We start from the raw sequence: 56,547 nt of genomic DNA on the forward strand, positions 1-56,547 counted from the left end.
ATGCGCGCCAGCAGGCTGTACATATAGGAGGTTTCGAGCGAAGCGCGACCGGAGCTGTAGAACACGACCTGTTTCGGGTCCATCGCGCGCAGGCGTGCGCCGATGTCGGCGAAGGCCGCGTCCCACGACGCCTCGACGTACTTGTCGGTGGCGGCGTCGTAGCGCAGCGGCACGGTCAGGCGGCCCAGGTCTTCGAGTTCGTGGTCGTGCATCGCTTCCAGCTCGCGCACCGTGTGCTTCCGGAAGAAATCGGCGCCGATCTTCTTGCTGGTGATCTCCCAAGCCGTGGCCTTGGCGCCGCTTTCGCAGAATTCGGCTGGGTGCGGGTGCGCCGGCTTGGCCCAGGCGCAGCTGACGCACATGAAGCCGTCCGGCTTGTTTTGCTTGAGCATCACCGCCGCGCCCTTCAGCGGAATGTGCTCCTGCAAGAGGATGTTGGTGACTTCCTTGACCGAGCCCCAACCGCCGGATGGGAGGGTCGGTTCGTTGCCGCTGCTTTCCTTGCTCATGTTCAGGCCCCAGTTGTGAGTGACGTGCGGCGCCCACCCTGCGCCTCGCGCGCGCTTCCGTCTGTTCGGAAACGCACATCACCAGTTCCGGTAAATTCAGCTAGGTAGATTTGATGCGAATTTGATTATTTTGTGCGGCGTTGCACAGACCAACGGGCTGGAGCCCGCGATGATATGAGTTCTATCATTTTATTGGCCAAACAACATGACCGCTCCCGCCGACATCCGCCCGGTTCCGTACGAGCCTGCCTTCGAGGTGCCCGAAGACGCCGAGACCCAGACCAGCTTCGACCTGCAGACCACGATGCGCGACATCTCGACCCGCACCTACGAAGACTCCGGCCGGGCCACGCGCAGCGTGCATGCCAAGTCGCACGGCTTGCTGCTCGGCGAGCTGACGGTACTGGACGGCCTGCCGGAAATCTACGCGCAGGGCCTGTTCGCCAAGGCCGGCACCTACCAGGCGGTGTTTCGCCTGTCGACCGTGCCTGGGGACGTGCTGGACGATAACGTCTCGACCCCGCGCGGCCTGGCGCTGAAACTGGTCGGTGTGCCGGGTGTCCGCGTCGAGGGCAGCGAGAACGACACGACCCAGGACTTCGTGATGGTCAACGGTCCAGCCTTCAACGCCCCGAACGCCAAGAAATTCCTCGGCAACGTCAAGCTGCTGGCGGCCACCACCGACAAGGCGCCGAACCTGAAGAAAGCCTTCTCGGCGGTGCTGCGCGGCGCCGAGAAAGTGGTCGAGGCGGTGGGCGGCGAGAGCGTCACGCTCAAGACCCTGGGCGGACATCCGGAAACCAATCCGCTGGGCGAGACCTATTATTCGCAGACGCCGATGCTGTACGGCCGCTACATGGCCAAGTTCTCGCTGGCGCCCAGCTCGGACAACCTGCGTGTGCTGACCGACGCGCCGGTCGACCTGAAGAACAAGCCCGACGGCCTGCGCGAAGCGACCGTCGAGCACTTCGCGCGCGAAGGCGGCGAGTGGGAATTGCGCGTGCAGCTCAACACCGACGTCGAGAAGATGCCGATCGAGGACGCCTCGGTCGAGTGGTCCCAGTCCGAGAGCCCGTACGTGACCGTCGCGCGCCTGCGTGCGGGTCCGCAGGCGGGCTGGAACGACGCGCTGGCCCACGCCGTCGACGAAGGCATGCAGTTCAACCCGTGGCATGCGGTGGCGGCGCACCGTCCGCTTGGCTCGGTCAACCGCGTGCGCAAGGCGGTGTATGCCATGTCCAAGCGCTTCCGCGCCGAGCGCAATGGCGTCGATATTGCCGAGCCGCGCGACCTTGAGGCGCTGAAAAGCGCCCTCAAGTAATATTCATGACAACGACAGCAGGAGAAACACGATGACACATTCACGCAAAATGACGGCCGCCGCACTGCTGGCGAGCGGCCTGTTCGCCGCCGGCCTGGCGCAGGCCCAGAGCCACTCGGTGGTCAACTACTCGAACCCGCCGAACGTGCAGGCCGACAGCAAGGCCGCGACCGACGCGACCCCGGGCTTGAGCGCCACCGCGGACCAGCAGGATTCGAACCACCCGAACAAGGGTGTCAAGGATGCGGCCGCCAACAAGGCCGCCAACAAGTCCGGCGCCAGGACGCAGCGCCACGCCAGCAAGGGCCCGCAGGTTCGTCCCGGCAACGCCTCCGCGTCGAAGGATGGTTCGCAAAGCGCGACCGCTTCGGTGGCGCTGGACGGCGCCAGCAAGGGCGGCGCCGAAGCGACGATGCAGGCCGATCCTTCTGCAAGCGAACCCAACAAGTCGGCCGCGCACGCCTTCGACACGACGCCGAGCAAGAAGTAACGCAGGAATGGGTTGGGGAGGGCGGAAGGCAGAAAGAGTCGAACTTACAGGAGAGCGGCTAACGCCCCCCACCGGGTTTGAAGCCCGGCCCCATCACCGGATGAGAATGCCTTCCTCGGGTTCGGCAGCGGCATCAGGCGATGCCCAGCTGGCCTGCGGACGCAACATATGGCTGTTGCGGACGCGGCGAGTATAGCCGACGCGGTCGAAAAACTCCAGAAGCTGGATCGCCCGCTTGCGGCCCAGGCCGGTCGCGTCGCGAAAGCTCGCGGCCTGGGCGTCCGGCAGTCCGGCGACGATGCGCGCCATTTCCGCCAGCGGCGCCGGGTGGTAGAACAGGTCCGGCACCACCTGGCTCAACTGGCCGGCGCGCGCCAGTTTGCGCAACAGCGCGCGCACCCCGTCCTCGGGCAGGTTGAAGCGTTTCGCCAGGTCGCGCACCCAGGGCGGATCGTAGCGGCCGGCCAGCAGCGCCGGCAGCAGCCGTGCGGCCAGCGCCTGTTCGTTTTCGCTCAAGGAGACGCTGTGTTCCGGCAAATGCAGGCTGCGCCCGGTGCGCGCGATGCGCTTGCTCTCCAGCAGGCGCGCCACCACGCCGCTCCACAGCGCATCGGCCAGCTCGGGCGCGGCGATGCGTTTCAGGCGCCAGGTCTCGGGACCGGCGTCGTCGGCGTGGCGCGTGTGGAAGGCGCCCAGGGCGTCGAGCAAGCGCTGTTCCAGCGGCGCCAGCATCGCGGGGGCCAGCAGCAGTTCGTCGCCACCGCTCAGGGAAAGGCGCAGCGTGTCGGCCGGCAGCGCCAGCGCATCGGCCGGGCGCTGGGTCAGGCGCGTCAGTTCCGAGGCGGCGATGCCGCCGGGGCTGGCCGCCAGCAGGGCGCCGGCATCGCCATCCTCGTTGAAGCGCGCCAGCGCATCGAGCCAGGCCAGGCGCGCCGGACTGCGGCGCCTGCGCGCGGCGCCGAACGGATCGAGCACGACGCCGCCGCCGATGGTGTGCGTGGCCTGGGCGTTGCGCAGCACGAAGCGGTCGCCCGGCACCGCGTGCAGCGGCTGCTCGAACACCAGCTGCACGCGCGCGTTCGTGTTCGGCTGCACGAGATCGTCGAGCAGCGGCACCAGGTGCGCGACCCGGTGCGCTGCGCCGAGCAGTACATGCACTAGCGTCCAGGCTTTCAAGGGCGCTGCGTCCGGCAGCAGCGTCAGGTCGGCATCGATCCGTTCCGAGCTGGCCGCCATGCCCGGGGCCACCACCCAGTCGCCGCGCTCGATCTCGTCTTTCGAGACGCCGGCCAGGTTCAGCGCCAGGCGCTGGCCGGCATGGCCGCTCTCGGCCGCGCGGTTCTGGGCGTGGATCGCGCGCACGCGCGCGGTGCGATTGCCCGGGGCGACGACGACGCTGTCGCCGACCGCGACGCGTCCGGCCAGCGCCGTCCCGGTCACCACCGTGCCCTGGCCGGACAGCGTGAACACGCGGTCCACCCCGAGCCGGAACAGGCGCTGGTCGGCGCGCGCGGGCAGCTCCGACTCGAGTTCACTCATATAAGAGAGCAGTGCCGCCACGCCGGGATCGCCCGGTTCGGTGGCGCGGGTGTGGAACACCGGCGCGTCCTGCAGCGGCGTCCCGGCCAGCAGGGCCTGCACCTGCGCTTGCACCTCGCCGATGCGGGCCGCGTCGACGCGGTCGCACTTGGTCAGCGCCACCGCGCCGCGCCGTACACCCAGCAGCTCGAGGATGGCCAGGTGCTCGCGCGTCTGCGGCATCACGCCGTCGTCGGCGGCGACCACCAGCAAGGCCAGGTCGATGCCGCTCACGCCCGAGGCCATGGTGCGGATGAATTTTTCGTGGCCCGGCACGTCGATGATGCCGAGCGTGCCGCCGCCGGCGAGCGGCAGGTAGGCATAACCCAGCTCGATCGAGATGCCGCGCGCTTTTTCTTCCTTCAGGCGGTCGGTGTCGACCCCGGTCAGGGCGCGCGTCAGCGTGGTCTTGCCGTGGTCGATGTGGCCTGCGGTGCCGACGATCATGCGTTCATGGACTTGAGTTGCTGGATGAAGCTGTCGCGCTGCGGCTCTTCCAGGCAGCGCAGGTCGAGCCACAGCGTGTCGTCGCCAATGCGGCCGATCACCGGGCGCGGCAGGGCGCGCAGGCGGCGCTCCAGCACGCCGAGCGGATTGCCGCGCATCGGCTTGCCGTCCGGGCCGGCCACGGCGCGGATCGCCAGGCCATAGCTGGGCAGGCGGTCCACCGGCAGGGCGCCGCTGCCGATCTGGCTCTGCATCGGCTCGGCCTTGACCTTGTAATCGGGGCCGAGCGCCGCCTGCATCGGGACCAGCAGGGTCTCCGCCAGCGCCTGCATCGCTTGGGCCGGGCGCGTCAACAGGCGCAACGTGGTCAGGCGCTGCGGCAGCAGGTCCGGTGCGCGGTACAAATTCAGCACCGGCTCGAGCGCGGCCAGTGTCAGCTTCGACACGCGCAGCGCGCGCTTGAGCGGGTTCTTCTTGATCGCGGCGATCAGGTCCTTGCGCCCGGCGATCACGCCGCACTGCGGCCCGCCCAGCAGCTTGTCGCCGCTGAAAGTGACCAGATCCGCGCCGGCGGCAATGGTTTCCTTGACCGTGGTCTCGTGCGGCAGGCCGTAGCGTTCGAGGTCGACCAGCGTGCCGCTGCCCAGGTCGACGGCGATCGGGATGCCGCGTTCGCGCGCCAGCGGCACGAGTTCGGCCACGCTGACTTCCTTGGTGAAGCCGGTGATCGCGTAATTGCTGGCGTGGACCTTGAGCATCAGCGCCGTGTTCGGGCCAGCATGCTCGGCGAAGTCCTTCAGGTGGGTGCGGTTGGTGGTGCCGACCTCGCGCAGGATCGCGCCCGCGCGGGTCATGATGTCCGGGATACGGAAGGCGCCGCCGATCTCGACCAGCTCGCCGCGCGAGACGATCACTTCGCGGCCCTGGGCCAGCGAATTGAGCATCAAGAGCACCGCGGCGGCGTTGTTGTTGACGATGGTGACGGCTTCGGCGCCGGTCAGGGCGCGCAGCTGTTCTTCGACCAGGTTGTCGCGGTCGCCGCGGGTGCCGGTGTCGATGTCCCATTCCAGGTTCATCGGCCAGCGCAGCGCTTCGACCACCGCCTGCACCGCCTCGTCGGGCAGCAGCGCGCGTCCGAGGTTGGTGTGCAGGACGGTGCCGGTCAGGTTGAACACGGCGCGCAGTTTCGAGGTGTTGGCAGCGCGCAGGCGCTCGCCCAGCGCTGCCAGGATGGCCGCGGGCGCGCACTCGGCTTCGGGGTCGAATCCGCCCTCGGCGCCCGCCCGTGCGCGCGTGCGCAGGCCGGCCAGCAGGGCGCGCAGGGCGTCGACGGTCTGCTCGCGGCCGTACTGGGCGATGAGCGGCGCGCAGGCCGGATCGTCGACCAGCAGGTGCACCGCCGGCAGGCGCGGCATCATCGACTGGGACTGCGCCGAAGCCGACTGTGTCGAAGCGGACTGCGCGCCGCCGCTCATGCCGGGTCCTTCAGCCACAGCAGCGGGTTGCCGCTGGCGCGCGCATAACCCGCTTCCGAGACCAGCACGTCGAGCAGCATGCTGGCCAGGTCGTCGGCCATCGGCTCGACGTGGAAGTCGTGCTCCTGGTTGAAGATCTTGCGGTAGGTGTGGCAATCGTCGCAGGTCTCGGCGCGCGCCACCTTGGTCGGGTCGTTCGCCTTGGACAGCGTCTTGCCATCCTTGGCCGCGGCCTTGTTCTCTTCGACCGGATCGGCGTCCCGGCCGACCAGGCCCTGGTAGGCGATCTTGCCGTTGCCTTCGCAGCAGCTGCATTTCACGCGCACCATATGCCATTCGGACTCGCAGGTGGCGCAGTGCAGGTAGCGATAGCCCTGCGACTGGCCGCCGATGCGCACGACGCTGGCCACCGGGTGCGAGCCGCACACCGGGCACAGGGTGCCGGTTACCAGCGGCTGGGCCCAGGCTTTGTCCAGTTGCGACGCCATCAGGCTCCAGGTCACTTGCAGCGCGGCGGCCACGAAGGGGGCGCGCAGCGGGTCGGCGCCGTCCGCGAAGTCGCCCAGGATGGCGTCGGCGATGCCTTCCAGTTCGGCCGCCGGGGTCGTGCGCAGGCTGTGCAGCGCCATCGACAGTTGCGGCGGCGCGTCCTTGGCATTGCCCAGAGCATCCAGCAGGCTGGCGAACACGCCCAGCCATACGGCGGGACGCGCGCCGGTCGCCGGCAGCGGCGGCATGTTGTGGTCGTGCGCGGTCTTCAGGGCCTCGTGCGGCGGCAGCGGCACGCCGGTTCCGCCCAGCTTGGCGACGATGGCGTGCTGGGCATCGGCCACGCAGGCCATCAGGGTCAGGTAACCGCGCAGCGCGTCTTCCACCGGGATGCCGGGCACGTCGCCCGCGGCGAGCTGGCGCAGGCGTGCGGCCCTGGCCTGGAACAGGGTGGTCGGGGCGGGCAGCAGCAGGCGCGGGATGGCGGTGTGATCGAGTGCTTCGATCTCGCCGGGTTGGAGCAGTCGTTGTACCAAAATATCACCAGAATAACAAAGGCCGGGTCGCGCATCGGCGAGCCCGGCCTATTTTAGATCAAAGCGTCAAACCGTGTCAGTGGCGGCTGCCGCGTTCACTTTTGCGCATGACTTCTTCGAACCAGCGCGGATGGTGCTTGCGCGCCCAGCCGTAGCTGACGAAACCGCGCGTCATCGCGCCGATCGAGCCCTTGATCCAGTAGCCGGCATAGATGTGCACGATGACGGATACGATGATCACGAACGCGAAGAACGCGTGCAGCAGCGCCGAGAAGCGGATCAGGCCGATCGGGAAGTAGGCCGAGAAGAACTGGCGCCAGATCACGATGCCCGACAGCAGCAGGACAACCATGCACACGACCAGCGTGAAGAACAGCAGCTTCTGGCCGGCGTTGTACTTGCCGACTTTCGGGAGCTTGTCTTCGCGGTTGGCCAGCACGTCGTCGATCTGCTTGAGCCACTGGGTGTCGCCCGGCTCGAAGCGGTTGTGCGCACGCATGCGCAGCGCCAGGATCAGGAACGACACGAACATCACCACACCGATGAACGGGTGCAGGATGCGCGTCCACTGGCCGCCGCCGAGCAGCGCGTACAGCCACGACATGGCCGGGTGGAACAGGGCCAGGCCGGACAGCGCCAGCAGGACGAAGGCGATCGCCGTGATCCAGTGGTTGGTGCGCTCGTTCGACGTGTAGCGCTGGATGGTCGGGTTGCCATCCTTGTCGCGACGCAGGCGAATCGGGTTACCGTCTTGATCACGCTTCATGCTTTTCCCCTTTCAGCTCGCGGGCCTGTTCCAGCGCCTCGTGCTCTTCTTCCTTGCTGACCTCGTTCGGACCGACACGGGTGTAGTGGAAGAAGCCGGCCACCGCCGCCGCCGCGATGCCCAGCAGGGCCAGCGGCTTGGTGACGCCTTTCCACAGGCCGACCATCGGGCTGATGCTCGGGTTCTTGGGCAGGCCGTGGTACAGCGCGGGCTGGTCGGCGTGGTGCAGCACGTACATCACGTGCGTGCCGCCGACACCGGCCGGGTCGTACAGGCCGGCGTTCTCGAAGCCGCGTTCCTTCAGGTCTTCGATCCGCTCGGAAGCGTGCGCCTTCATGTCTTCCTTGGTGCCGAACATGATGGCGCCGGTCGGGCAGGTCTTGACGCAAGCCGGTTCCTGGCCCACGGCGACGCGGTCCGAACACAGCGTGCACTTGTAGGCACGGTTGTCCTTCTTGCTGATGCGCGGCACGTTGAACGGGCAGCCGGTCACGCAATAGCCGCAACCGATGCAGTTCTCTTCATGGAAGTCGACGATGCCGTTGTTGTACTGCACGATCGCGCCGGGCGACGGGCACGCCTTGAGGCAGCCCGGCTCTTCGCAGTGCATGCAGCCATCCTTGCGGATCAGCCACTCGAGGTTGCCGTCGCCGGTTTCCACTTCCGAGAAGCGCATCACGGTCCACGACTGCGACGTCAGGTCGGTCGGGTTGTCGTAGATGCCCGAGTTGACGCCGACTTCGTCGCGCAGATCGTTCCACTCCATGCAGGCGGTCTGGCAAGCCTTGCAGCCGATGCACTTCGAGACGTCGATCAGCTTGGCGACCGAACCGGTCACCGGATTGCGTGCGGTCGGCGGCGGCGTGGTCGTCGCCGAGACGCGCTTGATGTCCAAAGATTGTAATGACATAAACTTTTCTCCGGATCCTTAGGCTTTCTCGACTTTCACCAGGAAAGACTTGAATTCCGGCGTCTGCGAGTTGCCGTCGCCCACGGAAGGCGTCAGCGTGTTGGTGAGGTAACCCGGTTTGGTCAGACCCTTGAAGCCGAAGTGCAGCGGGATGCCGATGGTATGGGTGTCCTTGCCGTCGATCTTGAGCGTACGGATACGCTTGGTCACGATCACTTTCGACACGATGTGGCCGCGCTTGGAGCTCACGCGCACGGTTTCGCCGCTCGAGACGCCGATCTGCTTGGCCAGGCCTTCGCCGATTTCCACGAACTGTTCCGGCTGGATGATCGCGTTCAGGCGGGCATGCTTGGTCCAGAAGTGGAAGTGCTCGGTCAGGCGGTAGGTCGTCGCCACCACCGGGAACTCGTCATGCGTGCCGAACTGCGCACGGTCGCCCGGGAACACGCGCGCGCCAGGGTTGCTGGTCGCTTTCGGGTTGTTCGGGTGCATCAGGTTCTTGCCGACCGGGTTTTCGAACGGCTCGTAGTGCTCGGGGAACGGACCTTCGTTCATCTGGCCGCGGGCGAAGAAACGCGCCACGCCTTCGGCGTTCATGATGAAGGGGTTCATGCCGTTGGCCGGATCTTCGTCGATCTTGAAGTCCGGGACGTCGGCGCCGCTCCAGGTCGTGCCGTTCCAGCTGACCAGCTTGCGGGTCGGGTCGAACGGTTTGCCCTTAGTGTCGGCCGAAGCACGGTTGTACAGCACGCGGCGGTTCGCCGGCCAGGCCCAGGCCCAGTTCAGCGTGTTGCCGATGCCGGTCGGGTCGCTGTTGTCGCGGCGGCCCATCTGGTTACCGGCCTGGGTCCAGGAACCCGCGAAGATCCAGCAGCCCGAGGTGGTGCTGCCGTCGTCGCGCAGCATGGCGAAGCTCGGCAATTGCTCGCCTTTTTTCACCAGCACCTTGGTCGGATCCTTCGGGTCCGTCACGTCGGCCAGTGCCTTGCCGTTGTACTCCATCGCCAGTTCTTCCGGCTGCGGGCTGAACGGCTTGGCGTACGGCCAGGTCAGGTTCAGGATCGGATCCGGGAACTTGCCGCCGTCCTTCTGGTACATCGCCTTGATGCGCAGGAACAGGCCCGACATGATTTCCAGGTCGGAGCGCGCCTGGCCCGGCGGCTCGGCGCCTTGCCAGTGCCACTGCAGCACGCGCGAGGACGACACGAGCGAGCCGCGCTCTTCGGCGAACACGGTGGTCGGCAGGCGGAACACTTCGGTCTGGATCTTGCTCGAGTCGACGTCGTTGAACTCGCCGAACGATTTCCAGAATTCGCCGGTCTCGATCTGCAGCGGGTCCATGATGACCAGGAACTTCAGCTTCGACAGGCCGGCCAGCACCTTGGCCTTGTTCGGGGCCGATGCCAGCACGTTGAAGCCCTGGCAGATGTAACCGTTCATTTTGCCCTGGTTCATCAGCTCGATCGCCTGCAGCAGGTCGTACGGCTTGTCCAGCTTCGGCAGGTAGTCGAAGGCGAAGTTGTTTTCCTTGGTGGCGGCGTCGCCCCACCAGGTCTTCATGAAGGAGACGTGGAACTTCTTGTAGTTCTGCCAGTAGCTGAGCTGGTTCGGACGCAGCGGTTTGCTGGCGCGCGCCTCGATGAACTTGTCGAAGTCCTGTTCGGCTTCGAACGGCAGCGTCATGTAGCCCGGCAGCAGGTTCGACATCAGGCCGAGGTCGGTCAGGCCCTGGATGTTCGAGTGGCCGCGCAGCGCGTTCATGCCGCCGCCGGCGATACCGATGTTACCCAGCAGCAGCTGCACCATCGCACCGAGGCGGATGGTCTGGGCGCCGGTCGAGTGGTGGGTCCAGCCGAGCGCGTACAGGATGGTGGCGGCGCGGCCCGGCACGGCGGTCGAGGCCAGGGTCTCGGCAACCTTGTGGAACTTGTCGGCCGGCACGCCGCAGATACGCTCCACCATTTCCGGGGTGTAGCGGCTGTAGTGCGCCTTCATCAGCTGGTAGACGCAACGCGGGTGCTGCAGCGTCGGGTCGACCTTGGCGAAACCGTCGTCGCCGATCTCGTAGTTCCAGCTGGTCTTGTCGGTGTACTTGCCGGCTTTCTCGTCGTAGCCGGAGAAGATACCGTCGTTGAAGGCGAAATCCTCGCGCACGATGAAGGACATGTCCGTGTAGTTCTGGACATACTCGTGCTGAATCTTGTCGTTCGTCATCAGGTAGTTGACGATCGCGCCCAGGAATACGATGTCCGTGCCGGTACGCGTCGGGACGTAATAGTCGGCGACGGACGCGGTACGGGTAAAGCGCGGATCGACGACCACCAGCTTGGCCTTGCGATGGGCCTTGGCTTCGGTCACCCATTTGAATCCGCACGGGTGTGCTTCGGCGGCATTACCGCCCATTACTAAAACTACATCGGCATTACGGATGTCGACCCAATGGTTCGTCATCGCGCCACGGCCAAACGTCGGGGCAAGACCTGCCACCGTCGGGCCGTGTCAGACACGAGCTTGGTTGTCGAATGCGAGCATGCCCAGCGGGCGGATCACCTTGTGGGTCAGGTAGCCGACTTCGTTGCTGCCGGCCGACGCGGCCAGCATGCCGGTGGTCAGCCAGCGGTTGACGGTCTTGCCGTCAGCGCTTTTCTCGATGAAGTTGGCGTCGCGGTCCTGCTTCATCAGGGTGGCGATGCGATCCAGCGCCTTGTCCCAGCTGATCGGGGTCCACTCCGACGCGCCCGGGGCGCGGTATTGCGGTTCCAGCAGGCGGTTCGGGCTGTGGATGAAGTCGACCAGCGAAGCGCCTTTCGGGCACAGCGTGCCGCGGTTGACCGGATGGTCCGGGTCGCCTTCGATGTGGATGATCGAGGCGGCCGCGTTCTTGGCGCCGTCACCCAGGCCATACATCAGGATGCCGCAGCCGACCGAGCAGTACGGGCAGGTGTTGCGCGTCTCGGTCGTACGGGCCAGCTTGTACTGCCGGACTTCGGCCATTGCCGTCGCCGGAGCAAAGCCGAGCACCGCAAGGCTCGAGCCCGCGATGGTTGCGCCAGTTACCCTCAGGAACTGACGCCTTGACATTTGGTTCATGTAAATAATCCTTCTCAGGGGAAATTATTGCCCTCGGAGTGTACCATTCGGCGGCGAAATAATTGAGTGCTAAAATGGGCTCTGACCCGGGATCTTTGTCGAAATTACGTAGAATCCACAGACAATTTCCTTATAACATGCTCTTTGCAGCATATTCCCACCCCTGAGCATTCGAAATTGATGAACTCATCGACGTTTCCACGCAACAATCTTGATTCCCAAGAAGAATCTTCGCTGCCTGCGCCAGCGCGATTGCGTCATGTCTTGCGCATGCGCCAGGGAAATTTGTCCGAAATCGACGATATGGTCGTCGACGAAGCGGCGGTTGCGCTGGTCTATAACGGGATCTCGCACGCGGTGATGATGGCGACCCCGGCCGACCTGGAAGACTTCGCGCTCGGCTTTTCGCTCAGCGAAGGCCTGATCGCAAGTCCGGCCGAGTGCTACGGCATCGAGGTCGAGAACGGGCCCGGGGGAATTTCGGTGCAGCTGGAGATCGCCAGCGGCGCTTTCATGGCGCTCAAGGAACGGCGGCGCACGCTGGCCGGACGGACCGGCTGCGGCCTCTGCGGCGTCGACAGCCTGCAGCAGGTGTGCCAGCCGCTGTCCAGGCTGGCGCCGGCGCAGGGCTTTCATGCCGCCGGGGTGCGCGCTGCCCTGGGCGCCATCGGCGCGGAGCAGAAACTGACCCGCCTGACCGGGGCCGCCCATGCCGCGGCCTGGTGCGACATGGATGGCAGGCTGCTGATCGTGCGCGAGGACGTCGGCCGTCACAATGCGCTCGACAAGGTGATCGGGGCGATGCGCCGGCTTGATGCCGATCCGAAGACCGGCTTTTTCCTGATCACCAGCCGGGTCAGCTTCGAGATGGCGCAAAAGGCGGCGGTGGCCGGCGCCTCGGCGCTGGTCGGCATGTCGGCGCCGACGCTGGCGGCGGTCGAGCTGGCCGATGCCGCCGGGATGACGCTGCTGGCGTTTGCGCGCGGGGCCGATTTCGTCTGCTACACGCACCCGGCGCAGCTGTCACTGGATTAATCGCTGCTCAGCGTCTGGCGGTGTCGCGAGCGGCTCGGCTGAGCGTCACGCGGTCACCAGCGCCAGCAGCGCGCTGCGGTCGTCCGGGCGCTGGCACTGGGCCGTCACGCGGTCCCAGAGTAAGAACATTCCATAGGCCCATTGCGCCACCAACTCAGCTTCCGCTTGAGGCCGGGCTGCGACGTTGCCGGTCAGGCGCTCGATCTCGGCGCGGGTCACGCCAGTGACCTGTTCGTAATTCCACTCGTCCTTCGGCATCATCTTCTGGCGCGCCCGGTAGCGGCGCGCCCGTTCCGCGTCGCTCATCGCATCATCCTTCGGTGGACGGCCGCGACGGCGTTTCTCGGCGTCTGGCTGGAGCGGGAGTTCGATCGTGCGCTGGTCTTCCGGGTGTTTCATCGGCGGGTTCGTGAAGGTCATGGATGGGTCATTATTCGTGACGCATCACGATATGGCAAGCGTTCATACTTCGGCCAGTCTTTCTGCCAGCAATCTCCGCCCAGGCGCGGACCGGACACTTGGCAGAAAAATACCCCTTGTTCTATTTTCGAGTTAACATATATCAAAACATGTAAATACAAAACGGTAGTCAGATGCCTTTTCTGAGTTTCGAGACCTACTTCGCGGTACGTGCGCTTGACCGGATCAAGTCGATGATCGCGTACTGGGACCGCGACCTTCGTTGCCGCTACGCGAACCGTGCAAGTCTGGCGTGGTTCGGCAAGGAAGCGGAGCAAGTGATCGGCAGTACACTCGAGGCGCTCCTGGGTCCTGAACTCTTCGCATTGGATGAGTCACACGCCCGGGCTGCACTGGCTGGAAACCCCCAGGTGTTCGAACGGCGTCTGTCCGGGTTCGACGACCCACGCGAACGCGTTTGCCTCTTGCGCTTCGACCCCGACATCGTGGATGGCGAGGTACACGGATTCGTTGTCGAAGTCACGGGTGTCGATGACACCCGATCTCTCGAAGCAGCGTTGCAGGCGGAAATTGCGCTGAAGCAGCGCAGGCTTCTCGAGCTGGACAGGAAAGAGGCGGCACTCGAGGTCGCGCAAGCACTCGGCCGGATGGGCAGCTGGGAGTGGGAAATCGCTGCCGACATCACGACTTGGTCGGCGGGCCTGTATCGGCTGTTCGGATTGAACCCGGCCTTGCTTCCGCCAAGTTTTTCCGAGCACGCCAGGTTGTACACCTCTGAGAGCTGGGCTCGGCTGCAAGCCGTTGTCGATGCCGCCGTCACGCGCGGCGAACCGTACGCAATAGAGCTCCAGTACCTGCGTGGCGATGGAACGTCGGGATGGATGGAGGCGCGTGGTGACGTCGAGCGCGATAGCAAAGGAACAGTTGTCGGTCTGCACGGTACGGCCCAGGACTGTACGGAAAGGCATCACCTGCTCGCTGCGCTCCAGGCGCAGGCACAGCAGTATGAATCCGCACTCGACCTGGCCCGAATTGGCCTCTGGGAATGGAACACGGACTCGGATGGATTCGAGCTTCAGAACCAGCGCGCCCGCGCGATCTTTGGAATCGATCCTGATGCATCCGGCACGCTGCAGGCCCACGATTTTCTGAGGCAGCGCATGCATGTGGAGGACGTCGAAGGCTTCATGAAGGCGTGCTCGAACGTCATCGAGAACCCGACGGAGATCTTCGCGTTTACGGGGCGACTGGTGCGCGACCCGCCTGAACGATATGCATGGATCCACTGTACCGGTCGCGTAACCGGTCCGAAACAGGATGGGCGAACACTACGCGGTACCGTCATCGACATGTCGGAGCAGATCGGCGACGACAAGGCGCTGCTGCTGAGCGTTCCCGAATGGCGTGCCGCAGACGAACGAAAATCGGCCTTTCTATATGCACTCGCGCATGAATTGCGTAATTGCATCAGCCCAGTCGCAGGGGGATTGCAACTCTTGCAAAAACCACTGGCCAGCACGTCATATCAAAAGATCGGTGACATCATGGGGCGGCAAATTGCCCATATGACTCGTCTGGTCGACGACGTCTATGACATGCGTCGAATCGAATCCGGGGAATTCGAACTCAGGTTGGGAAAGTTGTCCCTCAACGATGTCGTATTCGGCGCCATCGATATGTGCACTTCAAAGATTGCGCATGGAAAACATCGCCTCGACACCGTATTGCCGCCTCATGATGTCATCATGAGCGGCGACGGCACAAGGCTCACGCAGTGTCTCGTCAACCTCATATCGAACGCATGCAAGTTTACCCCGCCGGGCGGCGACATCCGTGTGGCGCTCGAGGTCACGGCTAACGGAAGTGCATGCATGAGCGTGAGCGACAGCGGCGTCGGACTTGCTCCTGATGACCTCGATTCAATCTTCGACCTGTATGTTCAAGCCGGCGTCGGGGAAACGCGTTCCGGCGCAGGACTGGGGATCGGCCTGCACCTGGTCAAGCAAATGGTCAGCTTACACGGCGGTACGGTGCATGCCGCGAGCGAAGGCATCGGCAAGGGAGCGACCGTCACCATTCGCTTGCCACTGCAATAATCGTTTGATGTAAGCCTGCAGTATACGGCGCGAGGCCGGCGCAGTCCCAACGCACCCGTATCGGCGCGCCGCTTGCAAAGCCGGGCCGCCGGGCGCAGGATGAGCTCCCCGAAGTCAACCGCAACGAGAGGCAAACGATGATCAAAGTGAGCGTGATGTACCCGAACGGCCCCGAATCCCGTTTCGACGACGCGTATTACTGCGAGCGGCACATGCCGCTGGTGAAAGAACGCATGGGCGATGCGCTGCTCTACTATACGGTGGACCGTGCGCTCGCCGCCGGCAAGTCCGACCCGAACGCCCCGTACATCGCCATGGGCCACCTGTTTTGCGAGTCGCAAGAGACGTTCCAGGCCGGTTTCGGTCCGCATACCAAGGAAATCATGGACGACATCCAGCATTTCACCAACCAGAAGCCGGTCATGCAGTTCAGCGAGGTATTGGTCGGGCACGAGGGCTGATCGACCGCGGTGCGCCCGGGAGGAACGGGCAGCTCGTAAATGGCGTATGCGGCCGCGCCGGTAGAGGAGCGGCCGCATGACGATGGCTTACAGCGAGTTCAGGAACGCCAGCAGCGCCGCCCGGTCCGTCGCCGCCAGCTTGGCGAAGCGGTCGCGCGCCGCCGTGCCTTCGCCGCCGTGCCACAGGATCGCTTCCACCAGGTTGCGTGCGCGGCCGTCGTGCAGATAGCCGACGCTGGCGCCGTTGCCCATCACCTTGGCCGTGTAGCCGAGGCCCCACAGCGGCGACGTGCGCCACATATTGCCCTTGGCCTGGCCTTCGGCGAACTTGTCGGCCAGGCCGTCACCCATGTCGTGCAACAGCAGGTCGCTGTACGGATGGATGGTCTGGTTGCGCAGTTCGGCGAACAGGTGGCCGGAGCCTGTCTTCATCTCGGCTGTGTGGCATGCCGTGCAGCGCATGCCCGCAAACAGCTTGGCGCCGGCCGCGACCTGGTTCGGATCGACCCGGTGCTCATCCAGCGGCGACACGCCTTTCGGAAAGCCCGAGGCCAGGCTGCGCTGGGCCGGGACCGCGACCAGGGCCAGGTAGTTCGAGATCTTCTGCAGGTCGGCTTCGCTGATGCCGGCCTGGGAGCCGTTGGAGGCGCAGGCGCCGGGACCGTAGATGCAGGCGCGGTTCGGGTACACCGGCGAGGTCACGCCCATGTCGATCATCAGCGCTTCGGCCGCCTGGTGGCGCAGCGTGGCCTTCGACGCCTTCCAGCCGAAGCGGCCCAGGCGCACCGCACCGCTTTCCGGATCGTAGACGTAGTTGGCGACGCCGCGCACGCCGTCGGCGTCCGGCGCGGCGCGCACGCCTGCCAGGATGTCGGTCTCGGCAATCGCCTCGAGCAGGCCGGCGCCGATCATCGGCTGGGCCGAACGCAGCGAGGCCACCGCCGGGACCGGGCCTTCGAACGCGAGCACCGGCTTGCGCAGCTCCACCGTGCTGCCGTCGGCCAGCTGCACGTTCGTACTCTGGAAGCTGCCCACGCGCACCGCGGTGCCCCAGTTGGCGCTCGACTTGGCGCCGGCCATGCCGTTCATCTGCACTGCGGTGCCGTATTGCGGATGCGGCACCTGCGTGCCGGACGCGTCGATTGCGGCCACACGCACCGCCATCGCATCGAGCTTCTGGTTGAGCGCGTTCGGCGCCGGGCTGCGTCCGTTGTTGACGTGGCAACCGATACAGGCCGATTGGTTGAAGCGGGCGCCCTGCAGCCCGGCCACCGCCAGATAGGGATCGTTGCCCGGCTCGTTGTGCGCGCCGGTGGTGAAGTTGGCGTGGATCAGGCGGCGGCCCTCGACGAAGCGCTGGACGTTCTGCATGCCGGCGTTGTTCTGCGGCTGCTGGAACATGAACAGCGCATTGTCGGAGTAGTTGTACGAGACCGAACCGAGGCCGCCGGACAGCGTTTCCGGCGGCAATGGCACGGAATTGAGGCGCGGCTGCACGCCGTACCAGGGCCGCAGGCCGGTGCCGACCACGTAGATCCATTCGGGGCCGTAGTAGCGGATGTTGCCGTTGTCGCCCTTGGCCTGCATGGCCTCAAGCGTGGAAAACATCGAGGGCGCGACTTCGATCGCGTCGCCGACGACCAGTGCCCGGCTCGCCACGTCCTTGCCGTTCGGGAAGCCGTCGGCGTCGAGGTCGGCGCGGCCCGGGTACGCCCGGACCGTGAGCGTACAGCCGCTGTTGATGCCGCTGGCCACGGCGAGGCGGCCGGCGGCCGGGTAGGCGCTCGGTTTGCAGATCGTGGTACTACGGTCGGCCAGTTCGCCCGGGTTCATCCAGCCGTAGCCGGTGACGCCGGGGCGGTCGAAGCCGCGGAAGAACGCCACCTGGCCGGGCAGGAAGTCGACCTGGGTGTACTGGTTGTAGACCAGGGTCGGCTCGGTCACGCCCTTGACGTGGCTGTTGTCGATGATCTCGATGCCCCAGGTGCGGTTCTGGAAGTACTGTGGCACGAAGGTCAGGTAGTTGCCCGGACCCTTGTCGAGCGGCAGGCCGGTGGCCGGATCGACCGTGTCGTTGGGGCCGTAGCCGATTTCGTTCCAGTCTTCGCCGCGCTCGCGCCCGTGACGCGCCATCGCGCGCGCGCCGAAGCGCGTCACCAGGGTGCCGTCGGCGAGCGTGAACTGCAGCGTCTCGATCGGCTCGGCGGCGGCCGGCAGCGGGGCCCAGCCGTTGGCGCCGGCCGGGTACTTGAGCGCACTGGTGGCGCTGACGGGCAGGGTATTGTCGCTGCCCGGCGTCTTGAATTGCACCTCGTACAGCGAGTAGCCGTACTGGGTCGCACGGGCGATGCCCTGCAGGCGGATATAGCGCGCATTGGCGCCAAGGTTGAAGAATTCCTCCACGCCCCCCTTGCCGTCGCTGACGTAACGCAGCCGGGTCCAGGTCTTGCCGTCGTCCGAGCTCTGCAGTTCGTATTCCTTGCCGTAGGCATTTTCCCAGTTCAGCTTGAGGTAGCCGACCTGGGTCTTGGCGCCGAAGTCGAACTGGATCCAGGCGCCATCTTCGGGCTTGCTCGACCAGCGGCTGCCGAGGTCGCCATCGACCGCCTTGGCCGCGCCCGTGCCGTCGCTTTCGATGCTCGAGGCCGCCGCAGTCGCAGTGAGCTGCACGCCAGGCTTGCTGGGGTCGACCGGGATCGGCGTCGGCTGCTGCGGTTCGCTGCCGGCCGGCGTGCCGGAAAAGGCCTGGATCTCGTAGATCGAATAGCCGTATTGCGTCGCGCGCTTGACGCCCTGCAGGCGCAGGTAGCGGCCCTGGCCGTTCAAACCGGTGAGGTCCTCGGTACCCCCTGGGCTGCCGTCGACGCTCTTGATCGTGTTCCAGTGAGTGCCGTCGTCGGACACTTGCAGCAGGTACTGGTCGGCGTGTGCGTTTTCCCAGACGATGTGGACGTGGTTGATGGTCACGGACTGGCCGTAGTCCAGCGTCAGCCACTGGTCATCCGTGAAGCCGCTGCCCCAGCGCGTGTTGGCATCGTGGTCGATCGCCGCTTGCGCCGACAGGTCGCCGCGTTCCTGGCCGCTGGCGTTCGCGCCGACCGGTGTCAGCGCGACTTCGGGCGCGCTTTCGGCCAGGCTGTGAGCCACGCGCGCCTGGCGCGTGGCCGGGTCGTCGCTGCCGGAGCCGCAGGCTGCGAGCATGGCGACGAGCAACACGGGGAGGGCGCGCGCGTATCGTGCGCACGCCGCTGAGGTTGGTAGTCGATGCCGTTGTGGCATGGTTTCTCCCTTCTGGTTGAGGTGGTCTGAAAACACTGGTTTTTTCCGGTCCGCTTTCCGGTCGACTACGCTCTTCGGCGCTTTTTTGCTTATTTAGAATGCAACAGTTGTAGTGTCTATGATAACCATCATATAATTAATGCAAAGAATGTCCGCATTGACTGGCCTTTCCTGCGTGGATGCGGCAGCGTCTTGACGACGTCACCGCGCGGATTTTCTAACATACCGCTGAGTTCGTGGCGCACGCCACCGTGCGCACGACACAATTTCCATGAGGAAACTATGACGCTACGATAGCGATAACATAACGGTGTGTCAAGACACGTCTGTACGATGGGTTGGCGTGACGCATCACGGAAAACCGCCACGCCACGCGGCTGGCGGCGAGCGCATGCAGATACGACAGACGCGACTGTGGCAGCGGGCTGCCGGCCCAGGCGTTTTCCGTGCCTGGACGTCTACACTGTAAAGCCCGAACCGGCTGGCGCCGGCCGGGGCGATGGTTGAGGGTGGTAGCAAGCGTCGGTGCCGGCCCGATTCGAGCGGCCTCATGACACCTCCCCGATGGCATTCTTGCGATGACCCGCCCGCAGGAACGGCGTCGCCGCCAGCATGAGCGTACTCACCGCCACCAGCAGCCATAGGGCGGACCGGAAGCCCCCACTGGCGTCGCGCAACTGACCGACCGCCAGCGGTCCGACAGCGGCCACGCTGTAGCTGACCAGCAGCACGAAGCCATTCCAGGCGCTGGTCTCTTCGGGATGCCGCGTATTGTCGAGGGGTAGCGTCATCGACAGCGCGAATGAGCCACCGGTGCCAAACGCCAGTAGCGCCACCGCCAGGTAGGGCGATACCCTGTGCGCCAGCACGATCGCCAGGATGCCTGCCAGGGACGTCGTCGCGCCGAGGGCGAGCGGCAGGCGGCGGTCTTCGTCGCGGCTGAGGAAGCCGAATACGGGATTGGCCGCCATGAAGGCCAGCGTGAACGTGGCCAGCAGCAGGCCGGCATGGGACGCGGTCCAGCCGGCTTCGACATACATCGGCGCCAGCCACGATATGCAGGCGTAGAACACGAAGTTATTGCAGGCGAAGAAGAGGGCGATCAGCCATGCAGTCCGGTCGCGAAACGGCATGCCGTAACGTTGCGCATCCGAAGCGGCGGCGACTGGCGCCGGGCTGCGCCGCCCGCCGGTACGGCCGGCCGTTGCGCGGCGTCGCGGTTGGCCACCTTGCCGACCACCGGGAACATTCCCGGGGCCATCAACAGGCGCGCACGGACGGGAGGATGGGATTGGACGGACATGGCGCTTCTCCTGCTCTTATTTGTGAATGAGGATGGTTTTCGGATTGGTGAACAGCTGGCGGCCTTCGTCACCATGCCCGGTGCCCAGGCGCGCCTGTTCGGCGGGGTGCGCCTCGAGTGCGTTCCCCATGGCCGGGTTGATCACCGCAAGGCTGACTTCGGTGGCGACGAGCTTTTCGCCAATGCTCAGGTAGGACGGTCCGTCGGATACGCAGTTCGCCTGCTGTGCGTTTGAGGTAGACATCATGTTCCTTAGTTTTAGTACTTGCGTAGACCGGTCGTCTCAGAAGCAGCCGAAAAAAAAGACACTTCGTCGGAAGTGTCCGAACCGGACCGGTCAATGAGCCAGGTGCAGCATTTGACGCGTCACCGCCATCGCCGAATCGAACGGTTCGGTGCCGCGTACGATCTTGACCATGACGCTGGCGCCGAGCCAGAGCTGGTACAGGCTTTCGGCGACCTGGCGCGGCGTGTCGTCGACGGTCAGCGAGCCTTCTTCGACGCCGCTTTCGATGGCGCTGGTCAGCCTGGCAATGATAGCCCCCGTGCCCGCGTTCAGGACCGCGCGCATCGCTTCGGACAGATCGGCCACTTCGGCCGCCAGCTTCACCGCGAGGCACTTGCCCTGGCAATCCAGGAAGGACTGGTTGGCGCGCCACATGTCGAAGTAATTCAGCAGTCGCTGCGCCATGGTCAAGCCTGGCTGTCCCATGACGGCATCGAGGTCGGCCAGGTAGTCTTCGAAGTAGCTCGACAGGAGTGCCTCGCCGAACGCGTCCTTGGAATCGAAGTAGTGGTAGAAGGAGCCTTTCGGCACCTTCGCTTCCGTCAGGATTTCGTTCAACCCGACCGCCGAGAACCCCTTGCCGGACATGATGCGCTGCCCTACCGCGAGGATGTTGTCGCGGACGTCGGATGAATCTTGGGTGTGTGATTTAGCCATGGATGTACTCTACACATGATTAGACCAGTCGGCTATATCGATGCCAAATTTTTCGTCGATCCTGCTCACAGGCTGCCGGCTGCGCTTGCGGCCTGTTCGATTACCTTCGCAACCTGGTCGGGATGCGCGATGAAGGCCACGTGGCTGCCGGCGACCTCGACCGTCTTGCTGCCGGCGCGTTTGGCCATGAAGCGCTCCAGGTCGGGATTGACGGTGCGGTCGTCCTTGGACACGATCGCCCAGCTCGGTTTGCGCTTCCAGGCCGGCTGCGACACGGGCGCGGTCGCTGCCTGGACCGCCGGCGTCACCTGGGAGACGGCCATGAAACGGGCGTCCGCCACGGAAAGGTCGGCGGCGAAATCGGCATGGAACAGCGCCGGGTCGAAGAACAGGTGTCCGTCGGCGGCCTTGATGCCTTTGGTGGCCGGCGCCATCCTGTCCGCGAGGTCCTTCAGGCTTTCACCGGCGTCCGGCTCGAACGCCGCGACGTACACCAGCCCCGCGACGCCGGGATGGTTGCCCGCTTCGGTGATCACCATGCCGCCATAGCTGTGGCCGACGAGGATGCTGCGTCCCGGCAGAGCGTCCACTGCGCGGGTCGTCGCCTTGACATCGTCCTCGAGCGAGGTTTCCGGCTGCTGCACGACGCTGACGTTGTAGCCATCGCGGGTCAGGATGTCGGCCACGCCCTTCCAGCCGGAACCATCTGCGAAGAAGCCGTGGACCAGGACCACGTTCTTCACGGGCGCCGGTGCGGCGGCGTGCGCGCCGATGGCGGCGAAGGAGAGGGCCAGTGCCGAAGCGATGCGGCTGAATTTGTTCATGATGATGCTCCATTAATAGGTAAAAGAGGTAAAGGGCAGAGTCTGCCTTCAGAACACCTGTGCCGTGGGACGCAGCACGATTTCGTTGATGTCGACGTCGGCCGGCTGCTCGATCGCGAACGCGATGGCGCGCGCCACCGATGCCGCTGGAATCGCCTGCTTGTAGAATTCCAGTACGGTCTCCCTCGCGGTGCCGGAGGTGCTGTGCTTGAGGTCGCTCTCCACCGCACCCGGTTCGATCGACGTCACGCGGATCTTGTCGCCGACTTCCTGCCTGAGCCCTTCCGAAATCGCCGAGACGGCGAACTTGGTGCCCGAATACACGGTGCCTCCGGGTGCGAAGACCTTGACGCCGGCGACCGAGCTCAGGTTGATGATGTGACCGCTTTCCTGCGCGATGAAGCGTGGCAGTGCGGCGGCGATGCCGTACAGCGTGCCTTTCAGGTTGACGTCGATCATGGCGTCCCATTCGTCGGTGTTGACCTCGGCCATGGGGCGGATCGGCATCAGACCGGCGTTGTTGATCAACACGTCGAGCTTGCCGAAGTCGGCCACGGTCGCGGCCACGACCGCTTCCACCTGTTTCTTGTCGGTGACATCAAGGGCGTAAGCCTTGGCCGTGCCGCCAGCCGCCTCGATGCCGGCGACCACCTCGTCCAGCTTGTCCTTGCGGCGCGCGGCGATCGCCACGTGCGCGCCCTCGCTGGCCAGCAAGCGGGCCACCTCCGCGCCGATGCCGGTGCTGCCGCCGCTGATCAGGATGACCTTGTTTTTGATGCCTTCTTTCATGACGATTCCTTTGTCGCTAGGTTGTGGGTGGCGCGGCGCCTCCGCTCGGGAGGGCGTCTCGCCGCATTCGGGCATCAGGCAAATTGCTGCATCAGCAGCGCGGCGGCTTCCGACGACGATGCCGGGTTCTGACCGGTGATCAACAGGCCATCGCGCACCACGTACGAGCCCCAGTCCGGACCGCTGGAATACACGCCGCCCTTGGTTTTCAATTCGTCTTCGACCAGGAAGGGCACCACGTTGGTCAGGCCGACGCCTTCCTCCTCGGTATTGGTGAAGCCGGTGACTTTCTTGCCCTCGACCAGCGGACGGCCGGCCGGCGTTTTCACATGGCGCAGCACGCCCGGCGCATGGCAGACCAGGGCAACCGGCTTGTTCGCGGCCAGGAAGGCTTCGATCAGGGCGATCGAAGTCCGGTCTTCGGCCAGGTCCCACAGCGGGCCGTGGCCGCCGGGGTAGAACATGGTGTCGAAGTCGGCCTGGTCGACGCTGTCCAGGCGCACGGTATTGGCCAGCTGGGCGTTGGCGGCGGCGTCACGCTCGAAGCGGCGCGTCAGGTCGGTCTGGAACGACGGCTCGTTGCTCTTCGGGTCCAACGGCGGCTGGCCGCCCAGCGGCGAGGCCAGCACGACGTCGACGCCGGCATCCTTGAAGGCGTAGTAGGGGGCGGCCAGCTCTTCGAGCCAGAAGCCGGTCTTGCGGCCGGTGTTGCCCAGCTGATCGTGGGAGGTCAGGACGATGAGGACGTTTTTCATGATGTGCTCCAATAAAAGCAAAAGTTTAAGTAGACCGGTCGTCTCGTCCAAGGGTGCAGAGATCGACCATCGTTGCGGTGCGCTGGTTGTATGCTGCACCGATGGGAACCAAGATAACATCGATTAGACCGGTCGTCTACGAAATTTTAGAAAAAGTTTTGCACACACCCGCAAGCGCCGATCCTCACCATGCCAGGAGCGGCTCCAATCCTGTCACCTTCACCGTGAGTGCGGTCGACGATCCGTCCGATGCCGTCCCCGAAAACGCGGTCTACATCATGCCCAGATGTCAGTTCCATCTAAAAGCGCGACTGAACAACCAAGAGCGCGACTAGCAACGCCAGCACATCCAAACTTGCTTGCTGGACAAGACGGGCCGTACACTGTGCCTTTGGCAGCGTCCGCAATCGGCCTATTCCGTTGGAAAAACTCCCCTTGATACGAGCTTCGCCACCGTCTACCGTTATGTAAGCAAGTGGAGAGGCGGAGGCCGAGATGATGGGACGTCAGGCAACCAAGCGGGAGCTGTTCGTTATGATCCGTCTAGACGAATACGTTCCTGAAAACCATCTGCTTAGGGCGGTGGATCGATATCTCGACCTGAGCGAATTTGCGAAAACCTGGCGGAGTCGTACAGTCATACCGGTCGGCCGTCAGTCGATCCCGAGCTCATGGCGCGAATGCTGATTATCGGCTATTGCTACGGCATCCTCAAGCGGCAATTGCGCTTGCGTGGGCCCAGTGGCGCACATGATGAGTTTCTGCTGGCGGCAACGGTAGAAAACCTCCGTCGAATGGCAAAAACCTGCTGCCGGCACGGCAAAACAAGGGTTTAGTGATGAGTTAGCCGAACCAGAATGTACTCAGGCTTCCCATCTCCTGTACAGTTAATTCGTCAGAACTCCTTTTGCCTTGGAGTTTTTCAACACATAGGTCGAAAGCGGACGGTCGTGTATCAGCGTGCCGCTGCTCGCCAATCTGGCATGCCTTGGCTCTCAGTCGCCCAGTTTGCTGTATGAACAGGGCTAGCCGCTAAATTTCGTGTAGCCAGTCGCTCAATTTGATGTAATCGATGTCGCGGACGCGCCCAACCAGGCGCGTTATTGCATGGAATTGACCCAGATAAGGAGAACCCACGCATACGACTTCGCCGTTGTATACCCACCGCTGGCCCTGGCTGCTGATGCTGGGGCCGGCCACTGTCCTGGTCGGCGAGCACTTTGCACCTGGCGATGCACGCACGCTACCTGCCGGCACGAGGTCGGCTGGAGGGCCGGATCGACAGCTTCGGCTATCCATCGGTCGCGCCGTTCACGATCAGGCTGGCGCACCCGACCCTGCCCGAAAGGGACATCCTGCTGCACGTGCAAGCGGATGCCGACGGCAATTTTTCGGTGGCGTTGCCCGCTCTCGAGAAAACGCACTGGCAGGTGGCCGTGGAAGGCAGTCAACACGACTGGCGACTGCGCAGGCGCTGGGACTGGGGGCGCCAACCCGAACTCGTGATCAAGGCCGACGCCAATTTAACCGGGAGCGGGCGGTTCGATTCTGTCCTTACTGGATCGGCTTGCACGCCTGCTCGCCGGAGGCAAGCGCCTTCAGGCGCGCCGGGTCGAGCAGCGTCACTTCGCGCTTGTCGACCTGGATCCAGCCCTGCTTCTTGAAGCGGGACAGCAGGCGGCTGATGCTTTCGATCGTCAGTCCGAGGTAGTTGCCGATGTCTTCGCGCGACATGCGCAAGTGAAAACTGTTCGGCGAATAGCCGCGCACCGCATAGCGTGCGGACAGGTTCGCCAGGAAGATCGCAAATCGCTGCTCGGCGCGCATGTTGCCAAGCAGGAGCATGACATTCTGCTCGCGCGTGATTTCCTGGCTCATGATGCGATGGAAATGCCGCAGCAGCGCAGGGACATGCGCGAACAGATCTTCCAGGCGTGCAAAAGGGATTTCGCACACCTCGCTGTCCTCGAGGGCGATGGCGTCGCAATGATGGATGCCGCCGCTGATCGCATCCATGCCCAGGAGTTCGCCTGCCATCTGGAAGCCGGTGATCTGGATACTGCCCACTGCATTGATCTGGCTGGTCTTGAAATGCCCGTAGCGTACCGCGTACAGGTTACGAAACGGTTCGCCCGCGCGGTACAACTTGTCGTTGCCGCTGACGCGCCGGCGGCCGCCGATGATCTGGTCCAGGCGGTTGATGTCGCCCTCGTCCAGGCCCATCGGCAGGCACAACTGGTGCATGGAGCATGCTGAACAGCTCTTCTTCAGCGCGCTGATGTTGAGCGTAGGGTTCGAGGCCATGGGGGACGAAGCATTCATCTGGAGGGGGCTGGCGTCATGTATTGAGCTGAAGTAATTATAGTGGCAAGCCGGTCTGGCCGAGCACCTTGCTGTCTCAATCGGTCGATATGGGGCTGCAGTGATGTTTTTGCAACACGCTATCGCCTCGGATCCCGTGATCCATGGCGCGGCTCCCGCACAGCCGCGTGAAAGTCGACCGCTTGCTGCCGGGTGGGCGATTTTGATGCAAGTCATGGATTTGGCGGACTGAAGCCAATAGACTCGTTTTTCAGGTTCTCGCACGCCAAGCCGACAGCCAGCGAGCGTTTCACCGAAGCAGCCGGCCATGGCGCCGGGCGTCGGCCACCAAGGAGACAGCATGAACGGCGCACCCGTCAATCTGAATGGCAAGCGAGGACTGATTCTCGGCATCGCAAACGAGGAAAGCATCGCGTATGGCTGCGCGCGCGTCATGCGTGCCTGCGGCGCCGAGCTGGCGATCACCTATCAGAACGACAAGGCCGAACCCCATGTGCGCCCGCTGGCCGAGTCGCTCGGAAGTTCGCTCGTGCTGCCATGCGACGTGCGCGAGGCGGGCCAGCTCGAAGCCGCTTTCGACGCCGTGCGCACCGCCTGGGACAAGCTCGACTTCGTCATTCATTCGATCGCCTACGCGCCCCATGCCGACCTGCAGGGCAGGGTGGTCGACTGCTCGGCCGATGGATTCGCCATCGCGATGGACGTATCCTGCCATTCCTTCATCCGCTGTGCGCGACTGGCCGAGCCACTGATGGCGAACGGCGGGTCCCTGCTGACGGTCTCGTTCCACGGCAGCCAGAAAGTGGTGCCGAACTACAACCTGATGGGACCGGTCAAGGCCGCGCTGGAAGCGTCGGTGCGCTACATGGCGGCGGAACTCGGCGACCGGCGCATTCGTGTGCATGCGCTTTCGCCAGGGCGGATCGGCACCCGCGCCGCCTCGGGGCTCGCGCACTTCGACCAACTGCTCGGCGACGTTTGGGCGCGCGCGCCGCAGCACATGCTGGCGCGCCTCGACGACATCGGCAACGTCGCCGCGTTCCTGGCCAGCGATGGTGCACGCATGTTGACCGGAAACGTCGAGTACGTCGACGGCGGTTTTCACGTGATGGGCTGACCGGTGCCGGCCCGGACCCGGCATGCAAGGCGACGCGTGTGTCTTGCGATCACGATTTCCTCGTTGGTCGGAATGACCCATGCGGACACCTCGCTGTCCGGCCGGGTGATGCATGCATTGCCGGCTTCGTTGGCGACATCGTCGAGCCGCACACTGAGCCATGCGGCACCCTCGCATATCCGCTTGCGCATCTGGGTCGCATGCTCGCCGATGCCGGCGGTGAACACGATGGCATCCAGGCCCTGCAGCGCGAAGGCCAGCGAGCCCAGTTCGCGCCCGACGCGATAGACCATGAGGTCGAGTGCTTGCGCCGCGCGCGGCTCGGCACTGTGCAGCAGCGTGCGGACGTCGTGGCTGATGCCGGATACGCCAAGCAGGCCCGACTCATGGTACAGCAGGTGCGACACCGCCTCGGGACTCAAACCTTTTTCCTGCACCAAGTAGAGCACCACGGCAGGATCGATGCTGCCGCTGCGGGTACCCATCGGCAGGCCATCGAGCGCCGAAAAGCCCATGCTGCTGGCGATGCTCCTGCCCTTGGACAGCGCGCACATGCTGGCGCCGTTGCCCAGGTGGGCGACGACGACCCTGTCCGCGCCGTCCGGCAGGTAGCGCGGCAGTTCTCCCGCGATGTACTCATAGGACAGGCCGTGAAAGCCGTAACGCATCACGCCCTCGCCCTGCAGGGCGCGTGGCAAGGCGTACATCCTCGACACCGGCGGATTCCCGAGGTGGAAGGCCGTGTCGAAACAGGCGACCTGCGGCAGCGCCGGGTGCAATGCGGCGATCGCGCGGATCGCGGCCAGGTTGTGCGGTTGGTGCAAGGGCGCCAGCGGCGCCAGACGCGCCAGTCGTTCGACGACGCCGTCATCGACGCAGACGGGCCCGGCGAACAGGTTGCCGCCATGGACCACGCGGTGTCCGACCGCCGCCAGCCGGTCCGGGCCGAGGTGGGCGTCGATCCAGCCGAGCAGCATGCCCAGCACCGCCGCGTGATCGGCTCCGGCCGCGAACGCCTGCTGGTGCAGTACGCCGCCGCCGGCATCGCACGCGAGAAAGCGCGGCGCCTCGCCCAGGTCCTCGATCGCGCCATGGCTGCGCAGCAGCAGCGCGTCGCCGTCTGCGACGTAAATCGAGAACTTGATGCTCGACGAGCCGGCGTTCAGGGCGACGTAGGCCGGCTTCAACCCTGTTCTCCTTTCAGCGACGGCGATCCGGCATCGCCCAATTGACCGCCCGCTAGCATCACCGCCAGCGCACACGACGCCATGCGCGCCAGGCTGCCGTCGGCGCGGCTGGTCAGGATGACCGGCACGCGCGCCCCGAGCACGATGCCCGCCACCTCCGCATCGGCCAGGTATTCGAGCTGCTTGGCCAGCATGTTCCCTGCCTCGAGGTCCGGCACCACCAGGATGTCGGCCTTGCCGGCCACCGGCGACACCAGGCCCTTGGTCCTGGCTGCATCCGCCGAGACCGCCAAGTCGAACGCCATCGGCCCGTCCAGGATCGCCCCGGTGATCTGCCCGCGGTCCGCCATCTTGCACAGCGCGGCCGCTTCGATCGTCGAGCGGATCTTCGGGTAGATGGTCTCGAGCGCCGACAGGATCGCCACATGGGGCGTCCCGATCCCGAGCGCGTGCGCCAGGTCGATCGCGTTCTGGATGATGTCGCGCTTGTCCTCGAGCGTCGGGTAGATGTTGACCGCCGCATCGGTGACGAACAGCGGCCGCGGATAGGACGGCACGTCGATCGCGTACACATGGCTGATGCGCCGGCCGGCCTGCAGGCCGCATGCCTTGTCGACCACGGCATGCATCAGCTCGTCGGTATGCAGGGCGCCCTTCATCAGCGCGCGCACCTTGCCCGCGCGCGCCAGCGCGACCGCCTCGGCGGCCGCGGCCTGGCTGTGCGCCGCAGGCACGACCTGGTAGGGCGCCAGGTCGATCCCGGCGCTGTCGGCGGCCTTGCGGATCCGCGCTTCCGGACCGACGAAAACCGGCGCGATCAGCCCGGCGCGCGCGGCTTCGACGGCGCCGGCGAGCGACACCGCGTCGACGGCATGCACCACGGCCGTGGACAGCGGCGGCTGGCTGGACGCGGCGCCGATCAGCGCGCGATAGCGCCGTCCACGCTCGCGCAACACCACCTTCGGCAGCTCGGTGCGCGGCCGCGACACTTTTTCGGTCGGCGCGACGATCTCGGCGACGCCCTTCACCACGGGCATACGGTCCTGGTTGACCACCTCGCAGTCGAGCTTGACATGATGGTTGGCCGGATCGAGTTCCGTGATGGTGACCTTGACCGTCACCGTGTCGCCGAGCGCCACCGGGCGCAGGAAGCGCAGCGACTGGCCGAGGTAGATCGTTCCCGGCCCGGGCAGCATGGTGCCGAGCACGGTGGACACCAGCGCGCCGCTCCACATCCCGTGCGCGATCACCTTGTGGAACATGTCGCCTTTCGCGTATTCCTCGTCGAGGTGGGCCGGATTCACGTCGCCCGACATGACGGCGAACAGTTCGATGTCCTTCTGGGCCAGGGTCCTTGTCAGGCTGGCGCTGTCGCCGATGCGCAGTTCGTCGAAGGTACGGTTTTCGATGGTGTCCACGGCGGGGCTTTCCGGTTCGATGTTGTTCGGCAGGGTTTGCTGGCGCGGCTGGCTTCATCACCGGCGCGACGATCAACGCGAATGGCGGCCAGTATCCTCGCCGATCAACCCTTCCGGTATTTTGCAGGCCGCCCGGGCCAGTACGACGTGGTCGCGGCCGCCGGTCTTGGCGCATGCCTGCCCGGCTCAGTGCAAGCAGCGCAGCCGGCGCGGCCACGTCATCTGCGCGGGACGCGCCGCGTTCGCGCGCCCGCGCGCGCGCGCCTGGACGGGTAGCGGGAGCAGTGCGGGTCCGGTCATCAGCCGATGCGACGACATCACGTCGTCAAGCGCGGCCGTCAACTGCCTGCCCAGCCTCGCGTCGCCCAGTTCGACCAGCGGTGCGGCGCGATGCAGCGCGCACAGGACCGTCGCGTTGTCCTGGCGGCGCTCGCGCAGGCAGGGATCGGCGCAGCGCTCCAGGATCGTTTCTTCGTGGCGTAGGCCGGCCTCGATCTGCGCGACCAGGTGCGGGAAGCGCTGGACGAAACCGGTATCGTCCTCGGCCAGTATCTGCTTGATGTGTCCGCACAAGGTCTTGCGTAGATGCCGCAAGGCGGCGTGCGTGGCGGGAGGGTTGGCTTTGCCTGTCAGGAACCTCATGATCGTCCTCATGTCCAGTGTGATGCGCCAGTGTCGATGGCGAAATGTCGTGCTTGTTTGACCGTGCTGTTCGGGAGCGGCGGCGTCGCGGTCGAGGTGGCGCGCGACCAGGCCGACACGCTGCGCTACGCTTGCAAGACGTACTGCCCGGGCGCGTCGGGACAGCCGGCCAGCGGTGGCGGCGCCACGACCTGGGGGCCGGCCCGGCGCGCCAGCCAGGTTTCCCAGGCCGGCCACCAGCTGCCCCCATGCTGTACGGCGTCGGCCTGCCAGCTGTCCGGGTCGACGTAGGGCGCGTCATGCGCGTGTGTCGCGGCCTGGTAGGCGCGATGCGGCGTGCCCGGCGGCGACACCACGCCGGCGTTGTGGCCGCCGGAAGTGAGCAGGAACGTCACCTCGGTATCGGTCAAGGGCATGATCTTGTAGACCGAGCGCCAGGGCGCCACGTGGTCGGTCAGGGTGCCGACTGCGAAGATCGGAATCCGGATGTCGGTCAGGGACACCGGGTGGCCGTCGACGATGTAGCGCGCGTTGGCGAGACGGTTCTTCAGGAACAGCCTGCGCAGGTATTCCGAATGCATGCGGCAGGGCATGCGCGTGGCGTCGGCATTCCACGACGCCAGGTCGTTGTCCTTGTCGGGCAGGTCGAGCAGGTAGTGGCGCAGGCGGCGCGACCAGATCAGGTCGTTGGAGCGCAGCAGCTGGAACGCCCCGGCCATCTGGCGCGTGTCGAGGTAGCCCTGCTGCCACATCGCCGCTTCCAGGTACGCGACTTCGCTGTCGTCGATGAACAGCGACAGCTCGCCCGGCTCTGTGAAATCGACCTGGGCCGCCAGCAGCGTCATGCTGGCCAGCCTTTCGTCGCCGTCGCGCGCCATCGCGGCCGCCGCGATCGACAGCAGGGTGCCGCCCAGGCAGTAGCCGCAGGCGTTGATCTTCGCTGCGCCGGTCTGGTTGCCTATCGCGTCCAGGGCCGCCATCACGCCCAGTTCGCGGTAGTCTTCCATCGACAGGTCGCGGTCGCCGGCATCCGGGTTCTTCCATGAGATGATGTACACGGTATGGCCATGTTCGACCAGGTAGCGCACCAGCGAATTCCCGGGCGACAGGTCGAGGATGTAGTACTTCATGATCCAGGCCGGGACGATCAGAAGCGGCACCGCATGCACCTTCGGCGTCTGCGCATCGTAGCGGATCAGCTCGATGAGCCGGTTCCTCATCACCACCTTGCCGGGCGTGACGGCGACGTCTCGACCCGGCCGGAATGGCAACGGCGCCGGCTTGCGCTCGAGCGCGCGCGCGACGTCGGCGGCCATGCGTTGCGCGCCCCGGACCAGGTTGCGCCCGCCGCTGGCGATCGTCGCCTGCTGCACCACCGGGTTGGTGGCCACGAAATTCGAAGGCGCGACACCGTCGAGCAGCTGGCGTGCGACGAAGCTGACCACGTCGGTATGATGCGGCGAGACGCCGCGCACCTCGGTGGTGGCGCGTTGCCACCATTGCTCGGTCAGCAGGAAGGCCTGGCTGACGGCGTTCCAGGGCCAGGCCTGCCACGCCGGGTCGGCAAAGCGCTTGTCCTGGGCCAGCGGCTGGAGCGACGTAGCCGGGCACTGGCGCGTGGCGTCGGCGCAGAACTGGAGCCAGCGCAGCGCGGCGGACTGGCCCTGCAGCACCAGCTCGAGCTGCTTGCTGGGTGAGAGCAGCAGGTGGCTGGCCCAGTCCTGCCAGGCGCCTGCGAGGGCGGCCGGCGACAGATAGCCGGTCAGGCGGCCAAGCCAGCCGTTCAGGAGCAGGTCGGCGGCCACGTGCCCGGCGCCGGCGCCCGCGTCGCCGGACCCCGCGCTTCCCTGCCAGGTACTGGCCTCGCGCCGCCGTTCGCTGGGTGGAACGAAAAAGGGCTGGGTCGTCATGTCAGTGCGCCAGCAGCAGGGGCAAGGGCGACCATTCGAGCAGGTCGCGCGTCACGCCGCCGAGCGCCCACTCGCGGTAGCGGCTGTGGCCATACGCGCCCGCCACGATCAGGCCGGCTTCGGCGTCGCGCGCCAGGCTGATCAGCGCCTCTCCCTCGCTGCCGGCCGTGCGCTCGACCACCACCTCGACGTTCACGCCGTGGCGCGACAGGTACAGGGCCATGTCGGCGCCGGGCTCCTCGCCGTGCACCGTGGATATCTCGTCCGGGTTGACCAGCGCCAGCCTGACGGATGCGGCGCGGCGCAGCAGCGGCAGGGCGGCCCCGATGGCGCGGATCGCCTGCACGCTGCCGTCCCAGCCGACCACCATGCTGCGCGTGAGCGGCCTGCCTCGGTAGTTCTCTGGCACGACCAGCACGGGCCGTGCGCCATGCAGCGCCAGGTGTTCAGGCAAGCCGCGCAGGCGCGCCGGCAGGTCCGGGTCGCCGTCCTGGCTGACGACGACCAGGTCGGCATAGCGCGACTGCAGCATGAGCGCGAAGTAGGCATCGTCCTCGATCAGCCGGCTTTCGAACGACACCACGCCCAGGGCGCGCGCTGTTTCCTCGAACGCCTCCAGGCGCGCAGCCGCGCTGTCCCGCATGGCCTGGAAATCGGCATCGATCATGCCGGCGCCCATCGGACCGGCGAGCAGCGCATAGCTCGGCCAGGTGGTTCCGGTGACGGCGCTGCCGATCAGGTGCGCCTCGTGCTCGTTGGCCAGCAAGGCGGCGGCCTGCAGACGGCTTTCCTGCTGGGCGCCGCCGTCGATATGCACTACGATGGTCTTGACCATGTCATCTCCTTCAGGGACGGTTACTGTATGGATTCGAGGGCTTGCTTGTTCAAGACTTTCATCATTGACTCCCTCGTTAAAAATGTGATGAATCAATGGTAGGCCTGCAAGCCGTGTCTTATATATGACCTAAGTCAAAAACTCGAGCCTAAGCCGCCTGTACGCTCAGTGCGCCAGCAGCAATGGGATGTCGGCCTCCGCCAGCACGGTGCGGCTGGGGCTGCCCAGGCAGAATTCGCGGAACCGGCTGTGTCCATAACAGCCCATCACGAGCAGGCCGCAGCCAAAGTCTTTCGCCAGGCCCAGCAGGGCGTGCCCGGTATCGTTTTGCGCGCGGTGCACCAGTACGCGCGGTGTCACCTGGTGCGTCGCCAGGAAAGCCTGCAGTTCGGACTGTTCGGCGCGGCAGTCCTCGACGGTTCGCTGCCGCCCGGTCAGCATCACGACCGTGACGTCGCTGGCGTGGCGCAGCAACGGCATCGCCGCGCTCATGGCGGCGCAGGCTTCCTTGCTGCCGTCCCAGGCGACCAGTATGTGCGGATCGCGGTAGGGGGCAGGATCGGTGCGCGGGACGACCAGGACCGGACGCGCACATTCGAGGATGAGCGAGTCGGGCAGACGGATCGCCATGTCCGGCATCGATTCGGCAGGGTCGTCCTGGCTGACGACGACCAGGTCGGCAAAGCGTGCTTGCAGCATGAGTGCATGGTCGGTCTGGTCGCACAGGAACCGGGCTTCATGCGGCACTTGTATCTTGTCGCCGATCGCTTCGAAATGCGCTAGCGCCCGGCGCCCGTTCTCGGCGAGCGGCTCGAAATAGCCGGCTTCCAGCGTGCCGGGCGCGGCACGATACCCATGCGGGAAGATGTCGCACGAGACGCCCAGCATGGCTGCGCCGATCAGCCGCGCGCCGTGCGCGCGCGCAAGGCAGGCGGCGTAACGCATGCGCGGCGGCGCATGACAGGACAGATCGACATGCACGAGGATGGTCTTGTAGCCCATGAGCTTCTCCCAGGGTCAATGCGCCATCAGGACCGGCACCGGCATGTCGCGCAGGACCGTGCGGCTGACGCCGCCGAGCAGGATTTCGCGAAAGCGCTTGTGCCCGTAGCAACCCATGACCAGCAGGTCGGCCCGACCGTGGGCCACGCGCGTCAGGAGATCGCCGGCCGGGTCGGCGCCGGCACGCTCCTGGCACAGCGTGGCGGCGATCCCGTGCCGCGCCAGCATCAGCGTGACCTCGGGCCCGCCCATGGCGGCCGCGTCGGACCTGGCATCGTAAAATACCGCCACCTCGACCTCCTTTGCCCCCTTCAGTAGCGGCAGCGCTTGCCGCACCGCGCGCGCCGACTCCGGGCTGGCGTTCCAACCGACCACGACACGCTCGAACGCCGGCCCGAAGCTTCGCGCGTAGGGAAGCACGAGTACGGGGCAGGGCGCGTGCAGCGCGACGTACTCCGGAATCCCGGCGTGCGCGGCGGCGGGGTCCTCCGGGTCGGACTGCCCGACGATGACCAGGTCCGCATACATCGCCTGGGTTGCCAGCGCATAACCGGCGTCCTCGTCGCCAATCCGGTGCTCGAACGAGACGGCGCCGGCCTGGCGGGCAACGCTGTCGAAGTGCGCGGCACGCTGTTCGGCGCTGGCGCGCATGTCGTCGAGCAGCGGCGCCATGTCGCCAAGGTAACCGTCGGGCGGGATGCCACAGACGAAGCGAAGGATTCCGGTTTGCACGACGCCGACCAGATGGGCGTCATGCTCGAGAGCGAGTGCGGCGGCGAACGTGAGCCGGGCCTCGAGGCCGCGCGAACCGTCGGCGTGCACGAGAATTGTTTTGTAGTTCATGATGACTCCTCGATGGGGTGAATCTCGGTGTCATCGTGCGCGCGCAAGGTGGCCTTTGTATTTGATTTAAGTCAAGACGGCCAAAATGGATCGGGTTTGATGGGTAGCATCGCTCAAGGATGAGCACGGGGCGCCGGTTCGTCGCGCTGCCCCTCGAGGGCCTCGGCGCAGCCATTGGGCTATGTCAACGTCGGCAATGAGAACCTCGAAGCCATCTATATACCGTCGTGAGCTACGCTCGTCTCATGCACCGGTACGTGTTAATGAACTCCTGCCGAATCTCAACCAACCTAAACCAGCCAGGGCAGCCGACAGCGATGCTGCCAAAATCGCCATCTTCGATGCATTCACGATATCGGCTTCGCCACTGTAGGCCAGGTTTGTAATGAATATTGACATGGTGAAGCCGATGCCGCCTAACAGGCCTGCACCAATCACATGGCGCCAAGCCAGGCCGGTCGGCAGCCGAGACAGACCGAGCATGACAGCTGCAAGCGTCGCCAAGACGATTCCGATCGGCTTGCCAAGCACAAGGCCGAGGATGATGCCGAGGCTGTTGGAAGACAACAAGCTGTTGGCCCAGTCGGCGCCAATCACGATCCCTGTATTGCACAGGGCAAAAATCGGCAGGATCAGGAAGGCCACTGGCTTGTGAAGAGTGTGCTCGAGGCGGTGCGACGGCGATTTTTCGTCGTCGCGTGTGGCGGAGTAGGGGATTGCAAACGCCAGCAGCACCCCGGCGATAGTGGCATGCACGCCCGACTTCAGCATCAGGAACCACATCAGGGCGCCGCCAAGCAGATATGGCGTCAGGGCCATGACGCGCCCGAACCTGTTTAGTACGACCAGCAGTACAAACACGGCGAGCGCGCCAGCGAGATAGCCGATTGATAGCTGCGCCGTATAAAACAGCGCGATCACGATGATCGCGCCGAGGTCATCCATGACCGCCAACGCGGTCAGGAAGATCTTCAGCGAAGCCGGTACCGAGCTGCCCAGCAGCGCCAGAACGCCTAACGCGAATGCGATGTCCGTCGCCATGGGAATGCCGATTCCGGCCTGTGTCGACGTACCATGGTTGAGGCTGAAATGGATGAGCGCCGGAACGATGATGCCGCCTGCCGCAGCCAGCATGGGCAGCAAGGCATTCTTCGGGTCGGATAGTTCGCCGTTGTACAGTTCGCGCTCCAGTTCGAGCCCGATCAGCAGGAAGAACACGGCCATCAACGCATCGTTGATCCAGAGTTCGATGCTCAAACCCGCCAGCGGCATGTGCCAGAAGTGCAGATAGGAATGGCCCAGCGGCGAATTTGCAAGCACAAGCGAGACAAGTGTGCAAAGGATCAGGATCGTACCGCCGGCTTTGCCGGAAGCCGCGAAGTCCTGGAAGGTTCGAGAGAGCGGGAACGACAGGTCGAAAGTCATGCTGACTCCGTTGATGTGTTGGACGGGGCTGCCGAAACCGGCGGGTCAATCTGGGAGCTCACGCAGATGATTGCAGAAGTCGTCAGCGCAATGAACGAACGTGTGTGCGTGCGCGAGCACGGAAGGGACGAGATATGGGCGTCAACAGAGGGCAGGGGCATATGGTCGCAAAGAAGCCGCGTGGCGGCCCGACCATCGCACGTCCTGCCATACCGGAGCGGTATGGACACCCTTGGTCGTTATTATAACTGCACTTTTTGCCAGGTAGCCACGCTCCCTTCGCAGGGAACGGCGCGACATGCGCATCTCCAAAATTTTCGAGAACACACGCTCGACAAGCCGTCGCGGGTGGAATAGTATACCCCCCTATACTATCCATCACGCGAGGCAAGCCTTGTCCCACCTCAACCGCAACAAGACGAAACTACTCAACCGCGTTCGACGCATCCAGGGTCAGCTCGAGGCCGTCGAGCGTTCGCTTGGAGAGGGAGCGACCTGTTCCGAGATCCTACAAGTGCTTGCTGGCGCCCGAGGCGCTATGAATGGCCTGATGGCCGAAGTGATCGAGGACCACATCCGCCACCACGTGGCCGGCGCCGAGATCGCCAGCCAGGGCGAGCGCGATCAAGGTGCCGACGAGCTGGTCGACGTGATCCGCAGCTATCTGAAGTAGGTTCGGAATGGCAGTCCAATCTCCCTGCGTCTCCTTGTGCCACTTCGACGGGCGTACCGGCTTTTGTACCGGCTGCCTGCGCACGCTGGAGGAGGCACGCGCTTGGAAGAAGATCGGCGACCCCGCGCGCCACCGCATCATCAACGACCGGACGCGCCGCGAGGGCAAGCTTTCCGCCCGAGCGAAAACCAAAAACCAGGATGTGAAATGAAGATGGACAAACAGGTGTATTGCCAGCTGGCGGGCCAGCTGCAACAGCGTGATCCCGGCAAGGACAGCGCCGCCGAGCGCAGTACGCGCCGTGTGGTGTGGATCACGATCGCGATGATGGTCGTCGAGCTCGCGGTTGGCTGGTGGTCGAACTCGATGGCGCTGCTGGCGGACGGCTGGCACATGAGTTCGCACGTGGTCGCCATCGGCTTGAGTGCGCTCGCTTACCGCGCGTCGCGTAAATTTGCCGCCGATCCGCGCTTTGCGTTCGGCACGTGGAAGATCGAAATCCTCGCCGGCTACACCAGTGCGGTGTTCCTGCTCGTGATCGCCGCACTCATGGCGGTCGGGGCCATCGAGCGGCTGCTGGCGCCGCAGCCCGTGCAGTATGGCGAAGCGATGATCATCGCCGCCGTCGGCCTGGTGGTGAATATCGTCTGCGCGCTGATCCTCGGCGACGCGCACGACCATGGGCCTGGCGGCCACCATCATCATCACGATCACCACGACCATCATCACGGCGATGACGACCACGGTCCAGGCCACGGTGGTCACCACCACGATCTCAACCTGCGCTCGGCCTATGTCCACGTGATCGCCGACGCCGCGACCTCGGCGCTGGCGGTTGCTGCGCTGGGCGGAGGCTGGCGGTACGGATGGACCTGGCTCGATCCGGTGACGGGCTTGGTGGGTGCCCTGGTCGTCGCTGCATGGGCGAAGAATCTGCTCGGTGCGACCGGGAAGATCCTGCTGGACCGCGAAATGGATGCGCCGGTCGTCGAGGAGATCCGTGAGGCTGCGCAAGCCGGGCCGCATGGCCAGTCCGCCGCGCTGCAGGACTTGCATGTCTGGCGCGTCGGACCTGAAGCCTATGCATGCGCACTCGCCGTCACGACATCCGACCGCGCCCTGACGGCGGCGCATATCCGTAATCGCCTCGCCGTCCACGAAGAAATCGTCCACTCGACGATCGAGATCCACTACGCGGACAGCGTCGGCTGATCTCCCTTGCCTGCGTGAAGGACGCAGGCAATCTTTTTACTTGCAAGTCTGTTGCGTTTACTGTGTGTCATGCTTACAATGCATGCCACATCAGCAGCAATGTGTCCGGCGCTCGACTGATGCAACTGAATTGCATATGGAGACTGTATGGCGGACGCAAACCTTGCGGCGCCGGGTCTATGGCTGATGTTCGCGCTCGGTGTGCGGCACGGCTTCGACCCGGACCACATCGCGATGATCGACGGCATGGCGTATCACTCGCTCGCCGAGCGGCCGCGCCTGGCGTTGTGGACCGGAACGCTGTTCGCGCTGGGTCACGGCTTGACGGTGACGGCTGTCGCGGTGGCGCTCGGCGCCCTCGCCGGCAGCCTGCGCTTGCCGGCGACGCTGCGCCTCGTGCTCGACTGGATGCCGACCGTGCTCCTGATTCTGGTGGGCACGCTCAATTTGCGTGACCTGCTCACCCGGCGCACTTTCCGGATGCGCGGGTGGAAAACCGGCTTCATGCCGCGCCGCCTGGCCACCAGCACGCATCCGCTGGCCATCCTCGCGATCGGAATATTGTTCGCGCTCGTCTTCGACACCGCCACCCAGGCCGCGGCCTGGGGCTATGCCGCCAACCACTCGGGCAGCGGCACGGCGCTGGCCGCCGGCCTGGTGTTCACCGCCGGCATGGTCGTCACCGGCACGCTCGACGGCCGGGTCATGGCGCATCTGCTGCGGCGTGCGTCGGACGGCGCGCAAGCCTACCGGCGCTGGCTCGGCGCCATCGTCGTGCTGATGTCCTTTGCGATGGCGGCCTGCCAGATCGGCGATCAGCTGCACCTCGGCGCGGGGCTCGACGACTTCGCGATGAGCGCGATCGGGGGCGCCCTGGTGCTGGCGGCCGTCATCGCCTGCTGCCTGATCCGGCGCCAAGCGCGCATCGATCCACAACTCACCCAGGAGCACACATGAGCGTTTCAAGCCAAGTCCCCGTTACCTTGCTGACCGGCTTTCTCGGCGCCGGCAAGACCACGCTGTTGAACCGCATCCTCAGCGAGGAGCACGGCGAGCGCATCGCCGTGATCGAAAACGAGTTCGGTGAAACCGGCATCGACAGCGACCTGCTGGTCAACAGCGAAGAACAGATCGTCGAGATGAACAACGGCTGCATCTGCTGCACCGTGCGCGGCGACCTGGTGCGCATCCTCGGCCAGCTGGCGCAGCGCCGGACCGCTGGCGAGATCGACTTCGAGCGCGTCATCATCGAGACCACGGGTCTCGCCGATCCGGCGCCGGTGGCGCAGACGTTTTTCGTCGACGAAGGCGTCGGCAACTACTATCGCCTGGACGCCATCGTCACCGTGGTCGACGCGCTGCACGCGCCGCAGCAGCTCGACGCGCATCACGAGGCGCAGGAGCAGGTGGGCTTCGCCGACCGCATCCTCGTGTCCAAGGCCGACCTGGTGACGCCGCAGGCCGCCGATGCGCTGCTCGAGCGCCTGAAAGGCATGAACGCGCGCGCGCCGGTCAGCTTCGTCAACTTCGGCCATACCGACCTGGCCCAGATCCTGGACGTGCAGGGCTTCAACCTGGATGCCATCCTCGAGATCGAGCCGGATTTTCTCGAGGACGTCGCGCACGAGCACGACGACGAGATCTCGTCCTTCGTATTCCGTGCCTCCCGTCCGTTCCGCATTGGGAAACTGGAAGAGTTCCTGTCCGCGATGCTGACCGAATACGGCAACGACATGCTGCGCTACAAGGGCGTGCTCGACGTCGCGGGGCTGCCGGCGCGCGTCGTGTTCCAGGGCGTGCACATGATGATGGGATCGGACATGGGCCAGAAGTGGCAAGAGGGCGAGGCGCGCGAGAGCGTCATGGTGTTCATCGGACGAAATCTGCCCAGTGAGCGTTTCGTGAACGGTCTCGAGTCCTGCCTGTCCAGGCATGGCGCGAAGGCTTGAGACCTGTGGGACGACAAGATTGCAACAGCTTGAACAAGGAAGATTCATGAAGTGGAAACACATCCGGCTGAAGCGACTGGCCTGGTCCTCGTTGGCCGCCGCGTCGGTCGCGTTGCCGGCGCATGGCGCCCAGGCGGCGCCGGAAGCACCCGCAGACACGGACGGCACGCCGGTCGCGCGCGTGGTCGTCAGCGCCGCGGCGCCGTTGGAAGCGCTCGACCGCGGCGCGCCCACCGCCAGCCGGCTTGACCTGAGCGTGCGCGAGACGCCGGCCACGGTCGACGTCATCACGGCCGAGACGATGGAAATACGCGGTTACCAGAGCGTGGAACAGGCCGTCGACAGCCTCCCCGGCGTCAGTTCCGGCGGCGCTCCGGGCAGCCCATCGCAGTTCTCGATGCGCGGCTTCACCGGCGACCAGGTCACGGTGCTGCGCGACGGCATCTACCTCGGGCCGGCCGACATGACCTACCGGCCGCAAAATACCTTCAACCTGGCCAGCGTCGAGGTGCTGAAAGGGCCGGGATCGGTGCTGTACGGGCAGGGCGCCATCGCCGGCACGGTCAACGTGATCTCCAAGAAAGCGTCGCTCGGCGCCAACTCGCTCGATGGCGTGGCGTCGTATGGCCGCTTCAACAGCAGCCAGATGGGCGTCGGCGCCAACAAGGTGCTCGCGCCGGGACTGGCGTTGCGCGCTGACGTCAGCCGCACCGCATCCAGCGGTTTCGTCGACCGCGCACACGCCGATTCCACCAACGCCACGCTGTCGCTGCTGTGGAAGCCGAACGCGCGCTTCGACCTTGCGCTCGGGCTGGACTACCTGACCGACCATCCGTCGAGCTACTACGGCACGCCGCTGGTGAGCGCCGCATTCGCCGGGCCGTATGCCAGCGGCGTGGTGGCCACGCCCGACGGCAGCACGATCGACCGCCGCCTGCGCGACGTGAACTACAACGTCGGCGACTACCGGATCGAGTCGACGCAGTACCTGCCGCGTATCGGCCTGCACTGGCGCCCGTCCGACGGGATCACGATCAGCAACGACGCCTATTACCTGTACGCCGACCGCAAGTGGAAGAACGCCGAGACCTACGCCTTCGATCCGGGGACGAACCGGGTCGACCGCGACCGCTTCTTCGTTTTCCATGAGCAGCACCTGGCCGGCGACCAGCTGAGCGCCACTTTCGCGCAGCCGCTGGCCGGGTTGGCGAACCGCTTCGTGATCGGGCTGGACTACAGCAAGCTCGATTTCGTGCGCACGCGCGGCTTCCCGGACGGAGACAGCGTCGCCCCGTTCCAGCCGGCGGCGGGCGTTTTCGGCCCACTGGTCGGGCGGCGCAGTCCGACGCGCTGGCACGACAGGGCGGTGTTCCTGGAGGATGCGCTGGACCTCACCGACCGCCTGAAACTGGTGGGCGGAGCGCGCGCCGAGCGCTTCGACCTCGTGCGCGAGAACTATGGTCCCGACGGCAGCTACCAGGCCGCCACCAGCTTCGAACGCACCTTCCGTCCCAAGAACTGGCGCCTCGGCCTGGTCTACCAGGACGTGCACGGCTGGGCGCCCTATATCCAGTACAGCACCGGCCAGGACCCGGTCGGCTCGAATATCCTGCTGGTCAACGCCGGCCAGAACTTCGACCTGAGCCGCTCACGCCAGGTCGAAGCCGGCGTCAAGACCGACCTCGATGGCCGCCGCGGTGAGCTGACGCTGGCGGTCTACGACATCGAGCGCAGGAATTTGCTGACGCAGACCTCGGCCGACGTGGTCGACACCGCCGGTATGCAGAAGTCGCGCGGGTTGGAGCTGACGCTCGGCTACAAGCCGCTGCCGGCCTGGAAGGTCGATGCCAACCTGGCCTACACCGACGCCAGCTACCGCAACTTCATCGATACCAGCAACGGCGTCGACGCCAGCGGCAACCGGCCGGCGAACGTTCCGCGTTGGAGCGCCAATCTGTGGAACCGCTACAGCGGCTTCGGCGGCATTCCGCTGGAAGTCGGTGCGGGCCTGCGTTACGTCGGCGAGCGCTACGGCAATACGGCCAACACAATGGTCTTGAAAAGCTATACGCTGATCGATCTGTACGCGAACTACCGGCTGGGCAGCAAGCTCAGCTTGATCGCACGCGTCAACAACGCGGCCAACAGGTTCTACGCGCAGTGGGCCGACGTCAACTATCCAACCCAGATCCAGTTGGGCGCGCCCATCGGCTATGAACTCGGTCTCGTCGCGCACTTCTAAGCGGCCCTTGCTGCAACGGCCGGCGCGGCAAGTGTCGCGCCTGCATCGCTGGCTGGGGACGGGATTCTGCCTGGCGTTCGCGCTGTGGTTCTGCACCGGGTTCGTAATGATCTACGTGCCGTTCCCGGCGCTGCCGGACGTGGCGCGCGTCGCGGCGGCGGCGCCGGTCGGACTGGAGAACGTGGTGGTGAACCCAAGCACGGCCGCATACGGATTGCCGGTCCGGCGCCTGCGGCTGGTCGACGTCCTGGGGCGGCCGCGCTATATCGCGACGCTGGAGGACGGCAGCATGCGCAGCATGGCGGCGGACACGGGCGGCACGCCGCTGCCGCTGACAAGCGCCGAAGCGTCGCGGCTGGCCGCACGCTTCACGGGCCAGCCAGTGCGCGCCGTGGGCGGGCCGGTCGACTACGACCAGTGGATCGTGCACCAGCGCTTCGACGCGGCGAGGCCTTTCTACCGCGTCGCCATCGACGATGCGGCAGGCACCGAGGTCTACGTGTCGATCCGCCTGGGCGAGGTGCTGCAGCGGACCACGCGCTTCGAGCGTGGCTGGAACTGGGTCGGCGCGGTCGTGCACTGGATTTATCCGACGGTCCTGCGCAAGCGCCTGTGGGCCTGGGACCAGGTCGTCTGGTGGCTGGCGCTTGCGGGCACCGTCGTGGCGGCCAGCGGCTACGCGCTCGGACTGGTGCGCATGGTGAACCTGCGCCGCAGCGGCAGGGCCGGCGTGTCGCCGTTTCGCGGCTGGCTGCGCTGGCATCATCTCCTCGGCCTGGTAGGCGGGGCGTTTGCGCTGACCTGGGTGTTCAGCGGCTGGCTGTCGATGGACCATGGGCGACTGTTTTCCACCGACCAGCCGGAGGCGGCGCGCGTCGCACGCTTTCGCGGCACGGACCTGGCTGGCGCCATGGCCGCGCTTACGCCGGAAAGGCTGCGCAGGCTGCCTGCTGCGCGCGAAATCGAGTTCACGGCAGTCGGCGGCAAGGGCTTCGTGATCGAGCGCGGTCTGCGCGATGGGTCCGATCGCATTGTGCCGCTCGTGGACGGCGTTCCGCAGCCGCCGATCGCGGCCATGCGGGAAGCGCTGGTCGCACGCGCCGCGGCCGTTGCATGGGCGCCGGCGCCGGTGCTGGACGTCGCGCCGGTCCGTGCCGATGATGCGTATGCGCATACCCGATCCGAACCTCTGCCGGATGGCGCGCTGCGAGTGCGCATCGGCGATCGCGCGTGCACGTGGGTGCACGTGGATGTGCACTCGGGACTGATCCTGAACCGGATGGACGACAGCCGGCGCGCCTACCGCTGGCTGTACATGGGTCTGCACACCTTCGACTTTCCGTTCCTGAACCGGGTGGGGTCGCTATGGCGGATACTGATGCTGGCGGCCCTGTGCGCGGGACTCGGGCTGAGCGTCAGCGCGCTGGTGCTTGGCAAGCGGCGCCTGGCGCGGGCGATCAAGCCGCGCGGATAGAGTTTTGCGTTGAAGCGATGCGGCTGGCCGCAGCGCGAGGCCGTCGCATCCCAAGACTTCATGTACTATCATAAGTTACATGAAACGCGACAGCAAACTCTCATCCATCCTGCACCTGCTGCTGCACATGGCGCACAGCAAGCGCCCCTCACGTCCGAGGAGCTGGCGGGCTTCCTGCAGACCAATCCGGTGCTGGTGCGGCGCACGCTGGCCGGCTTGCGCGAGCGCGGTTACGTCGGCTCCGAAAAAGGCCATGGCGGCGGCTGGGTCGTGACGGCGGACCTGCGCCGGGTCACGCTGCACGACATCTACCTGAGCGTAGGATCGCCGACGGTCTTCGCGATGGGAAATCGCCTGGAGCAACCCGAGTGCCTGGTCGAGAAAGTCGTCAATCAGTCGCTCACCAGCGCCTTCGACGAAGCCGAGGCCTTGCTGGTCAGCCGCTTCGCCGACGTCACGCTGGCCGACCTGTCCGAGCGCTTCGATGCGCAGTACACTCAACATGGAGAACAACAACATGTCCACCTCCCGAAACCAGGCTGAGTTCGACGTCATCGTCCTCGGCGGCAGCTACGCCGGCCTTTCCGCCGCCATGCAGCTGGCGCGCGCACGCCGCAGCGTGCTGGTGATCGACGCCGGCCGGCGCCGCAATCGCTTCGCGCGGCTTTCGCACGGCTTTCTGACGCAGGACGGCAGCGAAGCCGCGGCGATCGCGGCCCAGGGGCGTGCGCAATTGCAGGCTTATCCGAACGTCGCCTGGGCCAGCGACACGGCAACCGCGGCCACCGGCGGCGGCGAGCATTTCGACGTGACGCTGAGCGACGGCGGCAGTATCAGCGGGCGCCGCCTGGTCCTGGCGATGGGCGTGACCGATACGCTACCGCGAGTCGACGGCCTGGCCGAGCGCTGGGGACGCAGCGTGTTTCACTGCCCTTATTGCCACGGCTACGAGCTCGACGAAGGCGACATCGGCGTGCTCGCCACGGGTGAGGTGTCGATGCACCATGCCCTGATGCTGCCGGACTGGGGCCGCGTCACGTTCTTGCTGAACGAGTCGTTCGACCCGGACGACTCCCAGCGCGAGGCCCTGGCCCGGCGCGGCGTGACGGTAGAGGCGACGCCGGTCGCGCGCATCGACGGTGAGGCCGACGTGGTGCTGCGCGACGGACGACGCATGAGCATGACGGGTCTGTTCGTCGCGCCGCGCACGTCGGTCAGTGGCGCGATCGCACGGCAGCTCGGCTGCGCCACGGAAGCCGGCCCGATGGGCGAGTTCGTGGCGACCGACGCCATGAAGGCGACCAGTGTGCCAGGCGTGTTCAGTTGCGGCGACATGGCGAGGGCTGCCGGCAACGTGGCCCTGGCGGTGGCGGACGGAGCGATGGCGGGCGTCGCGGCGCATCGCTCTTTGATTGCCGAGTTGAATCACGCCGTTTAGCCGTCGGGATCGGCACGGCCAGGCCACCCGTTTTTCGGACAATGCGACAAGTCCACTTTTTTTGCAACTCGTATAGCTGCCACGATGTCCCTGACGAGAATACAGCGAATGTCGACGCCGCACGAGTGAAGCGCCATGCTGATTCGTAAGTTATTCGAATTTGAGAATGGGCACGTTGTGCGCGGCGGCCTCACAAGGCGTCGCTCCGAATGCAAACGCAATATGAGTGCATATGCAGTGGTTTACCTCCTCACTCGCCTGCGTCGTTTCGAGCGGCGTTTCGTCGGTGAACGAATGCCCTGCAGCCTTTTTGCCCGTAGCGCCTTGTCGCCGTAGTGAGACCAGATGCCCCAGCCGAGAAAGAAGATCACAACGACGACGCCGGTGAAATACAGGAAGCGTATTTCCAGGTCGCTGCGCCAGACCATCTGGGTGCCTTCCGCGTGCGCGCGCAGCAGTTCGCGTAGCCGGCGGTCGGATTCCCGCAGCGGCGCGTCGCCGTCAGGCGTCAGGATGCGAATCAAAGTAAAAAGGTGGCGCAAGCGCGTCGTGAACATGGTCAGATGTCGTCCGCGATGTGGCACCACTGCTCGCCGAACACGGCATGGCAGTGGTAACCCTGGCGGTAAAGCGCCTGCAGTTCCATCGGCGTGGGGTCGATGATGGTGTCGGGCGGGGGTGTCGGGCGTTGCGCGTCCAGCGCGATGCGGCGCTCGAGGTGGTCGGCCCGGCCGCCGGCGCGCGCATCGCCGAGCTTCTCGGCGCGCCTGTACCAGTACACGGCGTCCTGCGGTTGCGTAGGACTGGCGGCCTGAAGAAAGTCGGCGAGCGCCATCTGCGCTTCCACCAGGTCGGCGCTGGCGGCACGGCGCAGCGAGGCGACACCCTCGTCGCCTTTTTCCGGGCCGCCGAGGCCGTACGCCAGGCACAGGCCCAGCCGGTAGTAATCGTCCGGCCCCTCGGGCGCGTCCGCCCGCCGCAAGCGTTTGCAGGCCGGCGCAGCCTCGGCCTTGCGCGCCTCGATGTTGAGTCCCACGTCCATGTCCACGGCGTCGGCGCGGCAAGGCAGCAGCAAGGCCAGCGCATACGCGGCGGCCCTGACTCGCCTCCGGTCAATGCCCAGGCTCATGGAACGACCGGGGTCGCGTCGGTCAAACGGTAGTACAGCCCGGCCGGATCCGATTTCAGCACATGCATCTGGCCCGTGAGAATCATCGCCGTGTAGGTGAACTTGACCGGCGCATTGGCTTTGATCTCGACGATGCCTTCGGGTCCGGCGGGCAGGCAGTATGGACAGCTGGGCGTGGTAACGGTCAGCAGGAAGTGGGATTGCTTGATGCCAGGCTCGAGTGGCATCATGAAGCCTTGCAGCTGCACCTTCTGGTTGTCGAGTGCCAGCACCTTGTCGGGGTACTTCGGCAGCAGGCGCCCGTCCTTGGCCTTGTACGAATCGACGTTCTCGAGCTGGGACCATGGCAGGACGCCTGGAATGTCCTTGAGGACCGGGACGGCGGCGTTTTGTGGATGCTGCTGCGCGTGGGCGAGATTGAAGGCCAGTGCGGCCATCGCGATGGCGGCGCTGCGGATCAGGAAGGGTTTCATCGGTGTCCTCCGGGATTAACGTGCCAGGGTCGTGGCGATATCGATGCGATATGCACGCCAGGCGGGGATGGCGGCCGCGATGCAGCCGATGAGCAGGGCAACTATGGGCAGCAGGATTTCCTGCGGCAGCAAGGTCCAGGCACTGAGCGCAAAGTCCTGGTCCTCGGCCATCCAGCCGGCGACCAGAGCAACCGCGGCATGTCCGGCCAGCCACCCGAGCAGCGCGCCGGCGAGCGCCAGTACGCAGCCTTGCACCAGCAGCAGGCGCAGCACCTTCCCGGGCGAGGCGCCCAGTGCACGCAGGATCGCCAGGTCGGCCTGGCGCTCTTCGAGGGCGTTGTAGAGGGCGACGAACATCGACAGCGCGGCGATCACCAGCACCGCCGTGGCGATGGCGCGCAGAACATCGGCGCCGGCGCCGACCAGCTTGAACAGGCGCGCCGCTTCCAGCGCGGGCTGGGCCGCTTGCAGCTGCGGCTGGCTGTTGACCCAGCGCGGCAGGCTGACCGCGGCGAGCGGCGAGCGGTATTTGATCAGCAGGGCGGTAAGTTCGTGGTGCTGTTCGGCGCCCGGCGCGTGCGGCTCGTCCGGATCGGTCTCGTGCACGCGCCATACCGACGCGACCGGCGTCAGCACCAACCGGTCGAGCACCGTGCCGGTCGGCTTGAGGATGCCGACGATCCGATAAGGCGCATGGTCGTGCAGTTCTCCGCCCATGGTCAGGCCGTGCGAGCCGGCGAACGTCTCGCCGACCTTGGCCACGGTCTCGCGCGCCGCCTGCGCACCGAACACGGCTTGCATGGGGGCGGTGAACACGGCACCCTGCGCGAGCGAAGCGTTGAAGTGTTCGATGTAGCTGGTGTCGGTGCCGACGATCCGGAAGCCCTGGTAGCTGTCGCCCAGCGCCAGCGGGATTACCTGCGCCACCAGCGCGTTGGCGCGCAGCGTGCCCGCTTCTTCGAGCGGGATGTTCCCGGTCGGGATGTCGATGTGGAACACCGAAGACATGATGAGCTGGAAGGGCGATCCTTTCGCGCCGACGACCAGGTCGATCCCGGCCGCGTCCTGGCCGGTGCGCCGTTCGAGCTGTGTCGACACCGAAAAGATGAACGTCATCATGCCGATCCCCATGGTCATGAGAATCAGGTTGAGCGTCGTCGACAGTGGTTTGTTTGCAAGGGCGGCCAGCGACAGTGACCCGGCGTTCAGGCGCTTCATGCCGGGCCTCCGCTTCCGATCGCGCTTGCCGCCGCGGTTGCGGTCGTAGCGGCAGGCAGGCGCAAGAGCTGGGTCTCGGGCAGCGATTCCATCACGCGTACGTCGTGGCTGGCGACGATAAGCGAGGCGCGCGTGGCAGCGGCTTGCGCGAGCAGCAGCTCGACGACTCTGGCGCAGTTGGCGTCGTCCAGGTTGGCAGTCGGCTCATCCGCCAGGATCAGGCGCGGACGGGTGTACACAGCCCGGGCCATCGCGACGCGTTGGCGTTGTCCCTGGCTCAGCTGGCGCGGCTTGGCGCTGGCGTAATCGCCCAGGTCGAGCGCGGCGAGCAGTTCACGTACACGCGCCACGTCCGGGTCTTTGCCGACCGCGTAGGCCGGCAACGCGATGTTGTCGGCGACGGACAGGCTGGGGATCAGGGCCAGCTGCTGTGGCAACAGCCCGACGTGCGACGCGCGCCAGCTGTCCGCTTCGCGCGGCGACAAGTCTGCAAGGTCGGTGTCGTCCAGGACGATACTGCCCGACTGCAGTGTCAGGATGCCGGCGATGAGGTTCAGCAAAGTGGATTTGCCCGAGCCTGATGGGCCCAGGAGCAAGGCGTGGCGGCCCTGAATCAGCGAGAAGAACTCCACCGACAGCACGGAACGCCCGGCGTAGGCATGGCCTAACCGAGTAATTTTTAGCATGTAATGACTTCATGTACGTGGATGCGTCGGCCGGCGCGGCCGCGCGAGGACGCGGGCACGTGACCGTCATGAGTCCGGGCCGAAAAGGCGCGGAGGGAAACGCTTGTTACATGAAGACGGCCGGGGGCGCGTGCGCGTGCGGGATGAGGAAGCTGGCCGACCGCGGTGGCGCGATCGGGTTCGACCGTGCGAGCACGTAATGAAAGCTGGCCTCGCTGACCGGAGGCTGCGGAATGACCGGCGGGCTGGGCGGAGAGGGTGGCTGGCCGGCGAGTACGCAAGCTGCGCAGTCGGACGCCGTGTGGGTAATGTCGTGGCGGTGCTGCGTCGCGCCCAGCAGCTGCAGAACGAGGACCAGGCTGGCGAACCATACCACCAGCCTGGTCATGCGACCGAAGCGCTGGGTGAGGTAGGGTGCGGGCCGGCTCATCGAACGCTCTATTTACTGCAGCGCGGGCAGGTGCCCTTGATCAGGAAGTCGACTTCCTGGCTGGTAAAGCCGTTCGGCATCTTGACGCCGCGCGGCAAGGGCATGTCGTTGAAGCAGGTAACCGTGTCGCAGCTCGTGCACTGGAAGTGGGCGTGTTCGTGGTCTTCCTTGCCGGCGCTTGCGCCGAAGCGCCATACCTGGTCAGCCCCCGCGATACGATGCACCAATCCATTTTCCGTCAACCATTCGAGGACGCGGTAGAGCGTGACACTGTCCAGCGGATCGCCCGGCAGGTGCTCGTGGATTTCGTGGTGCGTAAGAGGGCGCGGCTGCTTGAGCAAAAACACCAGCACGCGCGTGCGCGGACGCGTAAGGCGTGCGCCCGTATCGCGGATCATTGATTCCGCTTGCTGTTCGGTTGTAATTTGCATGGTGATCAATCCTTCTGGCGAACATTCTATCAGGGCTTTTTGTGATTGCAACCCTGTTGCGATAACATGGGCGTCCACGACGCGCTTGTTGTAAGCCACTTGCATTAGCAGAATGCGTTCGTTATGATGTTTCCAATTGCGCATACTGCGATGCTTGTCTGTAAGCATGTGTAGGGCGCGAGTAAACGTTTCGCAGGGCCGTCTTCCAAAGATTCTTGCGTGATTCGGGCCACACAGGGAATAACGCTTCATCTCGCGCATATGCAGGCAGTTCGATACTTCAGCGGTTCGACCCGCACCATGACCTGGCTCGACCGGGTCCTGGTGCTGTCGATCGCGCTTTTGCTGTCGCTGCAGGTAATGGTGTCGGGCCACCACAAGGACGACCCGAAAGGCTACGGCGACAATTGCCCGAGCTGCGTATTCGCCCACCATTTGCCGTCCGGCCTGCCCGAGGTCAACCCGGTTCCCGTACCGGTGACGATGGCGCAACGCTATCGTGTCGAACAGGTCGCCGTCCACCAGGCGCCGTCCTACGCCAGCTTCCTCATTCCCAAGTCGCAGGCGCCGCCACACGGCTGATCGAGTCGTTTCATTCCGTTTGGCGCATTGCACCCATCGGGCTGCTGCGTCGTAACGATCGCTCCGCCCCACGTCCAGTTCGGCATGGCCGGTTGTAGTCTGACATCCCCTGACCTGGGATCGCCAATTTGATTTCCGTATTCCCTGCGCACGCCTCTATGAGGCATGGCGCACGAACGCGCGCGCTCGTTTTCTGGCTGAGCCTGACGCTGGCCTCGTTCGCCATCGCCGCGGCCGGGCACCACCACGACCGTGCAGTCGACGCGCACATCTGCGCCATCTGCGCCGTTCTGGTGGACGAGCTGCCCAACGTCGATCACCTGCCGCCCGTCGTGACAAGCGTCGCAACGCAATCGTATGTCTTGCTGTGCGTCATTGCCTATGTGTGCTGGCATTGCTTTGAGCTGCCGCTGCCGCCGAGTTGTGGACCGCCGCACGTGCGCCCGCGACCCGAGGTCGCTGTCTTTTGATGAGTTTTCCGCCGCCGCTTGACGGCACAACAAAATTTACAAAGAGGTTCACATGCAACGCACTCCCAAACTCCGTCCGCTGCCGCTGCTGCTGGCAGGCTTGTTCATGTCCGGCGCCGCCGTCGCGGCCGAGGCACCCGATGCGCCGGCTCCGCAAGCCGTCGACGCCAACGGCCAGCCGATCCAGACCGTGGAAGTCACCGCCGCCCACCTGAAGAGCGAGCGCATCGAGCTGTCGCCGCGGATCGGCACGACGGTCTACACGATCGACCAGCACATCATCGAAGGCTTGCCGCAGGGCGCCAATACGCCGTTCAATGAAGTCCTGCTGCGCCTGCCGGGCGTCGACCAGGATTCGAAAGCGTCCGGCTCGCTGCACGTGCGCGACGACCACGCCAACGTCCAGTACCGCATCAACGGCGTGCTGCTGCCCGAAAACATCAGCGGCTTCGGCACCGCGATCGATACCCGCCTGGTCGACCAGATCGACTTCATGACCGGCGCCTTGCCGGCCCAATTCGGTCTTCGCACGGCGGCCGTGATCGACATCCAGACCAAGGAAGGCGTGCGCAACGGCGGCCGTATCGGCGTGCTGGTCGGCAGCCACAACGACGTCGAGCCGAGCGCGGAATTCTTCGGTACGCAAGGCAATCTGAGCTACTACCTGTCGGGCAGCTACGTGCGCAACAACCTCGGCATCGAGAACCCGCAGCCGACCCGCAACGCGCTGCACGACCACACGCAGCAGACCAAGTCCTTCGGCAACCTGTCGTACTTCATCGACGACCAGACCCGCGTCGGCCTGATGTTCGGCACTTATAACGGCCACTTCCAGATCCCGAACAATCCAGACCAGGCGCCTGGCTTCTCGCTGACCGGCCAGAGCGATGCCGACGTCGGCACCAGCAACGTGACGTCGTCGCAGCTGAACGAGACCCAGAAGGAAGTTAACCGCTTCGTCGTGGCGTCGCTGCAGAAGAGCCTGGGCGACCTGAACTATCAGGTCTCGGCCTTCCACCAGTATTCGGACCTGCACTTCTTCCCGGATGCGCTCGGCGACCTGATTTACAACGGCGTTGCGTCGGATACGCTGCGCTCGAACTCGGCCTCCGGCCTGCAACTGGACGGCAGCTATAAACTGAACGCCAGCCATACGGTGCGCACCGGCCTGCAGTACACGCGCCAGGTCACGCACAGCAACAACACGGTCCGGGCATTCCCGACCGACGATGACGGCCTGCAAACCTCGACCGATCCGCTGACGATCTTCGATAACTCAAGCAAGACCGGCAAGCTGTACAGTCTGTACCTGCAGGACGAGTGGCATATCACTGCGCCGTTGACCCTGAACTACGGTCTGCGCTACGACAAGGTGGACGCCTTCACGCAAGAGCACCAGTGGAGCCCGCGCGTCAACCTCGCTTACCAGATCATGCAAGGCACCGCGCTGCACGCGGGCTTCTCGCGCTACTTCACGCCGCCGCCGCAAGAACTCGCCGCGCAGTCGAGCATCAACCTGTACACCAGCACAACGAACGCCCCCGCGATTCCCGTGTCGGACAATGTGAAGGCTGAGCGCACCAGCTACTACGACATCGGTATCAGCCACCAGGTCAACAGCAAGCTGACGCTGACCGCGGACGCCTACTACAAGCACATCCGTAACCTGCTGGACGAAGGCCAGTTCGGCCAGGCGCTGATCCTGTCGCCGTTCAACTATGCGAAAGGCTATGCCAAGGGCCTCGAACTGTCGGCCATCTATAGCGACGCGCAATGGGGCGGCTACCTCAACTTCGCAACGCAAAAGGCGATGGGCCAAAACATTGTATCCGGCCAGTCGCTGTTCGACCCGGACGAGCTGGCGTACATTTCGAACCACTACATCTATCTCGACCACGACCAGAAGTTCACCGTCTCCGGCGGCGCGCATTACCACTTTGGCGACAACCAGGTCAGCACCGATGTCCTGTACGGCAGCGGCTTGCGCCTGACCCCGGACGGCGGCGCGCCCAACTCGGGCCACCTGCCGTCGTACACGACCGTGAACTTCGCATATACCCATAACTGGAAGAACACCGGCTTCGGCAACGTCGAGGGCCGACTGGCGCTGGTCAATGCGTTCGACCGCAGCTACCTGATTCGCGACGGTAGCGGTGTCGGCGTCGGCGCGCCGCAGTTCGGCACGCGCCGCTCGGTGTACGCGGGCCTGTCGGTCGGATTCTGATCGTAGAGCATCCGCGCCAAGCTATTGGCGCGGATGCCGGGTCGGCAGCTCAGATCATCGTGAAGCATGCGCGGCAGCAGGCGCGGTTGCGCAAATGCGCCACGGTGAGCAGCACGGCGCCCGCGACGGTGAGGCAGGTCTCGGCCGCTTCACCGTGGCGCGGGCCGACCACGAATGCCGCGCTTGCGAGACGTGCCAGCCCGGCGGCACCCGTTGCGACGACCCGTACGCGACGATGCGTAAGGTAGCCCGGCGCCAGTACAATCAGGGCGGCGCACAGCGCCAGACCGACCATGGCACGGTGGAAGATTTCGCTGTCCGCGCGTGGGCTAACAGTGCGGCGAAGCAGCAGGCGGGACGGGCCTGACGCGCTGAGCGCGCGTCAGAGAACGCCATTCTTCACGATCCGCGCGCCGGCGGGTCTCGTGCGTTGGCCATCAGGGACAGGCCGGGAAGTGGCGCGATGCACGAGAGCAAGTTAATGAACAGTTGGTAATCATGCGCTGGAGCAGATTTGATAAGATCTATTGTCGTAATCAACGGTCAGCTGCAGCCGGATGTTCAGTCTATAGCCCTTGGGCGTCCGCAGCATCCACGATGGGTCATCATCCGACACAAGAGGAGAGCATCATGGCAAAGTACGACGAGCGCAGGGTAGTTCCCGGCAGCGCCCCGATCCATATCCATAACGCGGTGCCAGTCGGACGCGCGCCTGAGGAAGAACGGTTTGATGTCACTGTGCGTGTACGCCGTCGCGCGCCACTCAACCTGACCGCGCTGGCAAGCCGCGTGCTCACGCGCGAGGAATATGAAGCGCAGCATGGTGCCGCTCCGGAAGATATGGAGAAAGTCGCTGATTTCGCACGACACTTCGGTCTCGTTGTCACCGCGATGGAAAGCGGTCGGCGGAGCGTTTTCCTGAGTGGAACCGTGGCCCAGTTCGAAAAGGCCTTTGGCACTCTCATCGAGCACGTCGAACATGAGGCAGGTGTCACGCGTCAGCGCCAGGGCGAACTGACCGTGCCGGAAGAGATCGCGGACTTGGTCGAGGGCGTGTTCGGCATCCAGGATACGCCGATTGCGCGTCCCCATTTCCAGATCTACCGCGTAGGCGCTGCGGAGGTCTTGCAGCCGAGCCAGCAGGTGTCGAACACGTCGTTCACTCCCGTCGAGCTCGCGCGGCTCTACAATTTTCCGCAGGATGTCGACGGCAGCGGCCAATGCATCGCCATCATCGAGCTCGGCGGCGGTTATCGAACGCGCGACCTTGTTGCGTACTTCAAACGCCTGAACCTGCCGTCGCCAAAGGTGACGACCGTAAGAGTCGACGGTGGGAAAAATCAACCTGGCACGCCGGACGGTGCGGACGGCGAAGTAATGCTCGACATCGAAGTTGCTGCGGCCGTCGCGCCCAGGGCTTCTATTGTCGTGTACTTTGCGCCAAACACCGACAAAGGCTTCCTCGATGCAGTCACCGCCGCGCTGCACGACAAGACGAATCGCCCTAGCGTTATCTCGATCAGTTGGGGTGGGCCCGAGAAAAATTGGACCGGACAGGCAATGGCGTCTTTTGACGAGGCTTTCCAGGCCGGCGCTGCGCTCGGCGTCACGATCTGCTGCGCTTCGGGTGACGCTGGTTCAGGAGACGAGAATCCGGACAATGCTCAGCCCGACGGCCTGGAACACGTCGACTTCCCGTCTTCGAGCCCGCATGTCTTGGCCTGCGGCGGAACGCGCCTGGTCGCCAGCGGCGGCGGCATTGCATCCGAGACGGTGTGGAACGATGACCCTAGGAGTAGCGCAGGTGGTGGTGGCGTCAGTGACGTGTTCGACGTGCCGGACTACCAGCGTAGCGCCAACATTCCCCCCTCGGCCAATCCTGGCGGCCGGCGCGGACGCGGCGTACCAGACGTCGCTGGCAACGCGGATCCGCAGACGGGTTATCAAGTCCGTGTCGATGGCGAGGATATGGTGATCGGTGGAACCAGCGCCGTCGCGCCGTTGTGGGCCGGTTTGATAGCGCTGTTTAATCAAAAGCTCGGCCGTCCGGTTGGCTTCCTGCAGCCCGTGCTGTACAGCGGAAATATGAGCGGTGGTCTGCGCGACGTCACCAGCGGAAACAACGGTGCTTATCGAGCTGGACCAGGCTGGGATTGCTGTACAGGTTGGGGCTCGCCGGATGGGCTAGCGCTGCTTGCGAGCCTCGCTAAAGGCTGAGCGTTGCCTCAAAACCGTCGGCCATAACGTTTTCCCGCAGGAGCAGGGGAGCAGGACGCGCATCGGATTCGACCGGTCGCGAAATCCGTAGCCGGTCGCGCTTGCTTAGATCTCACGCTCGGCTGGATCGCGCCACGACCAGTCCAAGATGCTGAATAAGCCTATTGAGTCCGGTAATCGACGCATCGTCGGCGAATCGTTCGATTCCTTGGCCGATATTGTAGAACTACCGGCGCTACAGTAGCCGGAGCGTGTTCGCGAAACCGATGTGTTTCCCGATATTGCATAGGTAGCACAGTGCTTGAACTCCCACCAGCTTCATTATCCGTGACATTCGAGCTAATCGCGAATCCGACATTGCGCACAACGCCGTTGGAACGAGTCGATAGTCATCTTGCGTAAGAGCCGCCAGACATCGACAGAGAGTACAGCGCGGAGGCATTTATGGCGAATTGCGTGAGGAACGGGTTCAAACACGAGACTATGCGTAGCCAGGACAGCCGGCAGATGATCGCACGTTATTGAGCTCTTGACGGCCCGGCGCCGACGAAGAATGGTTGTTGATGAGGACGACGCCAGCGCTCCCGGCGAAAAATCCTATGTAACTATGATGACGAGACGGTAAGCGCGTTTCCCGCCGCGTCATGGAGTTTAGAGCAAACATGTCATCGGTTTTGCATAAGCGCGCTGTGGCAAGGCAGCCCTCAGAAGCAAGTTTGTTAGATGTGTACGCACCCAGCTCATAGGAGAGGGGGCCGCCAATCGCGCTTGGTCTAACAGTTTTGCTTCCGAAATTTGGAAGTAAAACTGCCAGGTGGGAGTCACTGGAAGTGAATTCGTCACTTCGGTGACGATTCTCAGTGGTGCGACGAGAGCAGACAAAGTCGATGCAGCATGGCATGTTTTCGACAAGAAACGTAGAATGTGGGAATGGCATCCCGAGCAGCCGGGACTGTCGGGTTCCCTCATTTAATTAGACGGCTCTAGTTCATGTACTTGCTTGAATATCTTGAAAAACGCCTGACCGGTGACGCGTGGACGATAGGTCGGCAATTGATGTATATGCCTTGGCACTGCGATCTTGACCTCCTGAAACCGCATGTTCCGCGTGATGTTTTCGCCCGTTTTGCGAAAGTGCAGCGTTACTGCCGGTCACGTATGCAACCCGGCACCAAAGCGCGATTCCTGGGGCTACGATTTCACTATGTCGCGCTTAACGCGTTCGTTGTGACCAGCCCCAATCAAATGGAGCATGCTCAATCACGGCTGCTGGAAATGCACGACAGTTTCGTCGGCCAAGCCGTCGAAGACCTTTTAAAGGAAGAGCTGTCGTTCCGGTCTTTCTCACCTCAGGATCAGGCAGCGTTCATCTCACTCTACGCGCTATCGTGTTTTTGTCTATGGGTGCTCGCGGGCATCGTCGTTCCTCGCAAAGGCATCATTCCTTACCAGCTTGCCGACGAGGAGCGAATCCTGGAGGCC

At 64.9% G+C, this 56,547-nt stretch carries 55 protein-coding genes and 1 tRNA gene (2 of these 56 cut by a window edge); 22 read left to right on the forward strand and 34 right to left on the reverse strand.

What is annotated here, in order from left to right; translation table 11 throughout:
* On the reverse strand, positions 1-509 hold the 5' end (the start) of the coding sequence (locus FA90_RS06200; protein ID WP_036166992.1) for an FdhF/YdeP family oxidoreductase. The gene continues 1,798 nt to the left of window position 1, outside the view; 509 of the gene's 2,307 nt are visible here — the first part of the coding sequence; the start codon lies at positions 507-509; the stop codon falls past the left edge of the window.
* 205 nt (positions 510-714) lie between these two features.
* Between FA90_RS06200 and FA90_RS06205 the strand changes: the two genes are divergently transcribed.
* Both FA90_RS06205 and FA90_RS06210 read left to right on the forward strand, forming a co-directional pair.
* Positions 715-1,830 carry a catalase family protein gene (locus FA90_RS06205; RefSeq protein WP_036166996.1) on the forward strand — a complete coding sequence of 372 codons (1,116 nt, stop codon included), beginning with the start codon at positions 715-717 and terminating at the stop codon, positions 1,828-1,830.
* Positions 1,831-1,861: 31 nt separating this feature from the next.
* Complete coding sequence (locus tag FA90_RS06210) at positions 1,862-2,320, forward strand: hypothetical protein (RefSeq protein ID WP_156116604.1); 459 nt, start codon at positions 1,862-1,864, stop codon at positions 2,318-2,320.
* Between the two features lie 22 nt (positions 2,321-2,342).
* On the opposite strand, the gene FA90_RS06215 is transcribed toward FA90_RS06210, so the two are convergent.
* The 7 genes from FA90_RS06215 to fdnG form a co-directional block, all read right to left on the reverse strand.
* A tRNA-Sec gene (locus tag FA90_RS06215) sits at positions 2,343-2,435 on the reverse strand.
* Entirely contained in the window at positions 2,414-4,345 is a 1,932-nt protein-coding gene (gene selB, locus FA90_RS24845) for a selenocysteine-specific translation elongation factor (RefSeq protein WP_051972116.1), read from the reverse strand. Before selB ends, FA90_RS06215 begins: the two co-directional genes overlap by 22 nt.
* The gene (selA, locus tag FA90_RS06230) at positions 4,342-5,820 is read right to left on the reverse strand and encodes an L-seryl-tRNA(Sec) selenium transferase (protein ID WP_081933685.1); all 1,479 of its coding nucleotides are present in this window, start codon (positions 5,818-5,820) and stop codon (positions 4,342-4,344) included. Before selA ends, selB begins: the two co-directional genes overlap by 4 nt.
* Complete coding sequence (gene fdhE / locus FA90_RS06235) at positions 5,817-6,845, reverse strand: formate dehydrogenase accessory protein FdhE (protein ID WP_036167008.1); 1,029 nt, start codon at positions 6,843-6,845, stop codon at positions 5,817-5,819. The genes selA and fdhE overlap by 4 nt, the downstream gene beginning before the upstream one ends.
* 76 nt (positions 6,846-6,921) lie before the next feature.
* A complete protein-coding gene (locus FA90_RS06240) occupies positions 6,922-7,611 on the reverse strand; it encodes a formate dehydrogenase subunit gamma (protein WP_081933686.1) in 690 nt (229 codons plus the stop codon).
* Entirely contained in the window at positions 7,601-8,521 is a 921-nt protein-coding gene (gene fdxH / locus FA90_RS06245; protein WP_036167011.1) for a formate dehydrogenase subunit beta, read from the reverse strand. Before fdxH ends, FA90_RS06240 begins: the two co-directional genes overlap by 11 nt.
* A gap of 18 nt (positions 8,522-8,539) precedes the next feature.
* Positions 8,540-11,611, reverse strand: coding sequence for a formate dehydrogenase-N subunit alpha (fdnG, locus tag FA90_RS06250; protein ID WP_081933687.1), 3,072 nt, complete (start codon positions 11,609-11,611; stop codon positions 8,540-8,542).
* Between the two features lie 285 nt (positions 11,612-11,896).
* Here fdnG and fdhD point away from each other — a divergent pair, with 285 nt between their 5' ends.
* Positions 11,897-12,646, forward strand: coding sequence for a formate dehydrogenase accessory sulfurtransferase FdhD (gene fdhD / locus FA90_RS06260; RefSeq protein ID WP_239700559.1), 750 nt, complete (start codon positions 11,897-11,899; stop codon positions 12,644-12,646).
* Positions 12,647-12,691: 45 nt separating this feature from the next.
* On the opposite strand, the gene FA90_RS06265 is transcribed toward fdhD, so the two are convergent.
* A complete protein-coding gene (locus tag FA90_RS06265) occupies positions 12,692-13,066 on the reverse strand; it encodes a hypothetical protein (protein ID WP_036167023.1) in 375 nt (124 codons plus the stop codon).
* Positions 13,067-13,239: 173 nt separating this feature from the next.
* Between FA90_RS06265 and FA90_RS24850 the strand changes: the two genes are divergently transcribed.
* Positions 13,240-15,162, forward strand: a complete 1,923-nt coding sequence (locus FA90_RS24850; protein WP_051971495.1) for an ATP-binding protein — start codon at positions 13,240-13,242, stop codon at positions 15,160-15,162.
* Positions 15,163-15,299: 137 nt separating this feature from the next.
* On the forward strand, positions 15,300-15,623 hold the full coding sequence (locus FA90_RS06275) for an EthD family reductase (RefSeq protein ID WP_036167026.1): 324 nt from the start codon (positions 15,300-15,302) through the stop codon (positions 15,621-15,623).
* An 87-nt stretch (positions 15,624-15,710) separates the two neighbouring features.
* On the opposite strand, the gene FA90_RS06280 is transcribed toward FA90_RS06275, so the two are convergent.
* The 8 genes from FA90_RS06280 to FA90_RS06310 form a co-directional block, all read right to left on the reverse strand.
* Complete coding sequence (locus tag FA90_RS06280; protein WP_036167029.1) at positions 15,711-18,824, reverse strand: di-heme oxidoredictase family protein; 3,114 nt, start codon at positions 18,822-18,824, stop codon at positions 15,711-15,713.
* Between the two features lie 626 nt (positions 18,825-19,450).
* Entirely contained in the window at positions 19,451-20,035 is a 585-nt protein-coding gene (locus tag FA90_RS06285; protein WP_051971497.1) for a CynX/NimT family MFS transporter, read from the reverse strand.
* Entirely contained in the window at positions 20,005-20,205 is a 201-nt protein-coding gene (locus tag FA90_RS26230; protein ID WP_156116605.1) for a hypothetical protein, read from the reverse strand. The genes FA90_RS06285 and FA90_RS26230 overlap by 31 nt, the downstream gene beginning before the upstream one ends.
* 16 nt (positions 20,206-20,221) lie before the next feature.
* The gene (locus tag FA90_RS06290; RefSeq protein ID WP_156116606.1) at positions 20,222-20,449 is read right to left on the reverse strand and encodes a hypothetical protein; all 228 of its coding nucleotides are present in this window, start codon (positions 20,447-20,449) and stop codon (positions 20,222-20,224) included.
* Positions 20,450-20,542: 93 nt separating this feature from the next.
* The gene (locus FA90_RS06295; protein ID WP_036167035.1) at positions 20,543-21,148 is read right to left on the reverse strand and encodes a TetR/AcrR family transcriptional regulator; all 606 of its coding nucleotides are present in this window, start codon (positions 21,146-21,148) and stop codon (positions 20,543-20,545) included.
* Between the two features lie 65 nt (positions 21,149-21,213).
* Positions 21,214-21,972: an alpha/beta fold hydrolase gene (locus FA90_RS06300; RefSeq protein ID WP_036167038.1), complete on the reverse strand. Its 759-nt coding sequence runs from the start codon at positions 21,970-21,972 to the stop codon at positions 21,214-21,216.
* A gap of 48 nt (positions 21,973-22,020) precedes the next feature.
* Positions 22,021-22,761, reverse strand: coding sequence for an SDR family oxidoreductase (locus FA90_RS06305; RefSeq protein ID WP_036167041.1), 741 nt, complete (start codon positions 22,759-22,761; stop codon positions 22,021-22,023).
* Positions 22,762-22,835: 74 nt separating this feature from the next.
* Positions 22,836-23,516, reverse strand: a complete 681-nt coding sequence (locus FA90_RS06310) for a type 1 glutamine amidotransferase domain-containing protein (RefSeq protein WP_036167044.1) — start codon at positions 23,514-23,516, stop codon at positions 22,836-22,838.
* Between the two features lie 620 nt (positions 23,517-24,136).
* Here FA90_RS06310 and FA90_RS27645 point away from each other — a divergent pair.
* Both FA90_RS27645 and FA90_RS25515 read left to right on the forward strand, forming a co-directional pair.
* A complete protein-coding gene (locus FA90_RS27645; RefSeq protein WP_373994631.1) occupies positions 24,137-24,352 on the forward strand; it encodes a transposase in 216 nt (71 codons plus the stop codon).
* Between the two features lie 396 nt (positions 24,353-24,748).
* Entirely contained in the window at positions 24,749-25,180 is a 432-nt protein-coding gene (locus tag FA90_RS25515) for a FixH family protein (RefSeq protein ID WP_239700560.1), read from the forward strand.
* Here the strand turns inward: FA90_RS25515 and fnr are convergent.
* Positions 25,071-25,838 (reverse strand): fumarate/nitrate reduction transcriptional regulator Fnr, encoded by a 768-nt coding sequence (gene fnr / locus FA90_RS06315; protein WP_036167047.1) that lies wholly within the window; start codon positions 25,836-25,838, stop codon positions 25,071-25,073. The genes FA90_RS25515 and fnr overlap by 110 nt on opposite strands.
* A gap of 340 nt (positions 25,839-26,178) precedes the next feature.
* On the opposite strand from fnr, the gene fabI reads away from it, so the two are divergent.
* A complete protein-coding gene (gene fabI / locus FA90_RS06320) occupies positions 26,179-26,955 on the forward strand; it encodes an enoyl-ACP reductase FabI (RefSeq protein WP_036174427.1) in 777 nt (258 codons plus the stop codon).
* Here fabI and FA90_RS06325 read toward each other — a convergent pair.
* From FA90_RS06325 to nhaA, 8 genes are all read right to left on the reverse strand, one after another.
* Positions 26,940-28,142 carry an acetate/propionate family kinase gene (locus tag FA90_RS06325; RefSeq protein ID WP_036167049.1) on the reverse strand — a complete coding sequence of 401 codons (1,203 nt, stop codon included), beginning with the start codon at positions 28,140-28,142 and terminating at the stop codon, positions 26,940-26,942. The two genes, fabI and FA90_RS06325, sit on opposite strands and share 16 nt — an antisense overlap.
* Positions 28,139-29,560 carry a bifunctional enoyl-CoA hydratase/phosphate acetyltransferase gene (locus tag FA90_RS06330; protein ID WP_036167051.1) on the reverse strand — a complete coding sequence of 474 codons (1,422 nt, stop codon included), beginning with the start codon at positions 29,558-29,560 and terminating at the stop codon, positions 28,139-28,141. Before FA90_RS06330 ends, FA90_RS06325 begins: the two co-directional genes overlap by 4 nt.
* Positions 29,561-29,746: 186 nt before the next feature.
* Positions 29,747-30,202: a hypothetical protein gene (locus FA90_RS06335; RefSeq protein WP_156116607.1), complete on the reverse strand. Its 456-nt coding sequence runs from the start codon at positions 30,200-30,202 to the stop codon at positions 29,747-29,749.
* Between the two features lie 125 nt (positions 30,203-30,327).
* Positions 30,328-32,112, reverse strand: a complete 1,785-nt coding sequence (locus FA90_RS06340) for an alpha/beta hydrolase (RefSeq protein ID WP_036167056.1) — start codon at positions 32,110-32,112, stop codon at positions 30,328-30,330.
* Between the two features lies 1 nt (position 32,113).
* On the reverse strand, positions 32,114-32,947 hold the full coding sequence (locus tag FA90_RS06345; RefSeq protein ID WP_036167059.1) for a universal stress protein: 834 nt from the start codon (positions 32,945-32,947) through the stop codon (positions 32,114-32,116).
* A 165-nt stretch (positions 32,948-33,112) separates the two neighbouring features.
* Positions 33,113-33,949, reverse strand: a complete 837-nt coding sequence (locus FA90_RS06350) for a universal stress protein (RefSeq protein WP_036167061.1) — start codon at positions 33,947-33,949, stop codon at positions 33,113-33,115.
* A 15-nt stretch (positions 33,950-33,964) separates the two neighbouring features.
* A complete protein-coding gene (locus tag FA90_RS06355; protein WP_036167076.1) occupies positions 33,965-34,792 on the reverse strand; it encodes a universal stress protein in 828 nt (275 codons plus the stop codon).
* Positions 34,793-35,035: 243 nt separating this feature from the next.
* On the reverse strand, positions 35,036-36,217 hold the full coding sequence (gene nhaA, locus FA90_RS06360; RefSeq protein ID WP_036167078.1) for a Na+/H+ antiporter NhaA: 1,182 nt from the start codon (positions 36,215-36,217) through the stop codon (positions 35,036-35,038).
* Between the two features lie 394 nt (positions 36,218-36,611).
* On the opposite strand from nhaA, the gene FA90_RS06365 reads away from it, so the two are divergent.
* From FA90_RS06365 to FA90_RS06405, 9 genes are all read left to right on the forward strand, one after another.
* On the forward strand, positions 36,612-36,890 hold the full coding sequence (locus FA90_RS06365) for a metal/formaldehyde-sensitive transcriptional repressor (RefSeq protein WP_036167080.1): 279 nt from the start codon (positions 36,612-36,614) through the stop codon (positions 36,888-36,890).
* A gap of 7 nt (positions 36,891-36,897) precedes the next feature.
* On the forward strand, positions 36,898-37,101 hold the full coding sequence (locus tag FA90_RS06370; RefSeq protein ID WP_036167082.1) for a DUF1289 domain-containing protein: 204 nt from the start codon (positions 36,898-36,900) through the stop codon (positions 37,099-37,101).
* A gap of 2 nt (positions 37,102-37,103) precedes the next feature.
* Positions 37,104-38,102, forward strand: coding sequence for a CDF family Co(II)/Ni(II) efflux transporter DmeF (dmeF, locus tag FA90_RS06375; protein WP_051972119.1), 999 nt, complete (start codon positions 37,104-37,106; stop codon positions 38,100-38,102).
* Positions 38,103-38,249: 147 nt separating this feature from the next.
* Positions 38,250-39,059 (forward strand): hypothetical protein, encoded by an 810-nt coding sequence (locus FA90_RS06380; RefSeq protein ID WP_081933690.1) that lies wholly within the window; start codon positions 38,250-38,252, stop codon positions 39,057-39,059.
* Entirely contained in the window at positions 39,056-40,051 is a 996-nt protein-coding gene (locus FA90_RS06385; protein ID WP_036167086.1) for a GTP-binding protein, read from the forward strand. Before FA90_RS06380 ends, FA90_RS06385 begins: the two co-directional genes overlap by 4 nt.
* Positions 40,052-40,097: 46 nt before the next feature.
* On the forward strand, positions 40,098-42,293 hold the full coding sequence (locus FA90_RS06390) for a TonB-dependent siderophore receptor (RefSeq protein ID WP_051971499.1): 2,196 nt from the start codon (positions 40,098-40,100) through the stop codon (positions 42,291-42,293).
* 31 nt (positions 42,294-42,324) lie between these two features.
* Positions 42,325-43,767, forward strand: a complete 1,443-nt coding sequence (locus FA90_RS06395) for a PepSY domain-containing protein (protein ID WP_197065251.1) — start codon at positions 42,325-42,327, stop codon at positions 43,765-43,767.
* Between the two features lie 60 nt (positions 43,768-43,827).
* Positions 43,828-44,310, forward strand: coding sequence for an Rrf2 family transcriptional regulator (locus FA90_RS06400; RefSeq protein ID WP_373994593.1), 483 nt, complete (start codon positions 43,828-43,830; stop codon positions 44,308-44,310).
* Positions 44,270-45,205, forward strand: coding sequence for an NAD(P)/FAD-dependent oxidoreductase (locus tag FA90_RS06405; RefSeq protein WP_239700561.1), 936 nt, complete (start codon positions 44,270-44,272; stop codon positions 45,203-45,205). Before FA90_RS06400 ends, FA90_RS06405 begins: the two co-directional genes overlap by 41 nt.
* A 242-nt stretch (positions 45,206-45,447) precedes the next feature.
* Here FA90_RS06405 and FA90_RS06410 read toward each other — a convergent pair whose 3' ends face one another.
* From FA90_RS06410 to FA90_RS06440, 7 genes are all read right to left on the reverse strand, one after another.
* A complete protein-coding gene (locus tag FA90_RS06410) occupies positions 45,448-45,762 on the reverse strand; it encodes a hypothetical protein (RefSeq protein WP_036167089.1) in 315 nt (104 codons plus the stop codon).
* A gap of 2 nt (positions 45,763-45,764) precedes the next feature.
* On the reverse strand, positions 45,765-46,280 hold the full coding sequence (locus FA90_RS06415; RefSeq protein ID WP_156116608.1) for a sel1 repeat family protein: 516 nt from the start codon (positions 46,278-46,280) through the stop codon (positions 45,765-45,767).
* Between the two features lie 50 nt (positions 46,281-46,330).
* On the reverse strand, positions 46,331-46,807 hold the full coding sequence (locus FA90_RS06420) for a DUF3299 domain-containing protein (protein WP_036167095.1): 477 nt from the start codon (positions 46,805-46,807) through the stop codon (positions 46,331-46,333).
* Positions 46,808-46,822: 15 nt separating this feature from the next.
* The gene (locus FA90_RS06425; protein ID WP_051971501.1) at positions 46,823-48,025 is read right to left on the reverse strand and encodes an FtsX-like permease family protein; all 1,203 of its coding nucleotides are present in this window, start codon (positions 48,023-48,025) and stop codon (positions 46,823-46,825) included.
* On the reverse strand, positions 48,022-48,711 hold the full coding sequence (locus FA90_RS06430) for an ABC transporter ATP-binding protein (RefSeq protein WP_051971502.1): 690 nt from the start codon (positions 48,709-48,711) through the stop codon (positions 48,022-48,024). The genes FA90_RS06425 and FA90_RS06430 overlap by 4 nt, the downstream gene beginning before the upstream one ends.
* Positions 48,712-48,817: 106 nt before the next feature.
* Positions 48,818-49,141, reverse strand: a complete 324-nt coding sequence (locus tag FA90_RS06435; protein WP_051971503.1) for a hypothetical protein — start codon at positions 49,139-49,141, stop codon at positions 48,818-48,820.
* An 8-nt stretch (positions 49,142-49,149) separates the two neighbouring features.
* Positions 49,150-49,716: a Fur family transcriptional regulator gene (locus tag FA90_RS06440; RefSeq protein ID WP_239700562.1), complete on the reverse strand. Its 567-nt coding sequence runs from the start codon at positions 49,714-49,716 to the stop codon at positions 49,150-49,152.
* A 156-nt stretch (positions 49,717-49,872) separates the two neighbouring features.
* On the opposite strand from FA90_RS06440, the gene FA90_RS06445 reads away from it, so the two are divergent.
* The 3 genes from FA90_RS06445 (at position 49,873) to FA90_RS06455 (ending at position 52,848) form a co-directional block, all read left to right on the forward strand.
* Positions 49,873-50,154: a hypothetical protein gene (locus FA90_RS06445; protein ID WP_036167098.1), complete on the forward strand. Its 282-nt coding sequence runs from the start codon at positions 49,873-49,875 to the stop codon at positions 50,152-50,154.
* 128 nt (positions 50,155-50,282) lie between these two features.
* Positions 50,283-50,624 carry a hypothetical protein gene (locus FA90_RS24855; RefSeq protein ID WP_156116610.1) on the forward strand — a complete coding sequence of 114 codons (342 nt, stop codon included), beginning with the start codon at positions 50,283-50,285 and terminating at the stop codon, positions 50,622-50,624.
* 52 nt (positions 50,625-50,676) lie between these two features.
* Entirely contained in the window at positions 50,677-52,848 is a 2,172-nt protein-coding gene (locus FA90_RS06455) for a TonB-dependent receptor (protein ID WP_036167102.1), read from the forward strand.
* A gap of 49 nt (positions 52,849-52,897) precedes the next feature.
* On the opposite strand, the gene FA90_RS06460 is transcribed toward FA90_RS06455, so the two are convergent.
* Complete coding sequence (locus tag FA90_RS06460) at positions 52,898-53,200, reverse strand: MerC domain-containing protein (RefSeq protein ID WP_307172387.1); 303 nt, start codon at positions 53,198-53,200, stop codon at positions 52,898-52,900.
* A gap of 278 nt (positions 53,201-53,478) precedes the next feature.
* Here FA90_RS06460 and FA90_RS06465 point away from each other — a divergent pair, with 278 nt between their 5' ends.
* Entirely contained in the window at positions 53,479-55,065 is a 1,587-nt protein-coding gene (locus FA90_RS06465; RefSeq protein ID WP_036174459.1) for a protease pro-enzyme activation domain-containing protein, read from the forward strand.
* Between the two features lie 990 nt (positions 55,066-56,055).
* A protein-coding gene (locus tag FA90_RS06470) for a hypothetical protein (protein ID WP_156116611.1) crosses the window boundary here: on the forward strand, positions 56,056-56,547 show its 5' portion. Its footprint extends 1,302 nt past the window's final position; 492 of the gene's 1,794 nt are visible here — the first part of the coding sequence; the start codon lies at positions 56,056-56,058; its stop codon lies off the right edge, out of view.

Source organism: Massilia sp. 9096, assembly GCF_000745265.1.
In the GTDB taxonomy this organism is placed as follows: Bacteria; Pseudomonadota; Gammaproteobacteria; order Burkholderiales; family Burkholderiaceae_D; genus Telluria.

Excerpts from the sequence above, each read along its gene's own strand:
- FA90_RS06205 (WP_036166996.1), top strand. The coding sequence starts at position 715 with ATGACCGCTCCCGCCGACATCCGCCCGGTTCCGTACGAGCCTGCCTTC.
- FA90_RS06210 (WP_156116604.1), top strand. The coding sequence starts at position 1,862 with ATGACACATTCACGCAAAATGACGGCCGCCGCACTGCTGGCGAGCGGC.
- selB (WP_051972116.1), bottom strand. The coding sequence starts at position 4,345 with ATGATCGTCGGCACCGCAGGCCACATCGACCACGGCAAGACCACGCTG.
- selA (WP_081933685.1), bottom strand. The coding sequence starts at position 5,820 with ATGAGCGGCGGCGCGCAGTCCGCTTCGACACAGTCGGCTTCGGCGCAG.
- FA90_RS06240 (WP_081933686.1), bottom strand. The coding sequence starts at position 7,611 with ATGAAGCGTGATCAAGACGGTAACCCGATTCGCCTGCGTCGCGACAAG.
- fdxH (WP_036167011.1), bottom strand. The coding sequence starts at position 8,521 with ATGTCATTACAATCTTTGGACATCAAGCGCGTCTCGGCGACGACCACG.
- FA90_RS06265 (WP_036167023.1), bottom strand. The coding sequence starts at position 13,066 with ATGACCTTCACGAACCCGCCGATGAAACACCCGGAAGACCAGCGCACG.
- FA90_RS24850 (WP_051971495.1), top strand. The coding sequence starts at position 13,240 with ATGCCTTTTCTGAGTTTCGAGACCTACTTCGCGGTACGTGCGCTTGAC.
- FA90_RS06275 (WP_036167026.1), top strand. The coding sequence starts at position 15,300 with ATGATCAAAGTGAGCGTGATGTACCCGAACGGCCCCGAATCCCGTTTC.
- FA90_RS06280 (WP_036167029.1), bottom strand. The coding sequence starts at position 18,824 with ATGCTCGCAGCCTGCGGCTCCGGCAGCGACGACCCGGCCACGCGCCAG.
- FA90_RS06285 (WP_051971497.1), bottom strand. The coding sequence starts at position 20,035 with ATGCCGTTTCGCGACCGGACTGCATGGCTGATCGCCCTCTTCTTCGCC.
- FA90_RS26230 (WP_156116605.1), bottom strand. The coding sequence starts at position 20,205 with ATGTCCGTCCAATCCCATCCTCCCGTCCGTGCGCGCCTGTTGATGGCC.
- FA90_RS06290 (WP_156116606.1), bottom strand. The coding sequence starts at position 20,449 with ATGTCTACCTCAAACGCACAGCAGGCGAACTGCGTATCCGACGGACCG.
- FA90_RS06295 (WP_036167035.1), bottom strand. The coding sequence starts at position 21,148 with ATGGCTAAATCACACACCCAAGATTCATCCGACGTCCGCGACAACATC.
- FA90_RS06300 (WP_036167038.1), bottom strand. The coding sequence starts at position 21,972 with ATGAACAAATTCAGCCGCATCGCTTCGGCACTGGCCCTCTCCTTCGCC.
- FA90_RS06305 (WP_036167041.1), bottom strand. The coding sequence starts at position 22,761 with ATGAAAGAAGGCATCAAAAACAAGGTCATCCTGATCAGCGGCGGCAGC.
- FA90_RS06310 (WP_036167044.1), bottom strand. The coding sequence starts at position 23,516 with ATGAAAAACGTCCTCATCGTCCTGACCTCCCACGATCAGCTGGGCAAC.
- FA90_RS25515 (WP_239700560.1), top strand. The coding sequence starts at position 24,749 with ATGCACGCACGCTACCTGCCGGCACGAGGTCGGCTGGAGGGCCGGATC.
- fnr (WP_036167047.1), bottom strand. The coding sequence starts at position 25,838 with ATGAATGCTTCGTCCCCCATGGCCTCGAACCCTACGCTCAACATCAGC.
- fabI (WP_036174427.1), top strand. The coding sequence starts at position 26,179 with ATGAACGGCGCACCCGTCAATCTGAATGGCAAGCGAGGACTGATTCTC.
- FA90_RS06335 (WP_156116607.1), bottom strand. The coding sequence starts at position 30,202 with ATGAGGTTCCTGACAGGCAAAGCCAACCCTCCCGCCACGCACGCCGCC.
- FA90_RS06340 (WP_036167056.1), bottom strand. The coding sequence starts at position 32,112 with ATGACGACCCAGCCCTTTTTCGTTCCACCCAGCGAACGGCGGCGCGAG.
- FA90_RS06345 (WP_036167059.1), bottom strand. The coding sequence starts at position 32,947 with ATGGTCAAGACCATCGTAGTGCATATCGACGGCGGCGCCCAGCAGGAA.
- FA90_RS06350 (WP_036167061.1), bottom strand. The coding sequence starts at position 33,949 with ATGGGCTACAAGACCATCCTCGTGCATGTCGATCTGTCCTGTCATGCG.
- FA90_RS06355 (WP_036167076.1), bottom strand. The coding sequence starts at position 34,792 with ATGAACTACAAAACAATTCTCGTGCACGCCGACGGTTCGCGCGGCCTC.
- nhaA (WP_036167078.1), bottom strand. The coding sequence starts at position 36,217 with ATGACTTTCGACCTGTCGTTCCCGCTCTCTCGAACCTTCCAGGACTTC.
- FA90_RS06370 (WP_036167082.1), top strand. The coding sequence starts at position 36,898 with ATGGCAGTCCAATCTCCCTGCGTCTCCTTGTGCCACTTCGACGGGCGT.
- dmeF (WP_051972119.1), top strand. The coding sequence starts at position 37,104 with ATGGACAAACAGGTGTATTGCCAGCTGGCGGGCCAGCTGCAACAGCGT.
- FA90_RS06380 (WP_081933690.1), top strand. The coding sequence starts at position 38,250 with ATGGCGGACGCAAACCTTGCGGCGCCGGGTCTATGGCTGATGTTCGCG.
- FA90_RS06385 (WP_036167086.1), top strand. The coding sequence starts at position 39,056 with ATGAGCGTTTCAAGCCAAGTCCCCGTTACCTTGCTGACCGGCTTTCTC.
- FA90_RS06390 (WP_051971499.1), top strand. The coding sequence starts at position 40,098 with ATGAAGTGGAAACACATCCGGCTGAAGCGACTGGCCTGGTCCTCGTTG.
- FA90_RS06400 (WP_373994593.1), top strand. The coding sequence starts at position 43,828 with ATGTACTATCATAAGTTACATGAAACGCGACAGCAAACTCTCATCCAT.
- FA90_RS06405 (WP_239700561.1), top strand. The coding sequence starts at position 44,270 with ATGGAGAACAACAACATGTCCACCTCCCGAAACCAGGCTGAGTTCGAC.
- FA90_RS06410 (WP_036167089.1), bottom strand. The coding sequence starts at position 45,762 with ATGTTCACGACGCGCTTGCGCCACCTTTTTACTTTGATTCGCATCCTG.
- FA90_RS06420 (WP_036167095.1), bottom strand. The coding sequence starts at position 46,807 with ATGAAACCCTTCCTGATCCGCAGCGCCGCCATCGCGATGGCCGCACTG.
- FA90_RS06425 (WP_051971501.1), bottom strand. The coding sequence starts at position 48,025 with ATGAAGCGCCTGAACGCCGGGTCACTGTCGCTGGCCGCCCTTGCAAAC.
- FA90_RS06430 (WP_051971502.1), bottom strand. The coding sequence starts at position 48,711 with ATGCTAAAAATTACTCGGTTAGGCCATGCCTACGCCGGGCGTTCCGTG.
- FA90_RS06435 (WP_051971503.1), bottom strand. The coding sequence starts at position 49,141 with ATGAGCCGGCCCGCACCCTACCTCACCCAGCGCTTCGGTCGCATGACC.
- FA90_RS06440 (WP_239700562.1), bottom strand. The coding sequence starts at position 49,716 with ATGCGCAATTGGAAACATCATAACGAACGCATTCTGCTAATGCAAGTG.
- FA90_RS06445 (WP_036167098.1), top strand. The coding sequence starts at position 49,873 with ATGACCTGGCTCGACCGGGTCCTGGTGCTGTCGATCGCGCTTTTGCTG.
- FA90_RS06455 (WP_036167102.1), top strand. The coding sequence starts at position 50,677 with ATGCAACGCACTCCCAAACTCCGTCCGCTGCCGCTGCTGCTGGCAGGC.
- FA90_RS06465 (WP_036174459.1), top strand. The coding sequence starts at position 53,479 with ATGGCAAAGTACGACGAGCGCAGGGTAGTTCCCGGCAGCGCCCCGATC.